This is a genomic window from Marinobacter sp. V34, assembly GCF_055524115.1.
Genome location: NZ_JBUPZY010000006.1, coordinates 1 through 57,413 on the forward strand (window position 1 = coordinate 1; position 57,413 = coordinate 57,413).

Below are 57,413 nucleotides of genomic sequence, written 5' to 3' on the forward strand. Positions count from 1 at the left end.
GGCATAGGGGCAGGACCGTAAAAAACAGGGATGTTTTTTACGGTCCTGCCCCTATGCCTCCCTCGCACCAACGCGACCAACCACCCAAGCAAGAGACCAGCAAAATGCTAAAAAAACTCTTAATCGCCAACCGGGGTGAAATCGCAGTCAGAGTCATTAAAACCGCGAAGTCGCTGGGATACCGGACGGTGGCAGTGTATTCCGAGGCAGACGCCAAGGCCCTGCACGTGGAGATGGCGGACGAGGCGGTGTGTATTGGTCCGGCTCAGGTATCGGCTTCCTATTTGAGCGCCGAGGCGATTATCCAGGCGGCGGTTCAGACCAGGGCTGATTGCGTGCATCCGGGGTATGGGTTTCTGTCGGAGAATTCCGGGTTTGCCAGGGCCTGCAAAGACGCTGGTCTGGTATTTGTGGGACCGCCAGAGGCGGCTATTGAACTGATGGGCAGCAAGCGGCGGTCGAAGATTGCCATGCAGGAAGCCGGTGTGCCGGTGGTGCCCGGTTTTGAAGGCGACAATGCCAGCGACGAAGAGCTCATCGAGGCCGCCAAGAATATCGGCTACCCATTGATGATCAAGGCCTCCGCTGGCGGTGGTGGCCGTGGTATGCGGCTGGTGGAGGAAGAAAACGAACTGGCCGATAACATCCAGCGTGCCCGTTCCGAGGCCAAGCAGGCCTTTGGGGATGGGGAACTGATTCTGGAGAAGGCGGTTATTGAGCCCCGCCATATCGAAATCCAGGTATTCGCAGACCAACACGGCAACGCGGTTTATCTCGGTGAACGGGACTGTTCGGTTCAGCGGCGCCACCAGAAAGTCGTCGAAGAGGCACCTTCTCCGTTTGTAACACCCGAACTGCGCCAGGCCATCGGCGAAGCTGCCGTGAAGGCGGCGCTGGCCTGTGGCTATGAAGGTGCTGGTACGGTCGAGTTCCTCGTCGACAAGGACCGCGATTTCTACTTCCTGGAGATGAACACTCGCCTGCAAGTCGAACACCCAGTGACCGAATTGATCACTGGGCAGGATCTGGTGGCCTGGCAGCTTTCCGTAGCCGAGGGCCTGGCGCTGCCGCTAACACAGGATCAGATCCAGCTGAACGGCCATGCCATTGAAGTACGCCTTTACGCAGAAGACCCAGCCAACGGTTTCACCCCGCAAACCGGGCCGTTGCACCAGTTCCAGCCTGCTGAAGGCGAAGGGTTGCGGTTTGATACCGGCGTGCGCTCCGGGGACTCGATTACGCCTCACTATGATCCCATGCTGGCCAAGGTGATCGCCTGGGGTAGCAATCGCAACGAAGCCCGCCGCCGGCTGCTCAGGGCGCTGGAAGACACCACCGTATTCGGTGTGACCACCAACCGTTATTTCCTGAGCCGCATCATCGCGGACGACACCTTCGGCGAGGGCGAAGCCACCACCGCCTTCCTGCAACAGGCGTTCAGAGACGATCCATCCCTGGCACCAAAAGACATCAGCATCCGCGAGCTCGCGTTGGCGGCCTGCGTGTTCGGCCATGGCAATTCAGGCCGTCCTGACGTTCGGGCCGACCACAATAACGCCTGGAGCAACGCGCCGTCGACCGTCAGTCCAATGAAACTGGATACCGGCGATAAAACCATGGAACTGCTGGTCCGCCGCGCTGGCAATCACGTCACCGTGACCCGGGGCGAAGAGCAGTATGAACTCGACCTTGAAAGCATGGGCGATGGCCTGTTATGCATTATCGACAAGGGCGTTCGTCAGCGATGCCAATATCACCGCCGGGGCGATCACCTATATTTGCAGGCGTCCGGGCAAGCGTTGGCATTGCATGACGTCACCCACCAGCCGGCCAGTGGTGCAGCCACCAGCGGTAGCGGCCGCATAAAGGCCACCATGGACGGCGCTATTATCGATGTTCTGGTTCAGGCCGGTCAGGCGGTGAAACAGGGGGATACCCTGGTGATCCTGGAGGCCATGAAAATGGAGCATCCGGTGAAAGCAGACCGCGATGGTACTGTAGGAGAGGTTCTGGCCGCCAAAGGCGACCAGGTCAAACGTAGCCAGTTACTGGTGGATATCACGTCTGCCAGTGCCACCTCCGAGGAGGCCGGACAATGAGCAACATGAAGAATAGAACCGTTTTTATTACCGGCGGCAGCCGGGGTATCGGACGGGCCATTGCCCTTGCTTGTGCCAGAGAAGGCGCCAATGTGGTGATCGGTGCCAAATCCGACGAACCACATCCAAAGCTCCCTGGCACGATCCACAGCGTAGCGGAGGAAATACGGCAAGCCGGTGGCCAGGCCCTGCCCCTGGCGCTGGACGTGCGGGACGAAAAACTGGTGCGCCAGCGGGTGGACGAGGCCGCAGATCATTTTGGCGGTATTGATGCACTGGTGAACAATGCCGGCGCCATCAAGCTGGCCGGCGTAGAGAAACTGAAAGCCAGCCGTTATGACTTGATGCATCAGGTCAATGCCCGTGCTGTCTTTGTCTGCAGCCAGGCGGTACTGCCCTGGCTGAAGGAGTCAGACCAGGCCCATATCCTGAGTCTGTCACCGCCCCTGAACCTAGATACCCGGTGGTTTGCCCAGTACGGGCCCTACACCACCACGAAATACGCCATGACCATGCTAAGCATGGGCATGGCCGAGGAGTTCCGGCGCTATGGTATTGCGGTAAATACCCTTTGGCCAAAAACCCTGATTGCCACCGCCGCCATCGAATTTGAAGTAGGCGGCCCGCAGATGATGGCCCAGGGCCGCAAGCCGGACATCATGGCGGACGCCGCACTGAGCATCCTCAGCCGTCCTGCCGGGGCAATGACCGGGCAGTCCCTGATCGATGAGGACGTGCTCAGGGCCGACGGCGTAACGGATTTCGAACATTATCGGTACCAGCCAGGCGACAAGCCCCTGCTGCCGGACCTGTTTCTGGATTAACCCCGGAGCCATTCGTTGTCCGGGGGCAAAACAAACAACAACGTTTCACACTGACCCTGACGGATGACCCTATGACCCAGGACAACGTATCCCCACGTGACATTGCTCGCAGCCTGCCGGGCATACTCCGGCGATTTCCCGCCATTGCCAAGGGCTATTACTACTACTCGGTCAAAAACGAGAACAAGGACCTGACCCTTGGCACCCTGGTGGAACGCAACGCCGAAAAGTACGGCCACCGCACGGCCATCCTGTTTGAAGACCGCAGCATTACCTGGCGGGAATTCAACGGCTGGGCTAACCGCATTGCCGGTTTCCTGAAGACAGAGGGCCTCACCCGGGGCGATACCATCGCCGTATTCCTGGAAAACCGTCCGGAGCTGCTCGCCGTGGTCGCCGGTGCCGCCAAGGTGGGTGTTGCCTGTGCCATGCTCAACACCTCCCAGAAAGGGCGAGTGCTGGAGCACAGCATCAACCTGGTCAGCCCCAAAATGGTTGTGGTGGGTGAAGAACTGGTGGAGGCTTTTGACGGCGTTAAAGCCGATATCAGGACCAGCCACCCCAACCCATTCCTGTTCCTGGCCGATACCAACACCATGAACATCCTCGGCGATGCACCGGAGGGCTATGTGAACATGGCGGCAAAGGTCAGCGCCCATCGGAATACGGCCCCCAAGCCGGCCGATCCGCCCACTATGGGTGACACCGCCATCTACCTGTTCACCTCCGGCACCACTGGCTTACCCAAGGCGGCGCCGGGCAGCCACCGCAAGTTCATGAAAGCCTACGGCGGGTTCGGCATGATGTCCCTGGACATGAAACCGGACGATGTCCTTTACTGCACCCTGCCCCTCTATCATGGCACCGCCCTGCTGGTGTGCTGGGGATCCGTGATGGCCGGTGGCTCCGCCATTGCCCTACGCCGCAAATTCTCCGCCAGCGCGTTCTGGGAGGACGTGCGGTATTTCCAGGCAACCACCTTCGGCTACGTGGGCGAACTTTGCCGCTACCTACTGAATCAGCCCCCCAGCGAACAGGACCGCAATCACAACCTCACCAAGATGATCGGCAACGGCCTGCGCCCGTCCATCTGGAAGGAGTTCAAGGAACGCTTTGGTATCGAAACCGTGGCGGAACTCTATGCCTCCAGCGAGGGCAACATCGGCTTCAGCAATTTCTTCAACCTGGACAACACCGTTGGCTTTTCCACCGCCCCCTACAAACTGGTCAAATTCCACGACGGCACGCGCGACCCGATTCGGAACGACAACGGATTCATGCAGGAAGTCGAAAAGGGCGAACCGGGACTGCTGATCGGCGAGATCACCAAGAAGTGGTCTTTCGAGGGTTATACCCAGAAAGAAGCCACGGAAAAATCGATCCTGCGGGACGCCTTCAAGAAGGGCGACCAGTGGTTTAACACCGGTGACGTGCTAAAAGAAATCGGCTGCGGCCACCTGCAGTTCGTGGACCGCATGGGTGACACCTTCCGCTGGAAGGGAGAGAACGTATCCACCACGGAGGTGGAGAACATTATCGACGGCTCGAACATGGTGGAAGAGGCCATCGTGTATGGCGTGGAGATTCCGGGCACCAATGGTAAAGCGGGCATGGTTACACTGGTTCCCCACTCCAATGGCCATGAGTTCGACGTGAACCGGCTGTTTCAGTACCTGAACGACAACTTGCCGCCCTACGCGATTCCGGTGTTCGTCCGGGTAACAAGCGCCATCGAGAAAACGGGCACGTTCAAATACCGCAAGGTGGATATCCAGAAAGCCGGCTATTCCATCGACAAGCCTGGAGAGGAAGTTTACGCCTGGTTACCCGGTACAGATGGTTATACCCGGTTGACCTCCGAGCTGGTTACCGAGATTGATGCCGGAAAAGTTCGGTTCTGAGATTTTCTGGATCTAAGGCATACCTCCCATGCCTTGCCTGCATCGGTGGGGAGCCCCTCCCAAAAATGTGCGGAGCCATGGATGGCGGAGCCCAAGCGCACATGGATGTGCTTGAAGCGCTTTTTGGGAGGGGCTCCCCACCGATGCATCCACCGAAACAAACAGGCTAGGGGCCGGCCTTAAGAACCGACCTTAAGGACAACCTTCCCCGTAGCAGTCCGTCCGGTCAGCGCCCCGAGAGCCTTCTCATAGTTTTCGAAGTCATAGACTTCGCTGATTCGCGGATTGATCTTGCCCTCGGAGAACAGCTTCAGCAACTCCATCATGTTCTGGGCACTGTTCTGCGGCTCGCGCTGGGTGAAGCTACCCCAGAAGACACCAACAACGGAACAGCCTTTCAGCAACGTCAGGTTCGCCGGAATCTTCGGAATATCGCCGGCCGCAAAGCCAATGATCAGGTGACGGCCGTTCCAGGCCATGGCGCGCAGCGCCTGTTCCGTGAAGTCACCGCCGACCGGATCGTAGATCACATCCACGCCCTTGCTCTTTGTCAGGCGTTTAACCGCATCTTTCAGCGGCTCTTCAGTGTAGTTGATCAGCTCGTCTGCACCGGCCTCTTTCGCCACCGCCAGTTTCTCTGCCGTGCTGGCCGCCGCAATCACATGGGCGCCCATGGCCTTGCCCAGTTCCACCGTTGCCAGGCCAACACCACCGCTGGCACCCAACACCAACAGAGTTTCCCCCGGCTGAATGTTCGCGCGTTGCTTGAGAGCGTAATACGAGGTGCCATAGACCATGGAAAAAGCAGCCGCTTTTTCATCGGACATGGATTCGGGAATGGGCAAAATATTCTGTTCCGGGACGACCACTTCTTCGGCAAAGGCGCCGTAGCCGGTGAGGCCCGCAACCCGGTCGCCCGGTTTGAAGCGGGTGACTTTCTCTCCCACCTCTATTACCTCGCCGGACATTTCACCGCCTGGAGAGAACGGCATGGTAGGTTTGAGCTGGTACTTGCCTTCAATTATCAGGGTATCCGGGAAATTCAGGCCTGCGGCCCTGACCCGTACTTTGACCCCATGGCCTTTCACGACGGGACTGGTGACGTCTTCAATCACCAGCGTCTCCGCCGGGCCGTATTCCTTGCAGAGGATCGCTCTCATGTTCGTGACTCCGTTGTAAGACAGTCGATAGAGGACAACGTCAATTGATGGTTATCAACCTAAACAGAGTCGCGTCATGAAGCAAATAAAGAAATCTAATCTCGCCGGATTAACAGGGCTTATTCTGGTCGAAAAAGTAGCCTCACTGGCATAGGCCAGACGAATCAGAGACGTAGTGATTGCTCCACACGCGCAACGCGCTTCAAGATAGGCCTCAAATTCGTTTCGACAAGCGACAAAGGATCACAGCGCTCGCAATAGGCGGCTTAGGGCCATAGATGTTTGACATTATTTACGTACTGGAAATGACCGGCGTGATTGCCTTTGCGATCTCTGGCATGTTGATCGCCCGATCCAAAAACATGGACCCGGTGGGCGTTTTCACCATCGGCTTCGTAACCGCCCTGGGTGGAGGAACGCTCCGGGACCTGATGATGGATAATCACCCGCTGTACTGGATCAAACACCAGGAGCAGCCGATCCTGATTCTCGCCATGGCGGTTGTGTTCAGCTATTGGCACCGCGTCGAACGTATCCGTCAATCCCGTATCCTGCTACCTGACGCCCTCGGTCTTGGTGTTTTTTCCATTCTCGGTGCCCAATTGGCTCTGGATCTGGGCCATTCCTGGTTCATTGCTTCTTTGCTGGGGGTCATGACAGGTACCTTTGGGGGTGCCCTGCGCGATACATTTTGCAATGAGGTACCGTTGATTTTCCGCAAGGACCAGGTCTACGCCTCCATTTCCTTCGCCGGTTGCTGGCTGTACTTTGTATGCCAATGGCTACTGGAGAACGAATCTCTGTCTCTGAGCATCGGCGTGCTGTTCATTTTCATTATCCGACTACTGGCGGTCCGCTTTGACATTCGTCTTCAACGGGATAGTCGCGTCGGATAATCGGCCCAACAATCACCAATCGTCCCTTGGCGTTCTCGACTCCAGCCGGTAACATTGCTGTCTTTTCACCCAATTCCTGAAACCGGTTCATTCAATCCCCATTCAGCACCCTGTGAGGCAGGCACCCGTCATGCTAGAACGACTATTCAAGCTCCAGGCTCATGGCACCACGGTTCGCAAAGAGGTACTTGCGGGCTTTACCACCTTCCTGACCATGGCGTACATCATTGTGGTCAATCCCAGCATTCTCTCCGCTACCGGCATGGACTTCGGTGCGGTGTTCGTGGCGACCTGCCTGGCGGCCACCATTGGCACCCTGATCATGGGGCTCTGGGCCAACTACCCGATTGCGTTAGCGCCGGGCATGGGCCTGAACGCGTTCTTCTCGTTCACCGTTGTCGGCGGCATGGGATATAGCTGGCAGGTGGCGCTGGGCGCTGTCTTCATATCCGGCTTTATCTTCTTCCTGCTGAGTATCTTCAAAGTCCGGGAATGGATCATCAACAGCATTCCCATGTCCCTGCGTTTCGGCATTTCCGCCGGTATTGGCTTCTTTCTGGCCCTGATCGCGCTGAAAAATGCCGGCATCGTGGTTGATAACCCCGCCACCCTGGTTAGCCTGGGTGACGTAAAGATGGCCGAGAGCCTGCTGTTCTTTGGCGGTTTCGTGCTTATCTGTGCTCTGTCCTTCCGCCAGATTACCGGTGCGGTGATGATCGGGATCATCGCCGTGACAACAGCAGCAATGGGGCTGGGCCTGGTGGAGTACGATGGTTTTGCGTCCGCACCCCCAAGCCTGGCGCCGACTTTCATGCAACTCGACCTGGCAGGCGCGCTGAACATTGGCATGATCAGCGTGATTTTCGCTTTCCTGTTCGTGGACCTGTTCGATACCTCTGGCACCCTCATCGGCGCCGCCCAGCGCGGTGGCCTGCTGGATAAAGACGGCAAACTACCTCGTTTGGGTCGCGCCCTGATGTCGGATTCAGTGGCTACCATGTCGGGCGCGGCCCTTGGCACCTCCACAACCACCAGTTACATTGAGTCCACCGCTGGTATCTCCGCCGGTGGCCGCACAGGCCTGACCGCCGTCGTAGTAGCAGCCCTTTTCATGGCCTGCCTGCTGCTGTCCCCCATTGCCAGCATCATTCCTGCTTACGCCACCGCCCCTGCCCTGCTTTACGTCGCAATACTAATGGCCAGCGGCCTGAAGCTGATTGACTGGGACGACATTACCGAAGCCGCACCAGCGGTGGTTACTACCCTGATGATGCCGCTGACCTTCTCGATCGCCAATGGCATTGCCCTCGGCTTCGTCACCTATGCCATCCTGAAAGCATTGAGCGGACGCTGGTCGGATCTAAACCCCAGCGTGGTTATCATCGCCATCGTCTTCATCCTGAAATTCATCTTTCTGGACGCAGCCTAAGCTGCGTTTTCAGCGCTTGGACACGCTATGGACTACTTTTCCGAAAGCATCAAGAAAGCCATCCGCACCGTGCCAGACTGGCCCAAGCCAGGCGTCGCCTTCCGCGACATCACCACGGTACTGCAGGACCGCACCGCGTTCCGCAAGCTGATTGATGCCTTCGTTCACCGCTACCACGGTCACAATATTGATGCCGTTGCCGCTGTAGACGCCCGTGGCTTTATCATCGGCTCGGCCTTGGCCTATGAGCTGAACGCGTCGCTCGTACTGATCCGCAAGAAAGGCAAACTGCCGTTCGACACCCTGGTGGAAGACTACGAACTGGAGTACGGCACCGCCTCGGTGGAACTGCACAAAGACGCCTTCAAACCCGGCGACAACGTCGTACTGGTGGACGATCTGATTGCCACCGGCGGCACGATGCTGGCCGCGTCGCGGCTCATCCGCCGAATCGGCGCCGACATCGTCGAAGTGGCTGCGATGATTGATCTCCCCGACTTGGGGGGCTCACGCAAGCTGCAGGAAGAAGGGCTGAAGGTTTATACTGTTTGCTCATTTGAAGGTGATTAGGGAGTCCCTCGCTCCCTTCCAAAACGCACTACGGGAGCGGCCATGCCTGATTATCAGCACCACTGGAAAGACGGAACACCGGTAAACCTGCCCCTGGGCAAAATTGTCTGCATCGGACGCAACTACGCGGAACATGCCCGGGAGTTGAACAACCCGGTTCCGGATGAGCCTCTGCTGTTCATCAAGCCAGCCACCTCCGCGGTGCACATTACCCGCCCTCTGGAGGTCCCCCGCGACCTGGGCGCAGTTCATTTCGAGACCGAACTCGCGGTGTTGATTGGTCGGCCGTTAACCAATGCCTCTGCTAGCGAGGCAGAGGCCGCCATTCTCGGCTATGGGTTGGCGCTGGATTTAACCCTACGGGACGTGCAAACGAAGCTTAAAGAAAAGGGCCAACCGTGGGAGCGCGCGAAGGCCTTTGATGGCGCCTGTCCCCTGTCGCCGTTCGTGTGCATCGACCGCCTGCGACGAGACCACCTGACCTTTACTCTCGACATTAACCGCGAACGCCAGCAAACCGGCGATACCCGGGACATGCTGAACCCGATCGTGCCGCTAATCGCCCATATGAGCACTCAGTTCACCCTGATGCCCGGCGATGTGGTGCTTACCGGCACGCCCAAGGGTGTCGGCCCGCTGGAATCCGGCCAGATATTGTCGCTGGAACTGGAAGACGCCTTGTTTGTGGAGACCACCGTGCTCTAGGCTGGGCGTGGGACATTGCGATCCTCCTCAGGTCCATCGGCTTTTCAGGACGACTAACAGGCATGGCAAAGAAACCGGTTACCACACGCAGCGGACGATTCTTCAGACTGGCAGGCATGACGGCGTCCGTGGCCGGACAGTACGCCGGCCAACGCGCGCGCCGGATCTTCCGCAGTGAGGAAGACAACGAGGGCGCCCGCTCTGAGAGCTATACCCGCATGGCGGACCAGATTGTCGATACCCTGGGTGAACTCAAGGGCGCGGTCATGAAAGTCGGCCAGATTGCCTCCCAGACCCAGGACTTTCTGCCCCGGGAATTCTCGGATGCCCTTGAGCGGCTTCAGAAAGAGGCCCCGCCCATGCCGTTCGAGGTGATTGTCGGCCAGGTGGAAAGTGAGCTTGGCAAGCCGGTGTCGGAACTGTTCGAATACCTGCAGGAAAAACCCTACGCGGCGGCCTCCATCGGTCAGGTTCATCGGGCGCGCCTGCACGACGGCACGGATGTGATCGTCAAGGTTCAGTACCCCGGTGTGGACGAATCCTGCGACAGCGACCTGAAACAGCTACGCATGGCCCTGAAACTGGGCGGGCTGCTGAAGATGCCGAAAGAACACGTCGACCAGTTATTCGGAGAGATCCGGGTGCGGCTCAAAGAGGAACTGGATTACGAGAACGAGGCCCGCAACCTGGAGGAATTCCAGTCGTTCCATGCCAATGACGACTGGATCAAGATCCCGACCGTCTTCGCCAGCCATTCCTCCCGGCGAGTGCTGACCATGGAACTGGTGGAAGGCGACCATATCAGCCAGGTAACCCCCGCAAGATACGATCAGGACACCATCAACCTGATCGGGCACCGCATCTTCACCATGATGGCGGACCAGCTGTTCCGCTACCAGTGCATCCATGGCGACCCTCACGCCGGCAATTTCGCCTACCGGCCAGATGGCACCATCATCCTTTATGATTTTGGCTGCGTAAAAAAGCTGAAGCCGGAAATCGTCGAAGCCTATCGAAGAGCCCTGATCTCTGCGCTGGATGAGGATTACGCCGCGCTGGACAAACACCTGATAGACCTAGGCGCGCGGGTCGAATCACAGCCTGCGGTAGACCAAGCCTACTATGCCATGTGGAGGGACATTCTGATCCAGCCCTTTGACAGCGACACCCCCTACGACTTTGCCGAGTCAGAGCTGCACAAGGACGTTGCTGCCAAGACCACCACCGTGTTCAAGTACCTCGATTACTTCAAACCACCGGTAGAGAGCATCTTTATCGACCGCATGATTGCCGGGCATTACTGGATGATGAAGCGGTTGGGGGTTCAGGCGGCGTTCCGGGAGGAGCTGGAGGAATATCTGGCGTTATAACCCCAGTTCCCTAACCCACTCTGCAACCCCCTCACCGGCACCCTTGCGAATAACCCTCGCCCTGGAGAGGCTGGCTGGCTCGCCGGGGTCGATCACGGTCACAGGCACATCGAAATCTACCAGATCCACCAAACCCGCAGCGGGATAGACCTGTAAAGAGGTCCCCACAATCAGCAGATGATCTGCCGTGGGCACGATCTCCGCCGCTGCCTCAATCATCGGCACTTCCTCGCCAAACCACACGATATGCGGCCGAAGCTGGGAGCCCCGATCACAGGTATCCCCAGGCTGTATGTCGTTGAATCCAATGTCGTAAACCAGTTCCGGATGCGTCGCACTGCGGGCTTTGGTGAGCTCACCGTGCAAATGGATAACGTTGCTGGAGCCACCCCGCTCGTGCAGGTTGTCCACATTCTGAGTAATGATCGTTACCCGGTAATGTTGCTCCAGTTCCGCCAGCAGGCGGTGGGCTTTATTCGGCTCCGTCGATTTCAACTGCTGGCGGCGCTCGTTGTAGAAACGCAGCACCAGCTCCTGGTTTCGGGCAAAGGCTTCTGGCGTCGCCACGTCATAAACGCTGTGTTGTTCCCACAGGCCGCCATTATCGCGAAACGTGGAAAGTCCGCTTTCGGCGCTCATACCCGCGCCAGTGAGCACAACGATGTGATCTTTCATACAGCAACACTTTGATTGTCAGATGGGTGTATTCAGAACCGGAGTCTCTCCGACCTGCGACGTTTTTCCACTCTCAGCCCACGCCTCTCCAGGATAGCAATCAGTTCCTCTGTGTCATCGATATTCAGGAAGGGTGCGAGGGAAATTTCCTCGCCCCGGAACTGCAGGTGAAGCTTTGGGGGAGTCCAGGGATGGCGTGGCACATCCTGCCATACACGGGTATGACGCCGGGGTAACTCCCACTCCCGCTCCTTCTGGGTCAGGCCTTTTTCCAGGCGGATCAGCTCCGGTGCGAAGGTCAGCACCTCGCGCCTCTGGCACCGACGGGAGGTGTAATAAAACGCCGCCGCCAACGCGGTCAACTCGAGGCCTGCGAACGGTAATACCGGCCACGCCCCCGCCAGAAGCATGCCGGTGGAAATTATCAGGGACAGAAACACGGCCGCAAGCCAAATGCGGATATTGCCCCGCCAGTTCATGGACCGGTTGGGGGTCAGAAGAAAACAGTCGCCTTCACGTTGGGAAAGCTGTTCTACCATTCAGGTCGCTCCCGGGAGCCACCACTCGCATCATCTGAACGCCTTCAGTCAAAAATTTTGCCGGGGTTTATCACACCCTTGGGATCAAATACCTGCTTGATGCCCCTCAAGTAGGCAATTTCAGCGGCGCTGCGCGTGTACTCCAGATAGGGTTTCTTGGTCATGCCGACACCATGCTCGGCAGACACGCTGCCCTGATAGCGTTCGACAATCTCGAAGACCCATTTGTTCACCTGCTGGCATTTCTCAAAGAAATCCTCTTTCGCCATGTCTTCCGGTTTGAGGATATTCAGGTGCAGGTTGCCGTCGCCGATGTGGCCAAACCAGATGATCTCGAAATCCGGATAGTGCTCGGTGACCACCGCATCGATTTCCTGCAGGAACCCTGGCACCTTGGAAACCACCACAGAGATATCGTTCTTATACGGCGTACGCGGCGCAATGGACTCGGAAATACGCTCACGCAGCTGCCATAGGTTCTGGGCCTGGGTTTCGCTCTGGCTGATAACACCATCCAGTACCCAGCCATTCTCCACACACTGTTCGAACAGGCTCATGGCATCATCCATGACCTGGTCCGAAACCGCCTCAAATTCCAGCAGTGCGTAGTAGGGTGCTTCGGTTTCAAACGGTGCCTGCACCTTGCCGTGGGCCAGTACGTGCCCCATGGCCTGATGGGAAAAGAACTCGTAGGCGGTCAGGTCGATCTGCTTCTGGAACGTCTGCAGCACGTCCATGGTGTTGGTGAGGTCATTCAGGCCCAGCACCAGCACGGTCAGATTGTCCGGCTTGCGCGACAGCTTCATGGTAGCTTCTGTGATAAACCCCAACGTGCCTTCCGCGCCAATAAACAAGTGGCGCAGGTCATAACCGGTGTTGTTCTTCGCCAGGTCCTTATTCAGATCCAGGATATCGCCCTTACCGGTCACGACTTTCAGGCCGACGACCCAATCGCGGCTCATGCCGTAGCGAATGACCTTGATGCCACCGGCGTTGGTGGAGAGATTGCCGCCCAACTGGCTGGAGCCGGCCGAGGCAAAATCCACTGGGTAATACAGATCGTTGTCGTCGGCATAATTCTGCAACTGCTCGGTCACCACCCCGGCCTGGCACTTCACGGTGCGGTCGCTGGCGCTGAAGTCCAGGATCTGGTTCATGTTGTCGAACGCCACGACAACCTCTCCGTTGGCCGCTACAGCCCCGGCACTCAGGCCCGTGCGCCCACCGGAAGGCACCAGGGCCACCTGGTTCTCGTTGGCAAACGTCACCAGCGCCTGCACCTGTTCCGTGGTTTTGGGCAGAACGATGGCCACGGGCTTGGGTGGATAGATCTTGGTCCAGTCCTTGCCGTAAGTTTCCAGGTCGGCCGCGTCTGTCAGCACTTTCCCGGCGGTCTGGCCCGTTTCCATCAGGGCTTTGAGGGAGGCAACGATCTGTTCAGGATTCATGGATAGTCCGGTCTCGCAAAGGGTTAATCAGGGCGTCGGTAGGCAGAGTTGATTCAGGTGGTCCGACGCGCTGTGAAAATCTGCGTTTATGGTATCATACCGCCCCTGTTCTGTGAGCCCGCCCGCCAACAGCGGTCCTCACGGGTCATTTCATGTGACGAAAGGTTCGGAAGCAAGCCCATGTCAAATACGTCTCTTGAAAAGAGCAAAATCCGCATCCTGCTGCTGGAAGGCGTGCATCAGTCCGCCATTGATACCCTGAACGCCGCAGGCTATACCAACATCGAATTCCTGACTCATTCGCTGGCCGAAGATGAGCTGGTGGAGAAAATCGCTGATGCTCATTTCGTGGGTATCCGCTCACGCACCCAGCTGACCGAGAAGGTGTTCGACGCTGCCCAGAAGCTGGTAGCGGTGGGCTGTTTCTGCATTGGCACCAACCAGGTTGATCTTCAGGCGGCCACCCGTCGCGGCATCGCTGTTTTCAACGCGCCCTTTTCCAATACCCGCAGTGTGGCGGAACTGGTTCTCGCCCAGGCCATTCTGTTGCTGCGCGGCGTTCCCGAGAAGAACGCCAAGGCCCATCGCGGTGACTGGCTGAAGTCCGCCAAGGACAGCTACGAAATCCGTGGCAAGAAGCTTGGCATCATCGGGTACGGCAATATCGGCACCCAGTTCAGTGTACTGGCTGAAGGCCTGGGCATGGACGTGTACTTCTACGATGTGGTGTCCAAGCTGTCTATCGGCAATGCGACACAGGTAGGCACGATGCAGGAGTTGCTGAACACCTGCGATGTGATCAGCCTTCACGTCCCCGAAACACCGTCCACCAAGTACATGTTCAAGGCTGAGCAGTTTGCCCAGATGAAACCGGGCAGCATCCTGATGAACGCCTCCAGGGGCACGGTGGTGGATATTGACGCCCTGGCCGAAGCCTTGGGCAGTGGCAAGCTCCTGGGCGCCGCCATTGATGTCTTCCCGGTCGAGCCAAAGTCCAACGACGAGGAGTTCATCTCCCCACTTCGCGAGTTCGACAACGTGATCCTGACTCCACACGTCGGTGGCTCCACCATTGAGGCCCAGGAAAACATCGGCCGCGAAGTAGCAGAAAAGCTGGCCATGTACAGCGACAACGGCACCTCCGTCTCTTCCGTGAACTTCCCGGAAGTGGCCCTGCCCTCGCATCCGAACCAGCACCGCCTGCTGCACATCCACGAGAACGTGCCGGGTGTGATGTCGGAAATCAACCAGGTGTTCTCAGAAAACGGCATCAACATCTGTGGCCAGTACCTGCAAACCAAGGAAGACATCGGTTACGTGGTGATTGACGTCGACAAGGAATACGGTGAGCTGGCACTGGAGAAGCTACTAAAAGTGAAGGGCACCATCCGCTGCCGCGTGTTGTTCTGATCCAGGCGGTTTCAGCAACGTGAAAAGCCGGGGCCAACAGGTCCCGGCTTTTTTATGGCCAAACGGGCCAACTCCCGCACATGACCTCTTATTAATCCGCTTTCCGGGCCTTTGACCTTGAGATGTCATCAGATGCAGCCATGATGGAAGTGAACGTTTTGACATTGCATCCAACATTCACTCAAAGGAGCACCCTATGTCACTGAAGGAATCATTGCAGAAAAAACTGGAAACCCAGGCTGAGCATTGGAGTAAACAGATCCAGACGTTGCAGGCCGATGCAGAAGAGAAGATGGCAAAAGCTGATGACGACCAGGCGGAGGCTGAAATACAGAAAGATTTCTCCGAGCGGATTCAGGCGCTGGAAGAACACGTCGAAGAAGCACGCAAGAAGATTTCGGAAATCCGGGATTCAGGGGAAGACCAGTTGCGGGACCTGAAGGCAAGGATTGACGAGTGGCTGCCTGGCGGGAAGAACTAGGAAACGATAAATGGCCGGAACGGGATCGTTCCGGCCCTCAAGCATTACTGCGGCACTCTTAGCAGACGATTGGGAGAGCCCTCTTCAATACTCCCAAGTACATTTCTGGTCGCCAGCTCGTCCAGCCTGGTACTGACCGATGCCGGTGACAGACCGGGTTCAGCCCCCAGGATCAGGGCAACGCTGCCCGCTACGTGCGGCGATGCCATGGAGGTCCCGCTGATGGTGTTTACTTCATCGTCCTCCTGGTACCAGGCTGCGGTTATGTCAGACCCTGGGGCAAACAGGTCCAGACATTCTCCGTGGTTGGAAAACGACGATCGTTGATCCTCGCGGGTAGTGCTTCCCACGGTTACCGCTGATGCAACCCGATTTGGAGAGCCGGAACAGGCGTCAGCATCGCTGTTACCCGCCGCCACCACAAATGTTACCCCTCGCTGTATCGCACCACGCACGGCATCGTCCAGAGCGTCTGAATTCCCTCCACCAAGGGACATATTGGCAACCGCCGGCGCCTGATGATTTTCAGCGACCCAGTCAACACCTGCAATCACATCCGCGTTAGAACCGGCACCAGAGCAGTCCAACACCCGCACGGCCGAGATGGATGCGTTCTTGGCAACGCCATAGACGGTGCCAGTTGCGGTACTGGCGACATGGGTCCCGTGTCCATTGCAGTCTGTGGTGTCTTCCGGGTCAGTCTCGCCACCAATGTTGACGATCGGGCCAATCAACGGCAAACCACCCAATCCCAGCAAGCCCGTGTCGTTCACCGCAAAGTTACGGCCTTCAATCACCCGTCCGGCAAACTCGTCGTGGCTATCCCGCAAACCCGTGTCGATGATATAGACGCTGACTCCGTTGCCGGCAGAGGACGGGTAGCTATATTGCCCATCCAGAGGGAGCACCGGCTGATCGATCCTGTCCAGGCCCCAGGTGGCGTCGCCCTGCGTCACCGCGTTTGCGGCAACAACCTGGTCGGGCTCAACTGCCAGCACGCCAGGCAGGGATGACAGCAGTGCTGCCTGCGGCTCTGTCATCGTGACCGCCGCACCGGTCATCGCAGTTCGGTATACATGAAGAATATCACCGCCACCTACGGCCACCAGAAGCGATTCGACGCTCGCCTGCAGGTCGGCAAGCCCCAGCATGTCAGGAATCAACGGGTCCAGTGTGAGGATATAGCGCCCCGGTATGCGATCTCCCGGCTGAAGCGCGGATTCGGAGGCTTCCGAAGTGCCCGTCAGGCCGACACCATTCGACAATTCTGCGAAGGCCGGGGCGGCCAAGAGAACACTGAGGGTAAAACCAATTGTTTTTGTGATCGTTGTTGTCAAAGCAGATCTCCCATTTGCTCATTTTCCATCATTGAGGCTCACCGGGAACGGACAACATAGAGCCTTATGTTCCACCACGGGACATTCCCCTTCACCGTTCCATGCATTGAAGGTCGATTCAGGTCAGATGAGGCCAATTCGGCTCTCATAAACAAGCTTTAATGAACAAAGGCAGACGTTGAAGCTTGAGACAGGAAGCAAAATGGGGAAGGAGCAGAAAAGGAAGGAAGCGACTCCGGAACACAGGCATGACCCGGAGTCGCTCAATCAGTCTGGGCTGATATTACTGCATGGGAACCAGTGTCAGCTCAACGCGACGGTTCTGTTCACGGCCGCCAGCAGTATCGTTGGAGGCAATAGGATAACGCGGTCCATAACCTGTCGCCCGGGTTCTCTTTGGCTCAATGCCCTGATTCAACAGGAAATCCCTGACCGACCCAGCTCGGCGCTCACTCAGCAACTGGTTGTAGTCCCTTGAGCCAGTGCTGTCGGTATGACCTTCAACCTGAATAATGGTCTTGTCGAATTCTTTCAGCACCAGTGCCACCGACTCCAGCGTGTTGCTGAACGACGGTTTGATGGTGGACTGATTGACATCGAAGGTGATGTTGCCCGGCATAACCAGTTCAATTTCGTCACCATTGCGCACGACACGAACACCGGAGCCCTCAAGCTTGCGACGCAGCTGCGCTTCCTGCTTGTCCATGTAATAGCCGATACCACCACCAATGGCCGCACCGGACGCGGCACCGATCAGCGCGCCCTTGCCACGGTCACTGCTGCTGGAGGTCGCAGCGCCGACGGCGGCACCGCCAATAGCCCCGATGATGCTGCCTTTTGTGGCGCTAGAGGTTTTTTCCTCACCGGTGTAAGGATCGTATGTCATACAGCCGCCAAGACCCACGGTGGCGACGGCAAAAGCTACAATCGTTTTCTTCACAGCATTCTCCAAAGTCTTTCCAAGTATGACTGTTCGCGGCATATTGCCGCCATTGGCTTTCCTTAACTGGCCTCAGACAGAGACCCGTCATGGTCGTTTTCAAACGTATCCACGATGGTATTGAATACAGTTGCCTGTAAATCCTGGGCTTCATTTACAAGATGATGACGCCCATCCGGTATCCTGAGTTCCTCCACGGAGGAAAATTTATTGCGGATAATCCGCAGATTGTGCTGCCAGTCCACGGTCAGATCCTTCTCGCCCTGAACCACGGTAATTGGAAAATCGACCGGGCGGGCGGACTCAATATGCGGTACCCACTGCCTCAATGCAGAAACCCAGTCCACATGCACGGCCCTGGCCTGAAGCGGATCGTAATCCCTGAGAAATTTCAGGAAACGCGAATTTCCACTATTAGCCCCAAACGCCCGTCGCCACCGCGATATAAAGGGCTTCACCATGCTGTGCAGAACCTTGGCAGCCAGCCAACCCATCGGCCTGATCAACGGTGCCAGCAGTACCACCCTACGAAAATCCGAGGTTTCCCGGTCGTGATGGTTGGTCAGGAGGTAGTCAATCAGGATTGCCCCGCCCGTACTCTGCCCGACCGCATACCAGGGCGCCCGCACGTGACACCTGACGCTGGCCATAACATCCGTCAGCACGGCCTGATACTCCAGGAAACTGCCAATCGCCGCCGGCGTGCCACTGGACAGCCCATGCCCGGGCTGATCATAGGCGAGCACATCAAAGCCCGCTCCCAGACAACGGTCGATCAACTGGCTGTATAGCCCTACATGGTCAAAGTAGCCATGCAGGATGAAAACCGTGCCCCGGGGCTTGCGTTGGTCCGGAAGCCGAAAATAGTGGACCATCACTTGGTGCCGGTCCGCCATCACATAACCCTGGCGATAGCTGACCTCCGGGTGCTCCACCCAGAGATCGAGGCCGTAGAACCGGCAGTAGGCCACCATATCCTCGCTGAGTTGTTCCTGGCTTTCAGGCTCGAAGGGCGACATTCGCTCAAGTAACGACGCCCTGTCCCAGTTCGGAATTTCTATGGTATCTGTTTTCCAGTACACGTAGAGTTAAACGCCTGTCATGAATGGGTATGAAAATAGCAGTGTGTCTGCATTAAGCTTGGTGCTTAGATTAGCACACCACAACCCCGGAGTTGCCGATGATACAAACCGCCCTGGAAGCCGGCCTGCGTCAGACCATGAACCGACTCGTTCGTCCCCTGCTGCACCCTGCCGTTCCCATTGCCCTGCAACGCCGGTTGATCAGCAAGGCCTACCTGACATCCATTCCGCCAAGTGGCACCCGGTTCGAAGACATCCAGGCAGAAGGGCTTTCTATCACCAGGGCCTGTCACAGCGACAACCCCCATGGGGTCATACTGTATTTCCATGGCGGTGGTTACATCATCGGCTCGCCAAAAACGCACAAGGGAATAACCGGCCACCTGTCGAAATTCAGTGGCGCGATGGTGGTTACCCCCGACTACCGACTGGCACCGGAAAACCCCTTTCCGGCAGCCCTGGATGATGCCGAAACCGTCTACCGGGCTTTGCTGGATGAAGGGCACCCACCTTCAACACTTTGCCTGGCGGGCGATTCAGCCGGCGGCGGGCTCGCCGTGGCCCTGGCCATGCGCCTGCGCGATAAAGGACTGCCGTTGCCCGCCTCGCTGATGGTGCTGTCGCCCTGGACCGACCTTTCCCACCAGCACCTTTACTCACCTGAGTGCGAGCCGGTACTGCAGAAATCGTGGATCGACAAGTCTTCACGCCTCTACTGCGGCAGCAAACCGCCGTCCGAGCCCCTCATTTCACCCGTATATGGCGACCTTTCCAGCCTTCCACCGCTGCTGATACAGGTAGGCAGCCAGGAAATCCTGCTGAACGATGCCCGGCGCCTGGCGGACGCTGCCAGCCGCGACAGTGTTGATACACGTCTGGAAATCTATAACGGTCTCTGGCACGTTTTCCAGGTCCATGCGGGACAGCTGTACCGGGCCACCGAAGCCCTGCAGACTGCTGGAGCTTTCATACGCCAACACCTGGAGAGCTGACCAGCTTCAAGGCGGCCTTTTTGTCAGTTCGCTGCCTTGCTATTAGCGATGGTACCGGCAGCAGTCGTATCCGGCAGCGGTACATCCCCGCGAATCAGCGCTTCCTTCTGCGGGCGCGGCCACTGCTTGATCTGCCACTCCAGTTTCGAAGCCGTCGCCCTATCTGTTGTCTCGGCGGCAAATGCCAGTTCCAGCGGCCCTTTACCTCGAAGGCTGCGAGCGCCTTTGGGCGAACCAGCCTGGTGCTCGGCAAAGCGCCGCGCCACATCGGTTGTGATCCCCGTGTAAAGGGCCCCTTTGGCCGTTCGCACCATGTAGATGAACCACTGGCTCATACCGATGAAGCCCTGGTCATTTTCTCCCGGGTCTTGAGCTGCTGTATCCACAGCCCCGCAACGATCAGGACCAGTCCAACGTAAGTGGATGGCAGAATGATCTCGCCGAGGATGAAATAGATAAAGACCAAGGACAGGAACGGCGAAATGAAGATGAGATTACTGACCCTGGCGGTGTTTTCCGCCTTTTTCATCGCGTAGGACCAGAGCACAAAGGCAATCCCCATCTCGAACACACCCACGTAGATGGCCGCCAACAGCCCTGTTGTGGGGCTGAAATCAAAACCGTCCGTCATCCCGCAAATCACCACAATCACCGGAAGACCGCAGAGAAAGTTCAGGAACAGACCGACCACCGGATCCCGGGTATCCCGCGTGGCGATGATCCAGTATGACGCCCATACTAGGGTACTGCCGATGGCCAGACCAACACCGAGGGGATCAGAGAAGGTCAACGACAACACGTCACCACGAGTTGCGATAACGACGACCCCGCTGTAGCAAATCAACCCGGCGATGATATCGGCACGTCGCAATCGCTGCCCCAGGAAGGGCACCGACAGATACGCCAGCACCAGTGCCCAAGTGTAATTCAGGGGTTGCGCTTCCTGGGCAGGCAGCCGGTCAAAGGCCCCGAACAGCAGGAAGTAGTAGAGGCAGGGATTGATGAGTCCCATGCCAAAAGACTGCACGTATTGGCGGCGGGACAGTTCGAAGACCAGATGCCATCGTCCCTGCGCCACCAGGATGAGCGCCATCACCACCACCGATGCAGAGCAGGCCACCACCAGCATCTGGACCGGACTCAATTCCCGCAATGACAACTTGAACGCAGTTGCCACCGTAGACCAGAGCAATACGGTTCCAAGGCCATAAAGCATTGCCTGTTTCTGATTAGTCATCGGCAGTGTCCTTTTCTGCATCAAGCCAGCGATAGAGAGTACGACGGTTCACCCCGAGTATCTGAGCAGCACGGCGCTTGTTGCCCTCCACCGCATCAATAACGCGCACGACATAGTCCTGCTGTACCTGTTCCAACGTGGGCCAATCCGCCAGGTTTCCGGACGGCAGCACCGGCCGGCCCTCGGCAGACTCTGTCTGCCGTTTGCGAATACGGGCTGGCAGATGTTCCGGCAACACCACATCACCGTCGCAGAAGGTCACTGCCCGCTCAATCGCGCTGGCCAGTTCCCTGACATTTCCAGGAAACGGGTAATCCGCCAACATTCGTGCGGCCACTTCGCCCAATTGCAGGAATCCGCGCTGGTGACGCCAGGCCGAATCCCGCAGGAAATGCATGGCAAGCATATCCACATCGTCATCCCGCTCCCTTAGTGGCGGCACCATCAGGGTCAGGGTTTCCAGGCGATAGTATAGGTCTTCGCGGAAGCCACCTTGCTCAACGGCCCTGACCAGGTCTTGATGAGTGGCCGCAATGATTCGCACATTTACGGCCTCTTCGTGGTCAGACCCCACCGGCTTGATCGTGCCTTCCTGCAGCACACGCAACAATTTCGCCTGGAGGGCGAGCGGCATCTCGCCAATTTCGTCCAGCAGCAGTGTGCCTCCATCCGCTTCAGCAAACAGCCCTCTGCGGGCGGATTTTGCGCCGGTAAAAGCACCGGCTTCATGGCCGAAGAACTCGCTTTCCATCAGCTCATGGGGAATACCCGCACAGTTGACCGGTATAAATGGCCCTTGCCGACGTTCACTCTCGTCATGAATCGCCCTGGCGACCAGTTCCTTGCCGGTGCCACTCTCGCCACTCACCAGGACTGCCGCCTGGCTACGGGCCACCTGTCGTATTTCGTTGCGCAACTGCTCCATCGCCCGGCTCTCGCCCACCAGCCCGAGGGCACTGTCACTTTCACTTTGCGATTTGTAGCGCGCGAGTTCAGAGGTCACCGCCGCATGAGCCAGCAGGCGTTTGATCTTCAGGCGAAGATGGTCGGTGGACAGCGGCTTGGTGAGAAAATCATCGGCGCCGGCCTTCAGCGCCTCTACCGCCTGATCAACGGTGCCGAAGGCTGTAATGATGATAAAGGGCACCGAGTGGCCTTCCGCCTGTAGCTGCCGCAATATTGCCAGGCCGTCGCCATCGGGCAACCGAAGGTCCGAGACGATCAGGTCCGGACGCCATTCCCGCAATCCATCGCAGCCTTCCTCAACGGTTGCCGCACTGCGCACCGCATAACCATCCACCTCAAGCTCCTCTGACAGAAGCGTTCGCAAACTGGCGTCGTCTTCCACCAGCATGATCGAAGCTGGTCTAGCTTTCATAGTGGGCCTCCGTCGACTCCACGCGTTTCTCATATGCTGGCCAGAAGGTTGACATACGGCACCCGCCGTCCGCGTTCGTTCCAACCTCAATCCGTCCACCATGCTCCTTGATCACACTGCCGACCACCGCGAGCCCCAGGCCAGTTCCCTCTCCCGCCGCACGAGTGCTGAAAAAAGGTTCGAAAATCCGCTCTCGTAAGGAGTGATCGATACCCGGGCCATCATCATCCACTCTCAATTCCCAGTACCCTTCAATGGGCATTACAGACACGGTCACCCGTGAGTGAGCAGCTTGACACGCGTTGCGGACAAGGTTCAGGCAAGCCATTTCCAGGCGGGTTGGCTCGGCCAGAACGCCGGCACTGACCTCCGGGATGTCAGTGTAAATCTCAACACCGTGGCATTTGGGCTCGTCGCAGGCCCGCGCTGTCAGATCGCGAACGGTGGCCGCCAGATCGGTCTCCCGGCGGGAATCCGGCACATGGCGAAAACAATCGAGCAGTTGCTGAATAATCAAGGTCATCCGTTCGACCTGATGCTCAATATCCCTCAGATGTCGTCGGTCACTCTCTGCCAGGTCGCCCCGCCCAAGGATATTGGCGCGACCCTGGATGACATTCAGCGGCGCACCCAACTCATGCGCAACACCACCGGCGACCCGACCGATCATGGCAACCTTCTCCTGGTACTTCAGCTGCTCTGACAGCTCACGCTCACGCTCAACGCTCTCCCGGATTTCATTTTCGGCAACCGCCATACGGGCGCCCATATCTTGCAAACCTTCATGGATCTGTCTCAGTTCCCTCGGGCCCGCAGGACCTCCCTCAATCTGCCACCGCCCGGGTGCCATCCGCTCCATCAACTCCAGCAACCGGCTGACATGGCGACCAACAGCACCATAGTGCCCCAGAACAACCACCAGAATGACCATCAACGACACCGCCGACCAGATACTGACGGCCCAGATTCGGCTCGATGCCACCAGCTCATGGAAATCGCTACGTTTTCGGGTTACCTGAAGCAACCCCTGGATTCGACCGTCCGGAGCAATCAGTGGCGTGAACTGCGAGAATACCGACATTCCATCAACCCTACGAAATGCACCATCCAGCTTGCCACTGGCTATCGCGCGCTCCGCACTGTCGCTCCGTGTAACATCGCTATCCGCCACGCCAAGGCTGGCGATCTGCTGCCCATCTTCATCGAACACTGAGGCGCCGAATACACGGCCGATACGGAAGATGGATTTCAACGACTCCCCAAGAACAATTTCATCACCATCGGACATGGCCTGAGAAAGTGGACCACTGACCGCCCGGGCCACAAGCTCCAGATCCTCCCGCAAACGGTCATTCAGGTTACGCTCAACCGCAGCGAGCCCCACGTAGATGGCAACCCCACTGAATATCATCAACGGTACAACCATGCTCAGCACCAAGGTCAGGCGCAGCGAGCGAAACATGTCCCGCGCTCTTGATACAGGCGTTTTCATAATGCGCTCCGACAAAGTGTCACACAGATATGCCACATGTGACATTTAGCCACAATACACATTACGCACAGGTAACGCTTAAAAGCAACCAAATCACTGTTTTTATTGATATTTTATAAATATAGAAAACTGGCACAGAGATTGATTATGCAACACCAACGTTCGAGGAATCGCATTCCTTTCAACGTCAGACTGCATTCAATGACACGTAGCAGTCCCTTCAACGCAAAAGGAGATCGCCATGAACAAACTTCTCATTTCATTGACCGCATCCCTGGCACTGCTGGCAGCGGGCCCCGCACTGTCGCAGGAAAACCAGCAAAGCCCGGAAGCGACCAATCCCAACGGCGGATATAGTGACCCTGCCTCAGCCGGCACCCAGAAAACCAACTTTACCGACGAGGAACTGAAGGAGTTCGTTGAGGCCCAGGAAGGCATCAACGATATCCGCGATGAATATATGGAAAAAATTGAAGCGGCTGACAACCAGCAAAAGGCCCAGGAGCTGCAGATGGAAGCCAACGATGAGATGGTGACAGTGATTGAGGATTCCGGCATGGACATCCCCACTTACAACTCCATCGCAACCGCTTACAACAGCGAACCTCAGGTTCGGAATCGTGTTGATGCACTGATGTAAGCCGTTTCCCCACATTGGTTGCTTCAGGCCCTGCTATTGCAGGGCCTTTTTGATTCTGCAAGCGAAGTCGCAATGGCCATCATCAACGTTGATTGTGGTATCTTGTCGGCATGATTTTGTAGAGACCAATGGAGACAAACCATGCGAAGATTCTGCCGCGGGCTAACCCCATTGCTCTTGACGGTTATGCTTGTCCTGGCAGGATGTTCAGACAGCCCCGCACCGGTGTCCAGCGGTGACAATGATGAGAAGCCATCCTACCCCGTTACCTGGCGCTTTGCCCCTGAGGAAATTGAAGGCAGCGTACAACACCGTTATGCCCTTGAATTCAAGGACCGTATCGAGCGTATATCCGATGGCAACATCCTCGTTGATGTTTTTCCCTATGGCTCTATTGGCACGTCACTCCAACTGACGGATCTGGCCCGGGAAGGCTCAGTCCATCTCGCTTTCGCCTCCCCCGGCCACCTGGCCAACGTTATTCCCGAGGTGGGCGTGTTCACCCTCCATTATCTGTTGTCTGATGACGAAGAGGTGAATCGTGGCGTCCTTGCCAGCGATGATTTGAAGCAACTGTTCCACGAGCCTTACGAGGAGCAGGGCCTCAAGCTTCATGGTTTCGTACCTGAGGGTTGGATGGTCTGGACCGCCAACAAGCCCTTGCGGAGCCCCGCGGACTTCGACGGACTCACCATCCGCACCATGACGTCGGACATCGCTGAAGAGACCTATAAAACCTATGGCGCGACAACCAGCCAGGTTCCTTTTTCGCAGGTCTACAGCGACCTTCAGTTACGCCGCATTGACGGGCAGGCCAACCCTGTTTTCGCCATTGAAGAGATGGGATTCTACGAAGTCCAGGGTGTGATGACGTTTGCCAAACCTGCCCAGTTTGTCACCTCAGTGGTTTCCAATACGTCGTGGTTTGACGCCCTTCCCGAAGACCAGAAACTCTGGCTGGAAGATGCTATGGATGAGATTGCACCGCTGGCTTACGAGGTACAGGCTGAGCTCAATGCAAGCCGTCTCAATACCATCATGGAAAACAGTAGCATCCGTGTGGTTGAACTGACCGAGGAAGAGCGGAACCGTTTCCGCGAGGCCAGCCTACCGGCCCGTGAGGCCTATATCCGTATGGCTGGCGAGCGCGGAGCGGCCATTATGGACCAACTCCTGACAATGCTCAGAGACATGGAGTCCGCAACACCGACGCCGGATACGACCAGCCAATAGCGCTATTCAGGCACCAGCCATGTGCTTTTCGATACCAGGCCCAGGCAGCCGTCATCGGAAACCGCATCCATCATCCCTGCAAGCCGTGTGTCGAATCCCCAGGGCGGATTCACCACCAGCAATCCGGACCCGGACATTCCACGTTGTGGTGCCCGGTTAAGTGCAACTTCACTGCACAGCACCTTGCGCACAGGCCCATCAGACACCGCGTTCTTTAACCGTTCGTGGGGAGAACCCGCCAGAATCGGATACCAGATCAGATACACCCCATGACGGCATTTCTGCCACGCTCGCGCCAATGTGTGCGCCACCTCTTCATAGTCGCTTTTGATCTCATATGAAGGGTCCGTCAGCACCAACAACCTTGGTTGCCTGGGCGGCAGATGGCGAAGCAACCCCTTTAATCCATCCTCCTGAAAGACCTTGACCCGGGAATACCTGGCAGCCCACTGGCCCAGGGTTTCGCCTTCGGCGGGGTGCAACTCGAAGGCGGTCAGGGAGTCCTGCTCTCGCAGATACCGGAGGAACCAGCGCGGCGACCCCGGATAACTCGCCAACTGTCCGTCCTTTCCCTCCCCGGCGGCCAACCCATGCAGGATGGCCTGCCAGTCGTCGGAATGCAGCTGGGCCCGAAGCGGCCAGATCTTCTGGATCCCGGCGGCGGCTTCGCCGGTTTTGAGCGCCCGTTCTCCAGCAAGGTCGTAGCTGGCGCTACCGGCGTGAGTATCAAAGCAGGCGATGGCAGACGATTTGGCCTGCATCATTCTGACGGCAAGCACCAGGGCAGCGTGCTTGTGAACATCGGCAAAATTACCGGCGTGAAAAGCGTGGAGGTAACTCAGCATTACAGACTCCTGACGATAGGGGCACCATTAAGCTACAGCAGGAGCAGATTTGGCAAACGTTTCCGACGGGCCGGGGGCTCTCTCCGTCCAATAATCCTCAGCCGGACCAATAGAATTGCAAATCATTCTCGTAGCCGTTGCAACGGGCCGCCCGCTCTCTATAATGCGAATAATAATACGTTTTATTTAATCAACAGCGAAAGGACATCGAAATGGCCCTGCCCCCAAACGCATCAGGTATTCCCCTGGTACTCGCTATCTCTGCGACGCTACTGACAGCTTGCAGCAACGGCGAAGAAGCCGCCTCCACATCCTCGGCAACCGAAGAGTCGACGGTAGCAGAAGCCATCACCAAATCCGATGTCGTGGAACACTACGCTGACCTGGCCCATGCAAACTTCGAAGACGCTCTGACCGCCGCGCAATCCCTCGATAACGCCGTGGACTCCTTCCTGAAAAGCCCGACCGAAGATAACCTGCAAAAGGCGAAACAGGCTTGGCTGGCTTCCAGGGTCCCCTACCAACAGACTGAAGTGTTTCGTTTTGGTAACGCCGTTGTTGACGACTGGGAAGGGCAACTGAATGCCTGGCCGTTGGATGAAGGCCTGATTGATTACGTAAAAGAAGATGGCTACCAATACGAACTGGGCAACGAAGGGGCTACGGCAAACATTATCGCCAGCACGGAGATCAATATTGGCGGCACTACAGTCGATGCTTCCAGCCTGACACCAGACCTGCTGGCGGAACTGAACGAAATCGGAGGCTCGGAGGCCAACGTGGCCACCGGATACCACGCTATTGAGTTCCTGCTGTGGGGCCAGGACCTGCACGGCTTCGATCGCGGCGCCGGACAACGCCCTGCAACAGACTACGCCCAGGGCGAAGAGTGCACCCATGGCAATTGCGACCGCCGTGCAGCCTATCTGGATGCAGCGACCGATCTGCTGATCACCGATCTAGAGTGGATGGTCGCCCAGTGGGCACCCGGCCAGGAAGACAACTACCGCTCCCGGTTGCTCGCCGAAACCCCGGATGCTGCTGTGCAGAAAATGTTTTTTGGCATGGGCTCCCTGTCCCTGGGTGAGCTGGCCGGTGAGCGCATGAAAGTCGCCCTGGAAGCCAACTCCTACGAGGATGAGCACGACTGTTTCAGCGACAATACCCACAATTCCCATTACTACAACGGCCAGGGTGTGGCCAACATCTATTCCGGCAGCTACACCCGGATTGATGGTTCTGAACTGACCGGACCGTCACTGTCCAACCTGGTCGCCGAACTCAACCCGGAACTGGATGAGACCCTGAGCCAGCAGTTCGAAGACTCGATGGGTGCGCTGAAAACCATGAAATCCAGCGCCGAAGCAGAGTCAGAGCCGATGAAATTCGATATGATGATCGCACCAGGCAACGAGAAAGGCGCGGAGATCGTGAACGGCGCGATTATGGCGCTGGTGGCGCAAACCGGTTCCATCGAACAGGCCGCCCGCGAGCTGGGCATCAACTCGCTCAAGCCTGATGACGCCGGCCATACGTTCTAGCTGATCCACTAACTTGCTGATCCACTAAAAAGTAACGACACGTTGTAGAGAAACCATGCGCCAACGCCCCCTGCTACTGCTGACCTTATCTTCGGGAGTGGCCGTAGCAGCGGCCTTCGCCATGGCCACCGCCCAGGAACCTTACCCGATCCAGGCAACGGCCAAGACAGGGGGCGAAGGCACCGTGGATCAGTTCGATCACAATGCTTATTCCCTGCCTCAGGCCAACCTGTCCATGACCAAGCGCCTGGATTTCAGTGTTGGCAACAGCTTCTTCCGCAATCCCTGGGTTGAAGCACCTGCCAGCACGGATGCCCGCGATGGCCTGGGGCCACTGTTCAACACCAACTCCTGCCAGGGGTGCCACATCAAAGATGGCCGCGGACACCCTCCCGGCGCCGATGACAGGCCCATTTCCCTTTTCCTTCGCCTTGCCGTTCCGGCAGGCCCCGAGAAGGATGCCGAGATTCTGCGGAAACACGGATTCAAGCCTGCCCCGGTTTACGGCAGCCAATTGCAAACCGCCGCCCTGCCCGCAACCAAACCGGAAGCCGATCTGGTAATCGCATGGGAGCCGGTGACGGAAACCCTTGCGGACGGCACCGAAGTAGAACTGCGCAAACCGGTCTACCAAATCGAGAACCCCAACTATGGCCCTCTCCCCGAGGACCTGCTGGTATCTCCAAGGGTTGCCCCGCAGATGATTGGTATGGGCCTGCTGGAGGCTATTCCAGTGGATAGTCTCCAGGCACTGGCTGACCCGGAGGACACGGACAACAACGGTATATCCGGCAAGCTCAATCAAGTGTGGGACCTGGAACGCCAGCAGACCGTGCCGGGCCGATTCGGCTGGAAAGCCGCAGAACCGAACGTCCATCAACAGAGCATGGGGGCCTTTGCCGGTGACATGGGGCTGACCTCCACCCTCAAAACGACTACCGACTGCACACCCGCGCAGAACTGTGGGCATTTTGCCGACGGCGGCACTCCGGAAGTAAGCAATAAGGTGAGCAGTTTTGTTACTTTTTACGCCAAGAGCCTGGCCGTGCCTGCGCGTCGCAATCTCAATAAGGCGTCCGTTCAACAGGGTGCGGAACGGTTCAATGAAGCCGGCTGTGCCAGCTGTCATACGCCAAGGCACAAAACCGGCACCGCAGCAGATCGCCCCGATCTCAGTAACCAGACCATCTGGCCCTACACCGACCTGCTTCTGCATGACATGGGCCCGGCACTTGCCGACGGCCGGGGAGAGTTCCTGGCCGATGGCAATGAATGGAGAACACCGCCTCTCTGGGGTATCGGCCTGGCCCAACTGGTTAATCCGCAGTCAGGGTTCCTCCACGACGGGCGGGCGCGAACGTTTGAAGAAGCCGTGCTCTGGCACGGTGGTGAAGCGGGGCCGGCTGCCGAACGTTACCGCAAGATGCCCGCCGAAGACCGGGAGGCACTCCTGGATTTCCTGAATTCTCTCTGAGGACACGCCATGCAACCAATGACCAAAGCCGTGGGCGTTGCTGCCCTGATATTGGTTCCACTTGCCAGCACGGCTGCAGGCCTGCCTGAAGCGAACCACAAGGCGAAACAGCAATGGCATCAGGGCATCCTTGCGGGCTACCAATCGCTGGCAGCCGAAACCAGTGAGTTATCCGGTGCCGCAGATAACTACTGCAACGGATCGGAGCAGGGGTCACGCGAGACTCTGGAGAACGCCTGGCTGGTTGCCTTCCTGGCCTGGCAACGGGTTCGCTTTGTTGACTTTGGACCGATCGAAAACGACAACCTTGCCTGGCAGTTCCAGTTCTGGCCCGACCCGAAGAACCTCGTTGCCCGCAAGGCCAGCTACCTGTTGAATTCGGAAGACACGATATCGAGTGATGTCATTGCCGAGTCCGGCGTAGCCGTACAGGGTTTTCCAATGCTGGAGTACCTGCTGTATGACGAACCATTGAATGCCGGCACCAATGAGCTACCCGCGAAAAAGACCTGCAGTCTGTTGATGGCGATTACCGGGCATATCGAAGCCAATAGCAGGCAACTCAATGACCAATGGCAAGCGTTCCGCGAGCACTACCTGGCGACTGAACAGTACCGCGACGCCACGATCCGTGCCGGCATGGCCGCCCTGGAAATCCTGGAAGAACGCCGGCTTGCCCAGCCCATGGGGCTTCGTGGAAACGGCAAGCGATCAATCTACGCCGCCGATGCCTGGCGTAGCAGCAGCAGCCTGAAAACCATAGAGGCGACCATTCACGGCCTGGAACAGGCTTTCCTGCCTGGCCTGACGCAACTGCTCAAGGAAAGCGACCAGCCAGCACTGGCTCCACGAATAGACAATCAGTTCGGAGAGGTTCTGGAGCACTTCCCAGAGCTCCATCGCCCCATGACCGAACTGCTTTCCAACGACGACGCCTTTTCCCTGCTCCAGGGCTTCTACGTCGACGTCTCTCAGCTAACCACTCTGATCAATGATCAGGCAGCGGTTGAACTGGGTGTGATTCGCGGTTTCAATTCCAGCGACGGCGACTGATGAACAGAGGCAACAGGCACCCCGGAGGTGCGCTTATCAACCGGAGACAATTACTGAAAGCGGGTATGGCGGGAGGACTGGCAGCCACCCTGTCCGGCTGCAGTCTGCTGCCTCGGAAAGCGGACTACGCGCCAGATCAGTATGTCGGCGCCGTGGGACTGCCCGGGGGTAAGTTCGGCATTAGTGCCATCAACCGCAAAGGCCAGCCCGTATGGGAATCGCCAGTCGACACCCGTTGCCATAGCGGCTGTGCACGCCCGGGGGGCTCACAAGTCGTTTTTTTCGAACGCCGGCCCGGCTGGGCGTTTTACGGGTTCGACGCCCACAGCGGCAACAGGACAAATCGTGTCAAGGCGGCCTCCGGGGAACACTTTGTCGGTCACGGAGTGTTCTCCCCCGACGGCCGATGGCTCTATGTCACCGCCAGCCGCTACGAACAGGGACAGGGCATTATTGCCATTTATGACGCAGAGCAGGACTATCGGCGGGTCGATACCTTTGAGCTTCAGGGCATTGGCCCCCATGAACTGACACTGCACCCGGATGGGGAAACCCTGGTGGTTGGCCTGGGCGGCATAATGACCCATCCGGACTACGATCGCCTCAAGCTGAACCTCGACACCATGGAACCCGCGCTGATCCTGATGAACCGTCACAGTGGTCGAATTATTGGGCGATTCAACCCTGCCCATCACCAGCAAAGCGCCCGTCACGTCAGTACCGGTTCAAACGGCCGGGTGTACGTTGCCTATCAGTACCAGGGCCCGCTTCACGAGTCACCTGCCCTCATCGCCCGGCTGGAAAGCGGACAGCTCCAGGAAGTCCGATTCGATGAGGATACCCAGGCAGCGCTGGCCAACTACATCGCCAGCGTGGTTGCCCACCCGGAGAGCGACCTTGTCGCTGCCGCGTCCCCGGTGGGTGGCACCGCCGTGGTGTTCAATGGCATCACTGGCGAACTGCTGGCCAGGGCGTCTATCCCCGACTGCGCTGGTGTTCAGGCTTTGTCAGGAGGCGATTTCCTGATTTCCTCCGGACGCGGAAAACTGGTGCGCCTGGGACAGGACAACCAGCCACGGCAAATCGCCGATCTGCCGGTTCAATGGGACCACCACCTGGTCTGAATCCCCCGCAACTCCGTTCTCCTGCCTTAAGGCGACAGGCCTTAGCTGGTATCCTTATAAGCCATTCGTTCAGGAGGACGGCACCTTGCCCGCCAGAAACAAGGACACCCTCGACCAGGTTTACAGCCTGATTGCCAACGAAGAAGACGCCCGGGTTTGCACGGACATCCCCGAAGAAGCCTGCCGCGAGGTGCCACGCAATTTCTTCCTGATCCTCGGCAGCAACGTGCTGACCAAACTTGGTGATTTGCTGATCAGCCCCAAGACCGTGCTGGCCTGGCTTTTGAGCGCTATCGGGGCGCCTGCCCTGGTGGCCTGGCTGGTCCCGATCCGGGAGTCTGGCTCGATGATTCCGCAAATGGTGATTGGGGCCTGGGTGCGGCGCAAGCCCGTGCGTAAATGGTTCTGGACCCTGGGAAGCTTTGGCCAGGCGGCCAGTGTTCTGGGCATGGCAGCGAGCGTCTGGTTTCTGGAGGGCTACGCCGCGGGCGCCGGCGTGGTGGGCGCATTGGTGCTGTTTTCGCTGGCCCGCGGGTTCTGTTCGGTGTCCATGAAAGACGTGCAAGGCAAATGCATCCCCAAGAAGCGCCGGGGCCGGCTATCGGGGCTGGCCTCTACCATTGGTGGCACCGCCACCGTGGTACTGACGGCTCTGTTGTTCTGGGAACGAGGCGATCCCGGGATACTCTTCTACACCCTCCTGCTATTGCTGGCTGCGAGCCTCTGGGTCATCGCTGGCATTCTGTTCGCATCTGTTGATGAATACGAGGGCGAAACCGGCGGTGGTGGTAACGCCTTGGGGGACGCGATAAACAGCCTCTCCCTGTTAAGGGATGACCCTCCATTCCGGCATTTCGTGATTACCCGGGCCTTACTACTGTGTTCCGCGCTGGCATCCCCCTACTTTGTGGTGCTCGCCCAAAAAAACACCGACAGCGGATGGCTGCTGGGTGTGTTCCTGCTGGCAAGCAGCCTGGCCAGTTCGATCAGTGCGAGTGTATGGGGCTGGATGGCGGATGAATCCAGCAGGCAAGTCATGATCCGGGGAGCAATCATTGCCAGCGGCGTATGCCTGATGGTGGGAGTCACGGCATTGTTAGTGGGGAGCGGCATTGGCGGAGGCTGGTTCTATCCGGCTGCGTTCTTCGTCTTGAGCATTGCACACGCCGGGGTTCGCCTCGGGCGCAAGACCTATCTTGTGGATATGGCCGGAGGCAACAAGCGCACTGACTACACATCCGTCAGCAATACCGTTATCGGTGCCCTGTTGCTGGTAACCGGCGGGCTGACAGCCCTCGTCGCGATGATCTCGGATGTGGCGGTCATCATCACCCTGGGCCTCATGGGGCTGGCCGGCGCCATCAGCGCTACCCGGCTCAGGGAAGTCAGTGCAAGCTAACTCACCTGTGGGGACTTTCCGTCGTTCAGGGCCAGGGCACCTTTTACAATGCGGTAGATGATCCAGATGGAGATGCCCAGCAACACAAACCAGCCGATGATCAGTGGCGTCGTCACAATGCCAATCACCGTCCATAACAGGCCGATCCAGAAGGTCCGTATCTGCCAACGGAAATGGGGCTCTATCCAGGTGTTCCTTACGTCATCAAGCTTGACGTAATTGATGATCACACCCACCAGACCGGTAATGCCTCCGACAAAGAACGACAGCGCCTGCAGGATATAAACCAGCACAGCCAGGTTGCGGCTTGGTTCTTCACGTCGTGATATGGGATCTGCGTTGGCGGGGACGTATTCGTGCTCTGACAAGTCACTCTCCTCTGGCTCCACGCTCGCAGTGTATCACAGCAACAGGCACCGGAAACCGCTGGAGCTCAGCGGCTGTCCGGTTTGTAACCCAGACGGAAGCCGCCCCAATGCTTGCCATTCACGTAAATCGGCACTGACAGGTCATGCATAACCTCGCCGGTATCCCGGCGGTAGGTCTGCAGCAGCATATTCTGGGTATGGCTGCCACAACGGGCACCGGTACGGTCGTTAAACAGCCGCTTGCTGCGACTCTTGACCAGATCCACTTTCGGGTCACCCGTTGGTGCGTGAGCGAAATCGCGATTGTGAGTCGGCACATAGCCATCCGGCGCTGCGGCAATCGCGAAGACCATGGACGGATGGGCCCCTTTCACCGCTTCTTGCACAGTTGGCAATTGTTGATCCGTAAACCGGTCAAAGCTGCTCGAATACTTCGGCGGATCGGTTTTAGGAATGGGGGCTCTTTTTTTATCAAACAGGGCGTTTTCTGCCAGCTGTCCATCACGAACCGCCTGTTCAAAGAGCTTACCAATCCGGTCTGCCCCCTGCCGGGCCTGGTCGTAGAAAAACCGGTGATAGCTTTCACCGCTGTTCAACGCAAACGCCGCGTTGGCTTCTTCCGCCAGTTCCATCAGCGTCGCTGCCTGCTGGGCAAGCGACGCAACGCTGGTATCGCTTTCGGTAATCTGGTCCCGAACCGTTTCAATGGCCGACGACACCTGCTTCAGACTCTGCTCGTTATTCTGGTCAATTTCGGCAATTCGCGCCACTTGCTGCTGCACACGGTCGGACTGATCACGAATCTGATCCAGGCGCTCACCAACGCTTTCAACTGACCCCAGGCCGGATTCAACGCTCTTGGCCAGGTCCTCAATCCGCGAGACAATCAGGGAGGTGTCGGAACGTATTTCCTGCAGCGTTTCGGCCACCTCACCTGTTGCCTGAGCCGTTCGCCCGGCCAATTGCCTGACTTCGTCGGCAACCACCGCAAAGCCCCGGCCCTGATCGCCGGCACGAGCTGCTTCAATCGCCGCATTTAAGGCAAGCAGGTTGGTTTGTTCCGCGATGCCCTGAATGGTGGTAGTAACACCCTGGATCTTGTTGGATTTCTCGTTCAGTTCCTGAATTAACCTGAGGTTTTCGCTGGACTGCTCGTGCACGGCTCGCACGCTATTGATGGCGGAGGTCAGCGCATCACGGCCCTCAACGCTCACCTGACGATTCTGCAGAGCCATGGTTGCAGCGTCGGTGGCCTGCTGGGCAGACTCACGCACACTCTCGGTAATTTGCCCCGCATACTCCGCCATGTGCGCGGTTTCACTGACCTGCCGGTCCAGGCGGGTTTTTAGTTGGTCGGCCGCGTAGGACACCTGGGCCGCAGAGATGGCACTTTTGTCGGCACTGCCAGACAGTGTTTCCACCAGCGCACGCCCTGCTTTGGCATCCGCAAGGAGGCTTGCACACTGTTTGCCCAGTGGACTATCCGCTGGCAGCTCACCGGCGTTGAGTTGCTTGATGGAACGTTCCGCCGGTTCCAGCACGCGTAAAACCAGATACGCGGTGGCGACGACCAGGCCAATAGCCACGCCAGCCACCAGCGACGCGCTATCCAATCCTATCAACGGCGCCACCAGAAAAGCCCCAAAGGCGACGACAACGGCGAGTGACATCCCCACAACCAGAACAGGCCGACTGAGCAAACCCATATCCACCTCATTGTTTTCATTATTAGTGAATGCATCTTTTTTGACGACTACTCGTGAGAGTAAAGAATTGACCTTTACTTATAACTGCTACTTTAGTTGAGCAATACTGGTTTTACGGCAGATTGAGGAAGAACTGAAACAAAAAACCGCAACACCGAAGCCATCCTGATGGACAAATCCGGTGTTGCGGCTTGTTTTAATCGACGTGCGGCAGCCTCTGTCAGGCTCCGATCACACCGCCGTCGTCTTTGGTCACAATAACGGTGGCGTCTCGGGGACGGGACTCCGCCGCGTTCGGCCAGTTGCCGTCCGGATGCTGAATGTTGACGAACATGGTCTTCACATCCGGCGTACTGACGACACCCGTAACCTCGCAACCCTGGGGGCCCACAAAGAAGCGCTTGATTTCGCGGGTTTCCGGATTGGCAGCCAGCATCATGTTGTTGAAGTACGGATCAGCATCAGAGCCATCGGTCTGGATCCACAGGCGGCCGTTGTAGTCGAACCAGAGCCCATCCGGGCTGTTGAAAATGTTGTCGTCGTTCAGTGAGACGACGGTTTCACCATCAACAACGGTTTCCGTACCCTGCTCGCCAGCAAAGACAAAGATGTCCCAGTCAAAGCTGGTCGCCGTGTGATCGTTACCTTCTTCTGTCCAGCGAATGATGTGGCCGGTGGCATTGGGAGAGTTCGGGTTGGCGGCGTTGACGTCGTCGAACCCTGGCTGGCCCCGGTTCGAGTTGTTTGTCAGGGTGAAATAGACCTCGCCAGAGTTGGGATCCACAGCGCCCCATTCCGGGCGGTCCATCGTCGTAGCACCGGCGATATCGGCTGCGAGGCGCGTATTTAGCAAAACGTCAGCCTGGTTCTCAAAACCGTCGAACTGGATATCGCCAACCATGTTGCCTTCGGCCGCAGCAACCTTGCTGGCGAAATCCGCGTCGTCCAGGTCCAGCGCCAGCCAGTCACCTGAGCCATCCTCGTTGAAACGGGCAACGTACAGGGTACCCTCATCCAGCAGGTAACCACCGGCCGTCGCGGCGTAGTATGGCTGGGACGACACAAACTTGTAGATGTACTCAAAACGCGAGTCGTCACCGGAGTAACACACCACCGGCTCTCCTTCCTTTGCCGGCGCAAAGATGACGCCTTCGTGGCCAAAGCGTCCCAATGCGGTTCGTTTCTGGGGTTTGCTTTCCGGCGTAAACGGATCAATCTCGACCATGAAACCGTAGGTGTTGGCCTCGTTGCGGTAATCGTCTGTAGCCGCAGCCCCGGTCATGCTCACGTTGAACCGTACATATTGATCGGCCGCACTATCTGCCAGCTCCCAGTCGTATCGGCTCGAACTACCTACACCATGCCGGGTCTGCTCGCGGGGCTGGGTCGCATCACTATTGGCAAAGTAACCATGCCAGTTCTCTTCCGCCGCAAGATAAGTTCCCCAGGGCGTCGGGCCCATCGCGCAGTTATTCAGGGTACCGCGAGTTTCGGTCGCGTCCGGGCTGTAGGTGGTTACCAGCTTGCTGTAGCCACGCAACGGGCCCCGCATGTCCATTTCAGTGTTGCCGGTGATGCGACGATTGAATGGGCTACCAAAGACGATGTCCCAGGTACCGTTGGTGTCACGTTTGATGTGGACAACAGACACACCGTGAGCGGCAATTTCCTTGCGAACCTCGTCGGCGGGGCGGACACCACCATTATCACCCGCATTGGTCGGGCCGTTGGCATGAATTGCAGCCTGATTAATATACTCATGGTTCATCACCAACAGGCCTTCGGTTGAGCTGTTGCCACCCGCCTTCTGGTCAATCGGGAAGAAATGAACACCGTCATGGTGCATGCCCATTTGCTGTTCCTGATCAGCACCGGTATTGGTGCCATCGGCGCTGTACTCAGGATAGGAACCGGTGATCGGGGTACCCCAGGGCAGGAACGTGACTGAGGAATAGCCTTCGGGAACAACGATTTCATTTGCGGTGGATCTGGCAACGGCTTTGAACCCCAGGTCCGTATTGGCGGGGTTTCCGGTGGTCATACCATTACTATCATCGTCGTCATCGCTGCCACAGCCGGCGAGGCCCAATCCCATGACGCTGGCCAACGCGGCGCCAACGGAACCTTTCATAACGGTGCGGCGCTGCAGACGGGCCGCGAGGACCTGATGAAAGGGCGTATTGCTTGAATGGTTGACTACGGGCTCGTAATTGGGATCCAGGTAGTTGGGATCCAGATCATGCTTTGCCATGGTCCTGCTCTCTCTCGAGTGGGTTATTGGTTTTCGAGAGAACAGTGTCGGTGGGTTAGGTGACAGATTTCAGACAGTAAAAAGACAGTTTCTTTAACATTTTCTTACAGCCAAAAAAGCCTGCCCATCAAGGGCAGGCCACAGACGCAATCTTATTGCATGGAGTCGCCGGCTTCCTCGGCAGCTTCGCCCATTTCCTCACCGGTTTCGTCCATTGCCTCGCCAGTTTCTTCGGCAGCATCCCCTGCGGCGTCCTTGGTTTCGTCCCAGGCGCTGTCATTCTGGCCGGTGGCGTCTTCGTAGGTTTCTTCGACCGCATCGCCGGCGTCATCCGCCATTTCCTCAACGTTGTCACCGGCTTCCTCGAGATCAACTCCTTCGTCGTCGTCCTGGCTGCAGGCTGCAAGGCCCAGCGTCATTAACAATGCCAGTGCGCTCAGTGTCAGCTTGTTCATAATTGTGTCCTTTCATTGGAGTGTGAAAACAACAGCGACAAGTCTACGACTGTGACGGTGCGGGCACAATTACCTGACGATTACGCTTTTGTTATTGGCAACAATAAGTTAGAGAAAGCAATGACCTGCAAACATCAGATGGCACCGGCCACGATAATACCGTCTAGCGTGAGTACGTGGTCAAGGCGAACCATATGGCCACGCCCCAGAAATACAAACTCCTGGCCAGCGCGACTGAACAGGTCACGAATGATGTCATGGGTTGCGCAGATCTGGCCGGCATCGTCGCGATAGACAATCTCAGCCAGCTTTGAGGAGGTCAGATACTCCCGGAGCAAACTGTGAACTTCACAGCGCACCGGGCGATAGGCGTTGGAGGCGTGTCCCGACGTCATGGCAGGTTCTTCCCTGTGGGTGCAGCAGGATAGGAAAGCGCTCCGAAACGCTGATACCTGCATTCCGGAGCCTGCCTACAGTCTGGTTTAGATTGTGTCAGTCCGCCAGTTTCAGAACCACTCCGGTTTCATGTTCATGCAGGTATCGTCCTGGTTGCGGAGCAACACCAGATCCTGTGCCACGGTGGGCAGTTCCCAATGGAAGAAGTACTGGGCGGCCTGCAGCTTGCCCTGGTAGAAGCTCCTTTCTTCATCACTGTTGGCAGAGCCGAGGGCCTTGGCGGCGGCATTGGCCTGACGCAACCACATCCAGGATACGATGATATGGCCGAACAGGTGCAGGTAGCAGGAGGCGTTGGCCAGAATCCGGTCGGGATCTTCCGACATCAGGGATTTACCCAGGCTCTGGGTCACTTTTACCGCTTGCTGCAGGGTTTCGCTGAGGGACAGTGCCCATTGCTGGCAGCGATCGGTGGTGGCAGCTTCCAGGTCCACCTGCATTTCCTGCATCAGAAGCTGCAGGCCGTAGCTCTGGTCCTGCCAGATCTTGCGGCCCAGCAGGTCCAGTGCCTGGATGCCGTTGGTGCCTTCGTGAATAGGGTTCAGGCGGTTATCCCGCCAGCACTGCTCCACCGGGTATTCCCGGGTGTAACCGGCGCCGCCATAGACTTGGATAGCCAGGTCGTTGGCCTTGGGTCCGTACTCGGAAGGCCAGGCCTTGATGACTGGGGTCAGCAGATCCAGCAGTTTGCCGGCTTCCATCCGTTTCTGCTCGTCCGGATGGGTGTGCTGGTCGTCCATCAGGCGTGCGCCGTATAGGCACAGCGCCAGACCACCTTCACTGTAGGCTTTCTGAGCCAACAGCATGCGTCGCACATCGGCATGTTCAATGATGGGAACCTGAGGCGCTTCCGGGTTCTTCTCCGATGGCTTGCGGCCCTGCAGGCGGTCCTTGGCGTATTCCAGGCTGTGCATGTAGCCACGATAACCAATCACGGCTGCGCCAAAACCGACGCCGACCCGGGCTTCGTTCATCATCTGGAACATGTACTTCAGGCCCTGGTGGGGCTCCCCCACCAGATAACCGTGGCAGGGGGCATCGTCACCAAAACTGAGTGCCGTTGAAGTGGTACCACGGTAGCCCAGCTTGTGAATGAGGCCCGCCAGGTTCACGCCGTTACGTTCTGTGGCGTTGCCTTCGTCATCCACAATGAATTTCGGCACGATAAACAGGGAGATGCCTTTTACGCCTGCCGGGGCACCTTTAACCTTCGCCAGTACCATGTGAACGATGTTCTCGGTGAGGGACTGCTCGCCACCGGAAATGTAGATTTTGGCGCCTTTGATCAGGTAATGACCGTTTTCAGTCGGCGTGGCGGAGGTGCGGATATCGGCCAGTGATGAGCCGGCATGGGGCTCGGTCAGGGCCATGGTGCCGGTGAAGCGGCCGCTGAGCATGTGTGGCAGAAAGGTGCTTTTCTGCTGGTCGTTGCCGAACACGCGGATCAGGTTGGCGGCGGCGGTGGTCAGGAACGGATATCCGGCTGTGCCCGGGTTGGCGGCGGTGAAGAAGCCGTTGCACGCTGCCATGACAGATTCCGGCAATTGCATGCCTCCCAGGTCGTAATCGTAGCGTCCGGCGATGAAACCTGCATCGGCGTAGGCGTCAAAGGCTTCTTTGACTTGGGGAAGCATTTCTATCTGGCCGTCGACGAATTTAGGCTCGTCTTTGTCGGCGGCGCTGTTGTGGGTGGCGAATTTGTCTCGGGCGATTCTGTCGGCGGTTTCGATGACGGCGTCGAAGGTGTCGCGGCTGTGTTCGCTGAAGCGCTCGCGTTCGCTGAGGCTTTCGGTGTCGAGTACTTCATAGAGTTGGAACGCCAAGTCACGGCGGTCAATCAGGGTGTCGGTCATTTCGGGTCTCCTGTTTATGGCGTATAGCCTCTCATACGGTTGTTTTGGTTGAAACCGGCGTTAATGACATAATCATGGTTGAAATTGCCACTTTCTTTTATTCTCAGCCCTGATTTGGAGTGGGTATGCGAACGGTTTCTGTAGTTGGTTTTGACGGTGCGCTTGCCAGTGCGATTACCGGCGTTATTGATCTGTTTCGCCTTGCGGGAGTGACCTGGGCGCGCATCAACGACACGCCTCCGGAGCAGGAATTCACCACTCAGTTGCTGACCGAGGGCGGTAGGCCCTGCCGGTGCATCAATGGGATTACGTTGATGGCCGATGGGGACTGGCAGGACATTCCCACCGGCTATCCGCAGGCGGATCTGGTTATTGTGCCAACGATTGGCGCGCCGATTGCGCGGGTTCTGGAGGCCAATCCCGGGCTGGTTGACTGGCTCAGTGGTTTCCAGGAAGCACCCTCTGGGGAGGTTCGGTTGGCCAGTAACTGCACTGGGGCGTTTCTGCTGGCGGAGGCAGGGTTGCTGGAGGGGCGTCAGGCGACGACCCATTGGGGGTTCAGCAACCAGTTCAGAAAACGCTTTCCCGGGGTAGACCTGCAGCCGGAAAAGCTGATTACAGTGGATGGGCACATTGCCTGTGCCGGCGGTGGTATGGCGTGGTGGGATCTGGGGGTATATCTGGTGGAGCGTTATGCCGGGGCGAAGGTGGCGCGGGAGCTTGCGAAAGCGTTTGTGATTGATGCTGGGCGGACAAGCCAGGCGCCTTACGGTGCCCTGCAAGCTCGGCGCTACCACTCCGATGCGGCGATTCTGAAGCTGCAGGATTGGCTGGATGCGAATCATACCAAACCGGTGACCCTGCAAGCCCTTGCCGTATTGGCCGGCTTAACGGAGCGTTCGTTGATTCGGAGATTCAAGGCGGCAACGGGGGACACCCCCACTGGCTACCTGCAAATCCTGAGAATCGAGGCGGCCAGGCAACATCTGGAGAACTCGCGGGTGGCGGTTGAAGAGGTCACGCGGCTGGTGGGATATGAAGATGTCAGTTCGTTCAGCCGTCTATTCAGGAAACATACTGGTCTGGCACCGGGTAGCTATCGGGCGAGGTTTGGCAGATAGCCGCCCGGACGCGCTTTTGGCCCGAGTTATGCTTAGGTATTGCTACAAGGCCAAAAGCCGAAGCCAAACGTAAAAATTACTGACACAGGCCACTTCCTGTGGAGGGCAATACCATGAAAGCACCACACAAGAACCAGCAATGCGCACTGCTCAATCGTCTTTATGATATGAAGCAGAAACAGCTGCTACAGGCCAGCCAGCAGGCCGATAGCCTTCGCTACAGGGTTCTGTCCGCCGAGGCCGACGCTATCAGCGAGGCCCTGAAAGCCATTCGGTAGACAACAGTCAGTTATCCTGACAGCAACTGACTGTTATTACTGCGAGACTGATCAGGGCGATCACTTTGTGACCAATTTTGTCCACTCGGTCAAATCCTGGCAGCCACTTCCGTTCCCTGACGAATCGCTCGTTTGGCATCCAATTCTTCCGCCACATCCGCGCCACCGATCAAATGGGTCTGAATGCCCCGATTCACCAAATCATCAAACAGCACCCGGAACGGCTCCTGGCCGGCGCATATGATGACATTGTCCACGGCCAAAACCTTGCTCTCGGTAACCTTGCCCTCCTTATCCGACAGAGTGATGTGGAGGCCGTCATCGTCAATCTTGTCGTAGCTGCAGCCCCTCAGCATCTCAACGTCACGATGTTTGAGGCTGTTGCGGTGCACCCAGCCAGAAGTCTTGCCCAGACCACCGCCGACTTTGCTGGTTTTTCGCTGCATCAGGTAGATCTTACGGGGTGACGACGTGGGCTTGCGCTCGGCCAGGCCACCGGGCCCATCAAATTGCGGATCAACGCCCCACTCAGCCTGCCAGTCTGCCATGCTGACTTGTTCTCCCTCGGGGTGATGACCGAATTCATGGGTTAGGAACTCGCTGACATCGAAGCCGATACCACCGGCACCTATCACCGCTACCGACGGACCCACGGGCTTGTTGTGGCGGAGGACATCAAGGTAACCGAGTACCTTCGGATGGTCGATACCATCGATTCCGGGCGTCCGCGGCTTCACGCCCGTGGCGATGATCACGTCGTCAAAGCCCTGTTCTCCCATCGAGTCTGCATCCACGCGGGTATTGAGTTTCAGTTCAATGCCCAGGATCTCGATCTGGCGCTGGTAATATCGCAGCGTTTCATAGAACTCTTCCTTGCCGGGAATGCGTTTGGCGTAGTTGAACTGGCCACCAATCTTGTCGTCCGCTTCAAACAGCGTCACTTTGTGACCCCGCTTGGCAGCCGTCGTCGCTGCAGCCAATCCGGCAGGGCCAGCTCCGACCACCGCCACGCGACGGCTGACCGGAGCCACCGTCAGTACCAATTCGGTTTCGTGACAGGCGCGCGGGTTCACCAGGCACGAGGCCCGCTTGAGCTGAAACACATGATCCAGGCAGGCCTGGTTGCAGGCAATACAGGTGTTGATTTCGTCACTGCGGTTCTGTTCGGCCTTGCGCACAAATTCTGAATCCGCCAGCAACGGCCGCGCCATGGACACCATATCGGCCTTGCCCGCTGCGAGGATTTCCTCGCCTTTCTCCGGGGTGTTGATGCGGTTGGTCGTGCACACAGGAATGTCCACTTCGCCGTAGAATTTGGCGGTCACATCTGCAAAACCGCCCCGTGGCACCGACGTCACAATCGTCGGCACCCGGGCTTCATGCCAGCCGATGCCGGTATTGATAATGGTGGCGCCGGCTTTTTCGATGGCTTTGCCCAACTGCACCACCTGATCCCAGGTCTGCCCACCTTCCACCAGGTCCAGCATCGACAGGCGGTAAATGATAATGAACTCGGGGCCAACCGCTTCACGCATCCGGCGAACGATCTCCACCGGTAGCTGCATGCGGTTCTCGAACGGACCGCCCCATTTATCGGTGCGTTTATTCGTACGCTCACACAGGAACTGGTTAATGAAATACCCTTCCGATCCCATAACCTCAACGCCGTCATAACGGGCCAGCTTCGCCAATTTTGCGGCGTTGACGAAGTCATTGATCTGCTTATCGACGCCCTTGGTGGAGAGCGCACGGGCCTTGAACGGCGTAATCGGCGCCTTGGTGGCCGAGGCGGAGACGCTGAACGGCTGGTAACCGTAGCGACCGGCATGAAGCAGTTGCAGGCAGATCTTGCCGCCGGCGTCATGAACTTCACTGGTGACATGACGGTGAAGCATGGCGGTGCCACGATGGTTCATGGTGGACGCCAGAGGCGAAAGCTGGCCGACGAAGTTGGGTGAAAATCCTCCGGTGACCATCAACCCCACGCCGCCTTCCGCACGCTCGGCAAAATAACGGGCAAGCTTGTGGATGTTCCAGAACCGGTCTTCCAGGCCGGTATGCATGGAGCCCATAAGCACGCGGTTTTTTAACTCCGTGAAACCCAGATCAAGGGGCTTCAGCAGGTTCGGGTAGGCTGCGGTCATGTTGTTTCTCTTTGTCTGGTCATCTGGTCATCTGATCGTCTCGTCTCATGCGGACGTTTTCATCAGGAGGCAACATGGTAGCATAGCGACCTACGACTAACGTATGACATGGAACCCACACTATGAGCGCACGCGATTCTGAACGGGTATTGATCACGATCGAGGACGGTATTGCCATCGTGACGCTGAACCGGCCGGAGAAATACAATGGCCTCGACATGCCCATGTTCGAGGCGATTACCAGGGCGGCCAAAACCCTGAAGAAAGACCGCAGCGTGCGCGCCATCATCCTGAACGGTGCCGGGGAGGCCTTCTGCTCCGGACTGGATGTAAAGACCGTGTCGAAGAACCCGGTAAATTTCCTCAAGCTATTGGTCAAGCCCGGCCGCAGGATCAGCAACCTCGCCCAGGATGTCGGCTATTTATGGCGGGATGTACCGGCACCGGTGATTGCCGTAACCCATGGTTACTGTTTTGGCGGTGGCTTCCAGATTGCGCTGGGTGCCGATTTTCGGTTTTCCACCACGGACTGCGAGTTTTCCATCATGGAGAGTAAGTGGGGCCTTATACCGGACATGAGTCTGACGGTGACCTTACGGGAACTGATACCCATCGATCTCGCCAAGGAACTGACCATGACCGCACGTCGGTTTACCGGAACTGAAGCAAAAGCCATGGGCCTGGTCAGCCGTGTAAGCGACGACCCTATGGCAGAGGCGATAAACTTCGCCCGGGAACTGGCCGAGCGCTCGCCCGATGCCGTAGCGGCGAGCAAGCTGCTGTTCAACAGAAGCTGGAGTGCCACTGACAAGGTGGCACTGGACTGGGAAACAAAGCTGCAGAAAAAAGTCCTTGGACGGGCCAATCAACGAATTGCGATCGCCCGCAACTCCGGATCTCCCGACAAACCCTTCCAGGACCGCCGTAATTTTTGATCTGAACGCGGATAAATGGTCAGCGTACTTGACCTGCGTAGACGGCCACGTATCATCAGCCAGGGTAAATGATTATCGGAGCAATCATGACGACCGCAAGGTCCCTGGCTAATACACATCCCGGTTTTTCACCGGTCGCTGCTGATGCAAAGAAGCATCGCGGCAGCTTACCCTACTTCCCGGATCCACCCCATCACTGCTGATATCCTGGCCACCATTCAAATGGTTGCCCGTGCAAGCACGGACACCGGGGGCTAAACTCAGGCAACACTTGCATCTCCATCCATAAAGAAGAAAGCCAATAAGAGGTTGCGATGTCGCTACCGCTGGTCGTTTTACTGCCGTTTCTGGGAGCCCTGGCGGCCCCACTGTTCGCCCAGGGCGGACGCACGGCAATTGCTGTAATTTCCTGTGTCCCGGCCATCATTGGTTTGGCGGCACTATACCCCCACTGGGCAGTCCTCGCCGACGGCGGCATCGTGCAGCACACCACTGAGTGGCTACCAGCCCTCGGACTGTCTTTCAGCTTTCGTCTGGACGGCCTGTCGCTGCTTTTTACGCTGCTGATTCTGATTATCGGGCTGCTGATCATCCTGTACGCCCGCTACTACCTGAAGCCACACGAGAACGTCGGTAAGTTCTACGCGCTACTTTTATGTTTCAAAGGCTCCATGCTTGGCATTGTGTTGTCGAGCAATCTCCTGCTAATGGTGGTGTTCTGGGAGTTGACCAGCCTGACATCGTTTCTGTTGATCAGCTTCTGGACCCATAAGAAAGACGCCCGCCGCGGTGCAAGGATGTCGTTGGCCATCACCGGTGGCGGCGGCCTGGCACTGCTGGCCGGCATTCTGCTGATTGGTAACATCGTAGGCAGCTATGAATTGGAAGACGTTCTCGCCGCCGGAGAGCTGATCAAGAACCACAGCATGTACCCGGTGGCACTTACCCTGGTGCTGCTGGGCGCGTTCACCAAGTCCGCACAGTTCCCGTTCCATTTCTGGCTGCCCCACGCCATGCAGGCGCCGACGCCTGTTTCAGCCTATCTGCATTCAGCCACCATGGTGAAAGCAGGCATCTTCCTGATGGCACGGCTGTACCCGGCCCTCGCCGGCACCGAACAGTGGTTCTACATGGTCAGCTTTACCGGCATGGCCACACTGCTGATTGGCGCCTATGTCGCCATGTTCAAGCATGATCTCAAAGGCCTTCTGGCCCATTCAACCGTCAGTCATCTTGGCCTTATTACTCTGCTATTTGGTATGGGTACCCAACTGGCTGCCGTCGCCGCGGTGTTTCACGTCATCAACCACGCAATATTCAAGGCGTCCCTGTTTATGGCCGCCGGCATTATTGACCATGAGACCGGCACCCGGGACATGCGAAAGATTAACGGTCTCTGGCGCTACATGCCGCATACCGCCACGCTGGCCATGGTGGCGGCATCGTCAATGGCGGGCGTACCTCTGCTCAATGGCTTCCTGAGCAAGGAGATGTTCTTCGCCGAAGCGTTGGAACTGAATCTTCCAGGCCTGTGGGCCTATCTGCCGCCGCTTGTTGCAACACTGGCCGGCATATTTGCCGTTGCCTATTCGGCACGGTTCATCCACGACGTGTTTTTCAACGGTCGGCCCGTCAATCTGCCTATCTTTCCGCCCCATGAGCCACCGAGGTACATGAAGATACCCGTTGAGATCCTGGTCTTCGCCTGCCTGATGGTGGGCATGTTCCCGGCTTTCTCCGTAGGCCCACTGCTCTATGCCGCAGCGTCGGCCACTCTCGGCGGAGACGTTCCCGAGTATCACCTGACAGTTATTCACGGCTTTAACCTGCCACTGCTGATGAGTTTTGTAGCCTTCTTCGGTGGTCTGCTGATGTATACACAGCGCCAGCGGTTTTTCGATTTCCATGCCCGTTTCAAGGAAATTGATGAAAAAGCGGTTTTCGAAGCCATTGTAAGCCGGATTTCGGATACCGCCCATACAGTAACGGCCTACATCGAGAACGGCTCGTTGCAGCGCTATGCCATGCTGCTGATCATTAGCGTGATTGCCGTCGCCGTGCTCCCGCTCTGGGACCTGGGGATTTCCATTGGCAGCAACGGGCTCAGCCCCGTGGACTGGCCTACGCTTATCGGCGCTGCCATCCTGGTCGTTGCGGCTCTGGGTACGGCGGTCGTGCATCGTGACCGATTCTTTGCGTTGGTACTGCTCAGTGTCGTCGGGCTTCTTGTTGCGCTCGGTTTTGCCCGTTTCTCAGCTCCGGACCTGGCGATGACGCAGTTGTCGGTTGAAGTGGTGACGATTGTCCTGCTCATGTTGGCGCTGTACTACATGCCTTCCTGGACGCCCATCGAAACGCCGAAAGGCCGCCGCATCAGGGATATTCTGATCGCCGGTGCGGCCGGTATCGGCATGACGCTCATTACTCTGGCCATGCTGACACAGCCATTTACGTCAATTTCGGAGTTTTTCCTCGAGAACAGCAAACCCGGCGGCGGCGGCACTAACGTGGTCAACGTCATCCTCGTGGACTTCCGTGGTTTCGATACCCTCGGTGAGATCACGGTGCTGGGCATTGCGGCACTGGGTATTTACGCCATGCTGCGCAATGTCGCCCTGACCCCGCCTCCGGGTGATGGCCAGGGCCATCCCTGGACGCGGGATGCGTACCCGATGATGCTGCAGCAGATTGCCAGGCCGATGCTGCCACTAGCTCTGATGATCTCCGCCTACATATTCCTGCGCGGCCACAACATGCCTGGTGGCGGTTTCATCGCCGGTTTGATCACTGCCGTGGCGCTGATCCTGCAATACATTGCCAGCGGGATGTCCTGGACCCAGGACCGTATTTCAATCCGCTACCACAACGTTATCGGCCTGGGGCTGCTGTTTGCACTGATCGCCGGGGCCGGCAGTTTCGCGTTCGGCTATCCGTTCCTCACATCCACGTTCGACTACGTCTACTGGCCAGTGGTTGGAAAATTCGAGGTAGCCTCAGCGCTGGTCTTTGATCTCGGCGTCTACCTGACCGTTATCGGCGCCACACTTCTGGCGCTGACCAGCGTCGGTCGCCTGTCGCCCCATTCGGCTATCAAGAGTACCCACTACAAGGAGGGCTCATAATGGAGCTTGCATTCGCGGTGGTCATCGGGGCTTTAACGGCCTCCGGGGTTTACCTGATGCTCAGAGCCCGCACCTTTCCCGTTGTTGTGGGCCTGACCATGCTGTCTTATGGCGTTAACCTGTTTCTGTTCTCGTCCGGACGGCTGGTGACCGGTGGCCAGCCCATCATCGGCAGCGCGGAAACCTATTCCGACCCCCTGCCCCAGGCACTGGTGCTGACCGCCATTGTGATCGGTTTCGCGATGACCGCCTTCGTGGTTGTGCTTTCCTTGCGCAGCCTTGCCGACAACAGCGACGACCATGTCAACGGCCGCGTGCCAGAACAGGACAGCACTCCGCCGGAGCAGGAAAAGGAACAGAAGCAGGAGGGCGCCAACACATGAATCACTGGCTGACCGCTCCCATACTGATTCCGCTGATCGGCGGCATATTGCAGGCGTTTATGGGGTACGCTCCCATCGCTTTAAGGCGGACGCTCGCCATTGCCACCACGGTACTGATGCTGGTAGCTGCAATCGTCCTTCTTGTTCTCGCTGACGACGGTAGTTATCGCATCTACGCTTTCGGGAACTGGCAACCGCCGTTCGGTATCGTACTGGTGTTGGACAGGCTTGCCGCTCTGATGCTTGTAATGACCGCCGTGCTGGCGTTGTTCTGTCATGTATATGCGATCGGTGGCACCGATGAGAACAGCCGTCAGTTCCACGGACTGTTTCTTTTTCAGCTACTGGGTCTGAACATCGCTTTCCTGACGGGGGACCTGTTCAACCTCTTTGTTGCGTTCGAGGTCCTGCTGATTGCCTCCTATGGTCTGCTGATGCACGGCGAAGGCACCAGCCGAACCGTTCCCGGCCTGCATTATGTGGTATTGAATCTCGCAGGCTCCGCCGTCTTCCTGATCGGCGTTGGCATGATTTACAGCGTAACGGGAACGCTCAACATGGCAGATCTGGCCGTCAAGATTCCGCAGGTGGCCGAAGAGAACCTTCCCCTGGTGAAAGCCGGTGGCATGATGTTGCTGGTGGTGTTCGGCCTGAAAGCCGCCATCCTGCCGCTATGCTTCTGGCTGCCCGGAGCCTATTCCAACGCCACTGCACCGGTCGCAGCCCTGTTTGCGGTCATGACCAAGGTGGGTATCTACGCCATTATCCGCGTCTTTACCCTGATCTTTGGCAGCCAGGCAGGTGAGTTGGCCGGCCTGGGTATGAACTGGCTTTTCCCATTGGCGCTGATCACCCTGACCATGGGCGTCATCGGGGCCCTGGGCGCCGCGAGCCTGAGGAAGCTGATTGCCTGGCAGGTGATTATCTCAGTCGGAACGCTGCTCGCCGCCATCTCGTTTGGCACGGTAGCTGGCACATCCGCAGCACTTTTCTACCTACTTAACACAACCTGGGTGGTCGGTGGCCTATTCCTGGTAGCAGATCTCGTTGATGGTCAACGTGGCAGTGCCCAGGACAAAATTGTCACTGCACCACGGATCGCCAACCGCACCTTCCTGAGTGTTCTCTTCCTTATGGGGGCTGTGGCTGCCGTAGGCCTGCCGCCACTCAGTGGATTTTTTGCCAAGTTGCTGATTCTCAAGTCGGCGGTGACCGAGTCGGATGTTGCCTGGCTCTGGAGCGTGTTGTTGATTGGCAGCTTTTTCACGCTGATCGCCTACAGCCGCGCAGGCAGTATCGTGTTCTGGCGCAATGTGGAAGGTCATATTGAAGAACCTCAAAAGCTGACCCCATCCCTATCTGTGTCGGCGAGCGCGTTGGTTTCGTTGAGCGTCGTGATCGTTATCCTGGCCGGTCCAATCAGCCGCTACGCCGAAGATACGGCGGCACAGCTCCATGACACCAGCGCCTACACCGAAATCCTGAGCACACCCATGGTTGGGGAGGAAAAGTAATGCTTGACCGCCTGAGCTTTCCGCACCCATACCTCAGCCTCAGCCTATTTGCCATCTGGCAGTTCCTGAGTGACGGCATTTCTGGCGCCAGTGTTGTCTTGGGGCTGGTTCTGGCCTGGATGATCCCACAGCTGACCCGTGGTTTCTGGCCGGACCCTCCGTTCGTAGCGCGTCCCTGGAAACTGCCGCCGTATCTGGTCATCGTCCTCTACGACATTGTAGTCTCCAGCATCTCCGTCGCCCGCCTGATACTGAGCGGCCGCGCCCCCAAACCGATGCTGGTGTCCTATCCTCTGGAGCTGACACACCCCCTGGCTATTTCCATGTTGGCCAGTACCATTTCCCTGACACCGGGAACCGTCAGTGCCGATGTCAGTGACGACAGAACGTTACTGCTGATCCACGCCCTTGACGCAGAGAGTGACGACGAGGTGATCAACGCGATTCGCACCCGCTACGAGGCGCGCCTGAAGGAGATGTTTCAATGATTACCATAGCGCTGTACATCACCATTGCCATGGTTGTCCTGGCTGCGGTGCTGAACGTCTATCGACTGATCAAAGGGCCGGACGCACCGGATCAGGTACTGGCTCTGGACACTCTGTACATCAACGCCATCGCGCTGATTGTTTTGCTCGGAATAACGCTGGGCACACGCCTGTACCTGGAAGCCGCACTGCTGATCGCGGTGATGGGCTTCGTTGGTACAGTAGCGATGGCCAAATATCTGAAGCGCGGCAGCGTGATTGAATAACCAACAAGGCAAGCACCCTGTGACCAGAGGTTTCCCATTATGAATCCTATTGCCGAATACGCCATCGTACTGTTACTGCTCGTCGGTGGTTTCTTCACCCTTGTTGGCGCCATTGGGCTGGCGCGGCTACCTGACTTCTACACCCGCCTGCACGGCCCAACGAAAGCGACCACCGTGGGTGTGGGCGCCATCGTACTGAGCTCAGTCATCTACTTCAGCAGCACGGGAGAAGGTGTGGGAATTGCCGAAGTGCTCATTACCGTGTTCCTTTTCCTGACCGCACCGGTGAGCGCCAACTTAATGGCCAAGGCAGCCATGCATATCAAAGTACCTACAGTTGAAAATACCCGAGGGAATACCTGGGATCAGTAACGGGAAATTTGTCATTGGAGTTGTACAAATTTCCCGTATAGTAGGCTCCCACAATTTCGAGGAGCGTATCCCATGCTGAAAATAAACGAGTATTTTGATGGCAAGGCCAAGTCCATTGCCTTTCAGACCTCCAGTCTGCCCGCGACAGTTGGCGTCATTAGCCCTGGCGAGTATGAATTCGGCACCAGCAAGAAAGAAACCATGACGGTGATCAGCGGCGTATTGACCGTTCTCCTTCCTGGCATGGAAGAGTGGATGACCTACGGTTCTGGCGAGTTTTTTGAAGTGGCGGGACAAGCCAGCTTCAAGGCCAAAACTGATATAGACACGGCCTACCTCTGCACTTACGAATGATTTCTCGCGAATAACCTCTCGCGAACACCCCATCGAGAGCGCAGACCGGGACCAACGGGCCATTTAAATCCCGCCATATCGGATCTGCGCTTTTTTACCGCCCAAAGGTTTCCGTATGCCGGAAACTGTGTCAGATTTACCCCTCTTCTCGTTATAAATTAAACAATTGAGAGAGGCACCGAATCATGGCACAAACCCGCATCCTGAAGCCGGCAGACAACGCACACCAATACCCACTACTGATCAAGCAACTGCTGCTTTCCGGGCCCCGGTACTCTCCCGACCAGGAAATCGTTTACGCCAACCGCAGCAAGTACACCTATACCGACCTGGTTGAGCGTATTAACCGACTGGCCAACGCCCTCACCGACGCAGGTGTTAAACCAGGTGATACCGTTGCGGTGATGGACTGGGATACGCCGCGGTACCTGGAATGCTTCTTCGCCATCCCGATGATTGGCGCCGTGCTGCATACGGTGAACGTACGCCTGTCCCCCGAGCAGATCGTCTATACCATGAACCACGCTGAAGACGATGTGGTAATGGTACACGACGACTTCCTACCCATCCTGGAAGGCGTGAAGGACGAGATTAAAACGGTCAAACACTACATCCAACTGAGTGACGATGCACAAGTGAAAACCACATCACTGCCATCACTCGGTGAATACGAACAACTGCTTGCCAAGGCCGGTACGACGTTCGATTTCCCGGACTTCGACGAAAACAGCATCGCTACGACCTTCTACACCACCGGAACCACCGGGAACCCCAAGGGTGTGTTCTTCAGCCACCGCCAGCTTGTTCTCCATACGCTGGCAATGACCGGCTCTTTGTCCGCTTATGATGAGATGCCGCTACTCAGGTCCTCGTCCGTTTACATGCCCGTGACCCCCATGTTTCATGTGCACGCCTGGGGCGTGCCCTACGCGGCTACCATGCTGGGTATAAAACAAGTCTACCCCGGACGCTATGAACCGGAACTACTGGTCGATCTCCTCAAAGAACACAAAGTGACCTTTTCCCACTGTGTGCCGACCGTCATGCAGATGATGATGGCAACCGAATCTATCAAGACTGCCGACCTCAGCAACTGGCACGTACTGATCGGTGGCAGCGCGCTTACGCGCGGCCTGTGTGACGCCGGGGCCAGATTGGGTATTTCCATGTATACGGGCTATGGCATGTCGGAAACCTGTCCGCTTCTGAGCACCACTCACCTGACAGCGAAAGATCTGGAACTGCCTCTGGAGCAACAGACCTCCAAACGCATCAAGACAGGTATTGCGGTGCCCATGGTGGAACTGGAGATCGTGGACCCGGAGGGCAAACCCGTACCCCATGACGGCGAGGCCAAGGGCGAAGTGGTTGCCCGAGCGCCATGGCTGACCCAGAGTTACTTTAAGGAGCCGAAAAAAGGTGAGGAACTCTGGCAAGGTGGCTGGTTGCATACGGGGGATGTGGCAAGCCTGGAGACAGACAACACACTGTTGATCAAGGACCGCATAAAAGATGTGATCAAAACCGGCGGTGAATGGCTGTCCTCCCTGGATCTGGAAAACCTGATCAGCCAACATCCAGCCGTCGCCGGTGCAGCGGTGGTGGGTGTGCCCGACGAGAAATGGGGCGAGCGACCTCACGCACTGGTCACCCTCAAGCCCGGAGAGGAGGCTTCACTGGACGATATCCAGAACCACCTGAAGCAGTTCGTGGATTCCGGTGAGATCAACAAATGGGCCATTCCGAACCAGATTGATTTCGTCGACGACATACCGAAAACCAGCGTTGGCAAGATCAACAAGAAACTGATTCGGGATCAGTTAAACGACTGATTTCCTGCAAATAGCCTTCCGGCGCCGATCACCGCCGGGGGGCTGCACCCCTTCAACTCGCGCCTTTCTCAACGTTCATTTGTTTCAGCCGACGCCATAATGTGGTCTGGCTGATACCAAGGTATTCCGCCGTCCGGGTTTTGTTCCCACCGAAACGATCCAGAACCTTCAGTATCTCTTCCTGCTCAACAGCCTGAAGATGGCCCGCATCTGGATCTGGACCGGCCTGCAAATGCGACGAAAACAGCTCCGGTGCAAGATCGTCAAGGCGTGATGCAAATTCCCCAATTGAGGTGTAAAGGGTAGTGGATACCAGCAGTCGCTCCAGCAAATTTTCCAACTGACGTACGTTGCCAGGCCAGTCGAATCGACGAAACCGAGGCATAAGCGCCTCAACCAGATTCTCTGCTTCAACTTCAATCCCGTACTGCTGACCGACTTTGCTGATAAAATGGCGGGTCAGCGGCTCAATGTCATCCGGTCGCTCTCTTAACGACGGCAGGGTGATCATGAAAACATTCAGACGATAGTAGAGGTCTTCCCGAAAACGACCCGCCTTCACTTCCTCTTGCAAATCGTGGTTACAGGCAGCGACAAATTTGATGTTCAATGCGATGGACTTCCTGGCGCCAACGGGGCGAACCTCACGCTCTTGAAGAACTCTCAGAAGTTTTGCCTGCTGGGGCATGGGCAGAGAATTGATCTCATCCATGAAAAAGGTGCCGTTATTAGCCGACTCCAATAACCCCGACTGACCACCGGATTTGGAATTGGTAAAGGCACCGTCCGCATAACCAAACAGTTCGGATTCAAAAAGCTCGTCCGGAATGGCAGCACAGTTGATGGCAACGAAGGGACCATCACTGTTTTGACTGGAGTTATGAATCTGCCGCGCCGCCAGTTCTTTACCGGTCCCCGTCTCACCACGCAACAGCACGGCGCCCGGTGTGGCCCCATATATCTCCAGCAGACGACTTACTTCGGACATTTTACTGGACTGAAACACCAGTTGTCCGGCTCCAACTGAGCGGTCCTGCTGCCTGATAGGTGCTGCAGTAATGGAATAAAGATTCCCCACCCGCTCATCACCCACTTCAAAGAGTCGCTTGGCGACTCGGCAGAGTCGGTCACCGAGGAGCAAGCCTTCTGCGACGGTGCTGTCCGCCCCAAGGAACCGGCGGTCCAGAAACCGATCAATGGTTTTGCCAGACGCGATGTGAGGAATCAGATCCTTCACCCCCTCATTAAAGCTAACCACCTGCTCATCACGATTCGTGATGATGATGGGGCGGGGCGCGTTTTCGATCATGAAACGGGCAAATGCGCTCTGCTCAAGTTCCCGCTTGTGCTCTCCCACCACCGTAATGGCCCGCCGGATCATGTAGCGGCAGGATTCGCGGGAGTAGATCATGACATAGGGTATGCCCGCCTGCTCAGCAAGGTCGCACATGTAGCTCGAACCGATAATAACCCCAAAGCCGTCCTTTCGGACGGTGTGAAAAATATCCTTGGCTTCCTCTACGGTCGTATAGGTACGGTGATCAACATCAACTCCTTCGACGTAGCCCAGGAATTCTGTCCATGTGGCCTGATGTTCGTGGGTCATCAGCAGCATTCGGGAGTTGATCTGGCGGGCTTTCAACACCGCATTCACAAGGTCCGACTGGCGCACTTTCAATGACACCACCGGAACCGGCAGTGTGTCCTTCAGGTAATAAGCGTTGGCACCTGCGCTGACGAACACGTCAACGGCTTCATGCTCGACCAGCCGCCGGGCGGCCAACAGCGCATCATTGAATATGCTGTCGATAATCACGATATCGGCGATAGACTGAAACTCCGGCACCAGCGAATGCACCATTTTACTGAGCTTGGAGTTACCGATCAGGCAGATCCTGACCCGCTTGTTTTCAGAGTTGTTGAACTTCACAGGTATCTCTCGCTCGAATCACATCACTTCAGAGTAACCGATGCCCCTGTCTATCGGAACAGCCAGGGTTCCTGTTGCCGACGACTTGCCTCGTAGTTCCTAATGGTATTTGAACGATCCAGAGTCAGCCCAATCTCGTCCAGCCCTCTGAGCAGATTATGCCGCCGCCCTTCTTCTATCACAAAGGGCCACAAAATGCCGTCGCCAATGATCTGGCAACCCTGGAGATCCACCGTCAACTCGAATCCGGGGCCAGACTCACATCGCCGGAACAGTTCGTTGATCTGAGACTGGTCAAGAATGATCGGTAGCAGGCCGTTGTTGAAACAATTGTTGAAAAAAATATCACCAAAACTGGGCGCGAGAACCGCGCGAACCCCAAAGTCCCGCAGCGCCCAGACCGCATGCTCCCTGGATGACCCACACCCAAAATTGGCCTGGGCCAACACAATTGAACCATGATCATAGGGTGACTGGTTGAGAACGCAATCAGGATTGAGACGCCGCTCTGCAATGGGTGTATCCACGTCACCTGCGTCCAAATAGCGCTCATCGTCAAACAGATGAGGACCGTAGCCGGTCTTCTCCAGCATTTTCAGGTACTGCTTGGGAATGATTGCATCCGTGTCGATGTTCGAACGGTTCAAAGGAATGACAGTGCCAGTGTGCGTTTTGAAAGGCTGCATGATCAAATCTCCCGGACGTCAGTAAGCTGGCCCGCAATCGCCGCAGCCGCAGCCATGAGAGGACTCATCAGATGTGTTCGCCCACCTTTTCCTTGCCGACCCTCGAAATTTCGATTCGAGGTAGAAGCACATCGCTCCCCTTCAGACAGTCGGTCATCATTCATTCCCAGGCACATGGAGCATCCCGCCGACCGCCATTCAAAACCAGCCCGCTTGAAGACGTCGTCCAGCCCTTCCCGCTCCGCCTGAAGCCCGACCAGTCCGGAACCTGGCACGATCAGTGCCTGCTTTACGCGGGCATGCACCATATGACCCTTTAGCAAATGCGCTACCTCCCGCAGATCTTCAATTCGGGCGTTGGTACAGGAACCAATAAAGACTTTATCGATGGGAAGACCTTTCAGGGGCTGGCCACTTTTCAGGCCCATGTAGTCGAGCGCTCGCTGAAGATTTCGGCGCTGAGATTCATCACTCATGCCCTCAACGTCCGGGACCGCGCCATCAATGGCTGTGACCATTTCCGGCGAGGTACCCCAACTGACCTGTGGCCGGAGATCGCTGACATCGAAATGCTCTTCCCGATCAAATGTTGCATTGTAATCCGACGTTAGCGTTTGCCAATGCTGCTTCGCCTCCTCCAGTTCCGGACCAGCAGGGGCGCGGGGACGCCCTTCGACAAACGCCTGGGTCTTGGCATCGTACGCCACCATACCCGCTCGGGCACCGGCCTCGATGCTCATATTACAGATGGTCATACGCCCTTCCATTGACAGCGCTTCAATCGCACTACCGGCGTACTCAATGGCATGGCCTGTGCCACCGGCTGTTCCTATGCGGCCTATAAGTGCGAGAATCAGATCCTTAGCGGTTACCCCATGCTGGAGCAGGCCGTCGAAGGTTACCCGCATATTCTTTTGCTTTCGGGTTTTCAAGGTCTGGGTTGCCAACACGTGCTCTACTTCGCTGGTACCAATACCCATAGCCAACGTGGCAAAAGCCCCGTGCGTGGAGGTGTGGGAATCACCACATACGATAGTCATTCCAGGCAAAGTCAGACCCTGCTCAGGGCCGATCACATGGACGATACCCTGGCGGGAATCTTCCAGTTCAATCAGCTCAATATCGTACTCCCGGCAATTAGCAACCAGGGTTTCGACCTGTTTACGGGCAATCAGATCGGCAATACCCGGCACACCCAGCTCCCGATTTCGAGTCGGTACGGCGTGATCCGGCACCGCAATATTGGCATCCAACCTCCAGGGTTTGCGACCAACCGAGCGCAGCCCTGAAAATGCCTGGGGCGATGTCACCTCATGCAACAGATGACGATCAATGTATAGTAGCGAACTGCCATCCGGCAGTTCGTCGACCAAGTGACGACTCCACAGCTTGTCGTAAAGCGTTTGCGCAGCCATATATTTGTCCTCGTTAGGGGCTGTATGCGCTGTTGCTGGCCTCGGACCAGTTCAACCACTGATAGAGTTCCTCGCCCTGATCCGCTGCAATTCGATAGCCACACCAGGACTCCAGCCGGCCATTCTGCAAAGGCTTGATGATGCAGTAGGGGCGTGAACATTCCTGTAGTCCTACGCCAGCGTCGTCCAGCCCATAAGTGCTTCGTTGCA

At 57.2% G+C, this 57,413-nt stretch carries 52 protein-coding genes (1 of these 52 running past the window's edge); 29 read left to right on the forward strand and 23 right to left on the reverse strand.

Features of this window, described 5'->3' with window-relative positions:
- Nucleotides 1–104 precede the first annotated feature (104 nt).
- The 3 genes from AC0B60_RS11105 to AC0B60_RS11115 all read left to right on the forward strand — a co-directional run bounded on the left by AC0B60_RS11105 (nt 105) and on the right by AC0B60_RS11115 (nt 4,824).
- Nucleotides 105–2,099: an acetyl/propionyl/methylcrotonyl-CoA carboxylase subunit alpha gene (locus AC0B60_RS11105; RefSeq protein WP_465085870.1), complete on the forward strand. Its 1,995-nt coding sequence runs from the start codon at nt 105–107 to the stop codon at nt 2,097–2,099.
- On the forward strand, nt 2,096–2,923 hold the full coding sequence (locus AC0B60_RS11110; protein ID WP_465085871.1) for an SDR family oxidoreductase: 828 nt from the start codon (nt 2,096–2,098) through the stop codon (nt 2,921–2,923). The genes AC0B60_RS11105 and AC0B60_RS11110 overlap by 4 nt, the downstream gene beginning before the upstream one ends.
- 71 nt (nt 2,924–2,994) lie before the next feature.
- Nucleotides 2,995–4,824, forward strand: a complete 1,830-nt coding sequence (locus AC0B60_RS11115; protein WP_465085872.1) for a long-chain-acyl-CoA synthetase — start codon at nt 2,995–2,997, stop codon at nt 4,822–4,824.
- Nucleotides 4,825–5,003: 179 nt separating this feature from the next.
- On the opposite strand, the gene AC0B60_RS11120 is transcribed toward AC0B60_RS11115, so the two are convergent.
- The gene (locus tag AC0B60_RS11120) at nt 5,004–5,984 is read right to left on the reverse strand and encodes an NADPH:quinone oxidoreductase family protein (protein WP_465085873.1); all 981 of its coding nucleotides are present in this window, start codon (nt 5,982–5,984) and stop codon (nt 5,004–5,006) included.
- Between the two features lie 278 nt (nt 5,985–6,262).
- Here AC0B60_RS11120 and AC0B60_RS11125 point away from each other — a divergent pair, with 278 nt between their 5' ends.
- The 5 genes from AC0B60_RS11125 (at nt 6,263) to AC0B60_RS11145 (ending at nt 10,954) form a co-directional block, all read left to right on the forward strand.
- Nucleotides 6,263–6,880, forward strand: coding sequence for a trimeric intracellular cation channel family protein (locus tag AC0B60_RS11125; protein ID WP_465085874.1), 618 nt, complete (start codon nt 6,263–6,265; stop codon nt 6,878–6,880).
- Between the two features lie 130 nt (nt 6,881–7,010).
- Entirely contained in the window at nt 7,011–8,309 is a 1,299-nt protein-coding gene (locus AC0B60_RS11130; RefSeq protein ID WP_465085875.1) for an NCS2 family permease, read from the forward strand.
- A gap of 27 nt (nt 8,310–8,336) precedes the next feature.
- Entirely contained in the window at nt 8,337–8,879 is a 543-nt protein-coding gene (locus AC0B60_RS11135; protein WP_465085876.1) for an adenine phosphoribosyltransferase, read from the forward strand.
- Nucleotides 8,880–8,921: 42 nt separating this feature from the next.
- Nucleotides 8,922–9,584: a fumarylacetoacetate hydrolase family protein gene (locus AC0B60_RS11140; RefSeq protein ID WP_465085877.1), complete on the forward strand. Its 663-nt coding sequence runs from the start codon at nt 8,922–8,924 to the stop codon at nt 9,582–9,584.
- Nucleotides 9,585–9,646: 62 nt separating this feature from the next.
- Complete coding sequence (locus tag AC0B60_RS11145) at nt 9,647–10,954, forward strand: ABC1 kinase family protein (RefSeq protein ID WP_465085878.1); 1,308 nt, start codon at nt 9,647–9,649, stop codon at nt 10,952–10,954.
- On the opposite strand, the gene AC0B60_RS11150 is transcribed toward AC0B60_RS11145, so the two are convergent.
- The 3 genes from AC0B60_RS11150 to AC0B60_RS11160 are packed head-to-tail and all read right to left on the reverse strand — an operon-like array spanning nt 10,949 to nt 13,616.
- Nucleotides 10,949–11,629 carry an SIR2 family NAD-dependent protein deacylase gene (locus AC0B60_RS11150; RefSeq protein ID WP_465085879.1) on the reverse strand — a complete coding sequence of 227 codons (681 nt, stop codon included), beginning with the start codon at nt 11,627–11,629 and terminating at the stop codon, nt 10,949–10,951. The two genes, AC0B60_RS11145 and AC0B60_RS11150, sit on opposite strands and share 6 nt — an antisense overlap.
- 32 nt (nt 11,630–11,661) lie before the next feature.
- Nucleotides 11,662–12,168 carry a DUF2244 domain-containing protein gene (locus AC0B60_RS11155; protein WP_465085880.1) on the reverse strand — a complete coding sequence of 169 codons (507 nt, stop codon included), beginning with the start codon at nt 12,166–12,168 and terminating at the stop codon, nt 11,662–11,664.
- A gap of 44 nt (nt 12,169–12,212) precedes the next feature.
- Nucleotides 12,213–13,616, reverse strand: a complete 1,404-nt coding sequence (locus AC0B60_RS11160) for an FAD-binding oxidoreductase (protein WP_465085881.1) — start codon at nt 13,614–13,616, stop codon at nt 12,213–12,215.
- Between the two features lie 180 nt (nt 13,617–13,796).
- On the opposite strand from AC0B60_RS11160, the gene serA reads away from it, so the two are divergent.
- A complete protein-coding gene (gene serA / locus AC0B60_RS11165; RefSeq protein WP_465085882.1) occupies nt 13,797–15,026 on the forward strand; it encodes a phosphoglycerate dehydrogenase in 1,230 nt (409 codons plus the stop codon).
- 196 nt (nt 15,027–15,222) lie between these two features.
- Entirely contained in the window at nt 15,223–15,507 is a 285-nt protein-coding gene (locus tag AC0B60_RS11170) for a hypothetical protein (RefSeq protein ID WP_465085883.1), read from the forward strand.
- 44 nt (nt 15,508–15,551) lie between these two features.
- Here the strand turns inward: AC0B60_RS11170 and AC0B60_RS11175 are convergent, their stop codons facing one another.
- The 3 genes from AC0B60_RS11175 to AC0B60_RS11185 all read right to left on the reverse strand — a co-directional run bounded on the left by AC0B60_RS11175 (nt 15,552) and on the right by AC0B60_RS11185 (nt 18,866).
- Nucleotides 15,552–16,844 carry a S8 family peptidase gene (locus AC0B60_RS11175; RefSeq protein ID WP_465085884.1) on the reverse strand — a complete coding sequence of 431 codons (1,293 nt, stop codon included), beginning with the start codon at nt 16,842–16,844 and terminating at the stop codon, nt 15,552–15,554.
- A gap of 283 nt (nt 16,845–17,127) precedes the next feature.
- Nucleotides 17,128–17,784, reverse strand: coding sequence for a YiaD family glycine zipper/OmpA-like lipoprotein (locus AC0B60_RS11180; protein WP_465085885.1), 657 nt, complete (start codon nt 17,782–17,784; stop codon nt 17,128–17,130).
- A 62-nt stretch (nt 17,785–17,846) separates the two neighbouring features.
- The gene (locus tag AC0B60_RS11185) at nt 17,847–18,866 is read right to left on the reverse strand and encodes an alpha/beta hydrolase (protein WP_465085886.1); all 1,020 of its coding nucleotides are present in this window, start codon (nt 18,864–18,866) and stop codon (nt 17,847–17,849) included.
- A 98-nt stretch (nt 18,867–18,964) separates the two neighbouring features.
- On the opposite strand from AC0B60_RS11185, the gene AC0B60_RS11190 reads away from it, so the two are divergent.
- Nucleotides 18,965–19,858: an alpha/beta hydrolase gene (locus AC0B60_RS11190; RefSeq protein ID WP_465085887.1), complete on the forward strand. Its 894-nt coding sequence runs from the start codon at nt 18,965–18,967 to the stop codon at nt 19,856–19,858.
- Nucleotides 19,859–19,881: 23 nt separating this feature from the next.
- Here the strand turns inward: AC0B60_RS11190 and AC0B60_RS11195 are convergent, their stop codons facing one another.
- The 4 genes from AC0B60_RS11195 to AC0B60_RS11210 are packed head-to-tail and all read right to left on the reverse strand — an operon-like array spanning nt 19,882 to nt 23,965.
- Nucleotides 19,882–20,193: a GIY-YIG nuclease family protein gene (locus AC0B60_RS11195; RefSeq protein WP_465085888.1), complete on the reverse strand. Its 312-nt coding sequence runs from the start codon at nt 20,191–20,193 to the stop codon at nt 19,882–19,884.
- Nucleotides 20,190–21,095 carry a DMT family transporter gene (locus AC0B60_RS11200; protein WP_465085889.1) on the reverse strand — a complete coding sequence of 302 codons (906 nt, stop codon included), beginning with the start codon at nt 21,093–21,095 and terminating at the stop codon, nt 20,190–20,192. The genes AC0B60_RS11195 and AC0B60_RS11200 overlap by 4 nt, the downstream gene beginning before the upstream one ends.
- The gene (locus AC0B60_RS11205) at nt 21,088–22,473 is read right to left on the reverse strand and encodes a sigma-54-dependent transcriptional regulator (protein WP_465085890.1); all 1,386 of its coding nucleotides are present in this window, start codon (nt 22,471–22,473) and stop codon (nt 21,088–21,090) included. The genes AC0B60_RS11200 and AC0B60_RS11205 overlap by 8 nt, the downstream gene beginning before the upstream one ends.
- Nucleotides 22,463–23,965, reverse strand: a complete 1,503-nt coding sequence (locus AC0B60_RS11210) for an ATP-binding protein (protein WP_465085891.1) — start codon at nt 23,963–23,965, stop codon at nt 22,463–22,465. The genes AC0B60_RS11205 and AC0B60_RS11210 overlap by 11 nt, the downstream gene beginning before the upstream one ends.
- A 241-nt stretch (nt 23,966–24,206) precedes the next feature.
- Here AC0B60_RS11210 and AC0B60_RS11215 point away from each other — a divergent pair, with 241 nt between their 5' ends.
- Both AC0B60_RS11215 and AC0B60_RS11220 read left to right on the forward strand, forming a co-directional pair.
- Nucleotides 24,207–24,605: a DUF4168 domain-containing protein gene (locus AC0B60_RS11215; protein ID WP_465085892.1), complete on the forward strand. Its 399-nt coding sequence runs from the start codon at nt 24,207–24,209 to the stop codon at nt 24,603–24,605.
- 141 nt (nt 24,606–24,746) lie between these two features.
- Nucleotides 24,747–25,838, forward strand: a complete 1,092-nt coding sequence (locus AC0B60_RS11220) for a TRAP transporter substrate-binding protein (protein WP_465085893.1) — start codon at nt 24,747–24,749, stop codon at nt 25,836–25,838.
- Between the two features lie 2 nt (nt 25,839–25,840).
- Here AC0B60_RS11220 and AC0B60_RS11225 read toward each other — a convergent pair whose 3' ends face one another.
- The gene (locus tag AC0B60_RS11225) at nt 25,841–26,683 is read right to left on the reverse strand and encodes a 23S rRNA (adenine(2030)-N(6))-methyltransferase RlmJ (RefSeq protein WP_465085894.1); all 843 of its coding nucleotides are present in this window, start codon (nt 26,681–26,683) and stop codon (nt 25,841–25,843) included.
- Between the two features lie 212 nt (nt 26,684–26,895).
- On the opposite strand from AC0B60_RS11225, the gene AC0B60_RS11230 reads away from it, so the two are divergent.
- From AC0B60_RS11230 to AC0B60_RS11250, 5 genes are all read left to right on the forward strand, one after another.
- Nucleotides 26,896–28,224, forward strand: coding sequence for an imelysin family protein (locus AC0B60_RS11230; protein WP_465085895.1), 1,329 nt, complete (start codon nt 26,896–26,898; stop codon nt 28,222–28,224).
- A 55-nt stretch (nt 28,225–28,279) separates the two neighbouring features.
- Nucleotides 28,280–29,698, forward strand: coding sequence for a di-heme oxidoreductase family protein (locus AC0B60_RS11235; RefSeq protein ID WP_465085896.1), 1,419 nt, complete (start codon nt 28,280–28,282; stop codon nt 29,696–29,698).
- A 9-nt stretch (nt 29,699–29,707) separates the two neighbouring features.
- Nucleotides 29,708–30,751 (forward strand): imelysin family protein, encoded by a 1,044-nt coding sequence (locus AC0B60_RS11240; protein WP_465085897.1) that lies wholly within the window; start codon nt 29,708–29,710, stop codon nt 30,749–30,751.
- Nucleotides 30,751–31,875, forward strand: a complete 1,125-nt coding sequence (locus AC0B60_RS11245) for a DUF1513 domain-containing protein (RefSeq protein WP_465085898.1) — start codon at nt 30,751–30,753, stop codon at nt 31,873–31,875. Before AC0B60_RS11240 ends, AC0B60_RS11245 begins: the two co-directional genes overlap by 1 nt.
- Nucleotides 31,876–31,960: 85 nt before the next feature.
- Entirely contained in the window at nt 31,961–33,274 is a 1,314-nt protein-coding gene (locus AC0B60_RS11250) for an MFS transporter (RefSeq protein WP_465085899.1), read from the forward strand.
- Here the strand turns inward: AC0B60_RS11250 and AC0B60_RS11255 are convergent.
- The 6 genes from AC0B60_RS11255 to AC0B60_RS11280 all read right to left on the reverse strand — a co-directional run bounded on the left by AC0B60_RS11255 (nt 33,271) and on the right by AC0B60_RS11280 (nt 40,363).
- Nucleotides 33,271–33,642 carry a DUF4870 family protein gene (locus AC0B60_RS11255; protein WP_465085900.1) on the reverse strand — a complete coding sequence of 124 codons (372 nt, stop codon included), beginning with the start codon at nt 33,640–33,642 and terminating at the stop codon, nt 33,271–33,273. The two genes, AC0B60_RS11250 and AC0B60_RS11255, sit on opposite strands and share 4 nt — an antisense overlap.
- Before the next feature lie 65 nt (nt 33,643–33,707).
- Entirely contained in the window at nt 33,708–35,348 is a 1,641-nt protein-coding gene (locus tag AC0B60_RS11260; protein ID WP_465085901.1) for a methyl-accepting chemotaxis protein, read from the reverse strand.
- A 220-nt stretch (nt 35,349–35,568) separates the two neighbouring features.
- On the reverse strand, nt 35,569–37,599 hold the full coding sequence (locus AC0B60_RS11265; protein WP_465085902.1) for a PhoX family protein: 2,031 nt from the start codon (nt 37,597–37,599) through the stop codon (nt 35,569–35,571).
- A 152-nt stretch (nt 37,600–37,751) separates the two neighbouring features.
- Nucleotides 37,752–38,054 carry a hypothetical protein gene (locus tag AC0B60_RS11270; protein WP_465085903.1) on the reverse strand — a complete coding sequence of 101 codons (303 nt, stop codon included), beginning with the start codon at nt 38,052–38,054 and terminating at the stop codon, nt 37,752–37,754.
- A gap of 134 nt (nt 38,055–38,188) precedes the next feature.
- The gene (locus AC0B60_RS11275) at nt 38,189–38,449 is read right to left on the reverse strand and encodes a hypothetical protein (RefSeq protein WP_465085904.1); all 261 of its coding nucleotides are present in this window, start codon (nt 38,447–38,449) and stop codon (nt 38,189–38,191) included.
- 111 nt (nt 38,450–38,560) lie between these two features.
- The gene (locus AC0B60_RS11280; RefSeq protein ID WP_465085905.1) at nt 38,561–40,363 is read right to left on the reverse strand and encodes an acyl-CoA dehydrogenase; all 1,803 of its coding nucleotides are present in this window, start codon (nt 40,361–40,363) and stop codon (nt 38,561–38,563) included.
- A gap of 125 nt (nt 40,364–40,488) precedes the next feature.
- On the opposite strand from AC0B60_RS11280, the gene AC0B60_RS11285 reads away from it, so the two are divergent.
- Both AC0B60_RS11285 and AC0B60_RS11290 read left to right on the forward strand, forming a co-directional pair.
- Complete coding sequence (locus AC0B60_RS11285) at nt 40,489–41,484, forward strand: GlxA family transcriptional regulator (protein ID WP_465085906.1); 996 nt, start codon at nt 40,489–40,491, stop codon at nt 41,482–41,484.
- Nucleotides 41,485–41,597: 113 nt separating this feature from the next.
- Nucleotides 41,598–41,762, forward strand: a complete 165-nt coding sequence (locus tag AC0B60_RS11290) for a hypothetical protein (RefSeq protein ID WP_465085907.1) — start codon at nt 41,598–41,600, stop codon at nt 41,760–41,762.
- An 89-nt stretch (nt 41,763–41,851) separates the two neighbouring features.
- Here AC0B60_RS11290 and AC0B60_RS11295 read toward each other — a convergent pair whose 3' ends face one another.
- A complete protein-coding gene (locus AC0B60_RS11295) occupies nt 41,852–43,906 on the reverse strand; it encodes an FAD-dependent oxidoreductase (protein WP_465085908.1) in 2,055 nt (684 codons plus the stop codon).
- Nucleotides 43,907–44,028: 122 nt separating this feature from the next.
- On the opposite strand from AC0B60_RS11295, the gene AC0B60_RS11300 reads away from it, so the two are divergent.
- The 9 genes from AC0B60_RS11300 (at nt 44,029) to AC0B60_RS11340 (ending at nt 53,172) form a co-directional block, all read left to right on the forward strand.
- A complete protein-coding gene (locus AC0B60_RS11300) occupies nt 44,029–44,841 on the forward strand; it encodes a crotonase/enoyl-CoA hydratase family protein (RefSeq protein ID WP_465085909.1) in 813 nt (270 codons plus the stop codon).
- Nucleotides 44,842–45,155: 314 nt separating this feature from the next.
- A complete protein-coding gene (locus tag AC0B60_RS11305; RefSeq protein ID WP_465085910.1) occupies nt 45,156–47,963 on the forward strand; it encodes a monovalent cation/H+ antiporter subunit A in 2,808 nt (935 codons plus the stop codon).
- Nucleotides 47,963–48,346, forward strand: a complete 384-nt coding sequence (locus tag AC0B60_RS11310; protein ID WP_465085911.1) for a Na+/H+ antiporter subunit C — start codon at nt 47,963–47,965, stop codon at nt 48,344–48,346. The genes AC0B60_RS11305 and AC0B60_RS11310 overlap by 1 nt, the downstream gene beginning before the upstream one ends.
- Complete coding sequence (locus AC0B60_RS11315) at nt 48,343–49,860, forward strand: monovalent cation/H+ antiporter subunit D (protein WP_465085912.1); 1,518 nt, start codon at nt 48,343–48,345, stop codon at nt 49,858–49,860. Before AC0B60_RS11310 ends, AC0B60_RS11315 begins: the two co-directional genes overlap by 4 nt.
- Nucleotides 49,860–50,348 (forward strand): Na+/H+ antiporter subunit E, encoded by a 489-nt coding sequence (locus tag AC0B60_RS11320; protein ID WP_465085913.1) that lies wholly within the window; start codon nt 49,860–49,862, stop codon nt 50,346–50,348. Before AC0B60_RS11315 ends, AC0B60_RS11320 begins: the two co-directional genes overlap by 1 nt.
- Nucleotides 50,345–50,614, forward strand: coding sequence for a K+/H+ antiporter subunit F (locus AC0B60_RS11325; protein WP_465085914.1), 270 nt, complete (start codon nt 50,345–50,347; stop codon nt 50,612–50,614). Before AC0B60_RS11320 ends, AC0B60_RS11325 begins: the two co-directional genes overlap by 4 nt.
- A gap of 39 nt (nt 50,615–50,653) precedes the next feature.
- Entirely contained in the window at nt 50,654–50,986 is a 333-nt protein-coding gene (locus AC0B60_RS11330) for a Na+/H+ antiporter subunit G (RefSeq protein ID WP_465085915.1), read from the forward strand.
- A 72-nt stretch (nt 50,987–51,058) separates the two neighbouring features.
- Complete coding sequence (gene ppnP / locus AC0B60_RS11335; RefSeq protein WP_465085916.1) at nt 51,059–51,340, forward strand: pyrimidine/purine nucleoside phosphorylase; 282 nt, start codon at nt 51,059–51,061, stop codon at nt 51,338–51,340.
- Nucleotides 51,341–51,525: 185 nt separating this feature from the next.
- Nucleotides 51,526–53,172 (forward strand): fatty acid--CoA ligase, encoded by a 1,647-nt coding sequence (locus AC0B60_RS11340; protein ID WP_465085917.1) that lies wholly within the window; start codon nt 51,526–51,528, stop codon nt 53,170–53,172.
- A gap of 52 nt (nt 53,173–53,224) precedes the next feature.
- Here the strand turns inward: AC0B60_RS11340 and AC0B60_RS11345 are convergent, their stop codons facing one another.
- The 4 genes in view from AC0B60_RS11345 to AC0B60_RS11360 are tightly spaced (at most 50 nt apart) and all read right to left on the reverse strand, a layout consistent with a single transcriptional unit that may run on beyond the window.
- Nucleotides 53,225–55,102 (reverse strand): sigma 54-interacting transcriptional regulator, encoded by a 1,878-nt coding sequence (locus AC0B60_RS11345; protein ID WP_465085918.1) that lies wholly within the window; start codon nt 55,100–55,102, stop codon nt 53,225–53,227.
- Nucleotides 55,103–55,152: 50 nt separating this feature from the next.
- Nucleotides 55,153–55,788 (reverse strand): 3-isopropylmalate dehydratase small subunit, encoded by a 636-nt coding sequence (gene leuD, locus AC0B60_RS11350; RefSeq protein WP_465085919.1) that lies wholly within the window; start codon nt 55,786–55,788, stop codon nt 55,153–55,155.
- Between the two features lie 2 nt (nt 55,789–55,790).
- Entirely contained in the window at nt 55,791–57,203 is a 1,413-nt protein-coding gene (leuC, locus tag AC0B60_RS11355) for a 3-isopropylmalate dehydratase large subunit (RefSeq protein WP_465085920.1), read from the reverse strand.
- 13 nt (nt 57,204–57,216) lie between these two features.
- Nucleotides 57,217–57,413, reverse strand: the end of a protein-coding gene (locus AC0B60_RS11360) for an isopropylmalate isomerase (RefSeq protein ID WP_465086138.1). Its footprint extends 232 nt past the window's final position; the window shows 197 of its 429 coding nt (coding positions 233–429); the start codon falls outside the window, past its right edge — the gene reads right to left on this strand; its stop codon occupies nt 57,217–57,219.

Bases quoted from the DNA above. Each gene is read 5' to 3' on its own strand.
- AC0B60_RS11105 (WP_465085870.1), top strand. From the start codon at position 105: ATGCTAAAAAAACTCTTAATCGCCAACCGGGGTGAAATCGCAGTCAGA.
- AC0B60_RS11110 (WP_465085871.1), top strand. From the start codon at position 2,096: ATGAGCAACATGAAGAATAGAACCGTTTTTATTACCGGCGGCAGCCGG.
- AC0B60_RS11115 (WP_465085872.1), top strand. From the start codon at position 2,995: ATGACCCAGGACAACGTATCCCCACGTGACATTGCTCGCAGCCTGCCG.
- AC0B60_RS11120 (WP_465085873.1), bottom strand. From the start codon at position 5,984: ATGAGAGCGATCCTCTGCAAGGAATACGGCCCGGCGGAGACGCTGGTG.
- AC0B60_RS11125 (WP_465085874.1), top strand. From the start codon at position 6,263: ATGTTTGACATTATTTACGTACTGGAAATGACCGGCGTGATTGCCTTT.
- AC0B60_RS11130 (WP_465085875.1), top strand. From the start codon at position 7,011: ATGCTAGAACGACTATTCAAGCTCCAGGCTCATGGCACCACGGTTCGC.
- AC0B60_RS11135 (WP_465085876.1), top strand. From the start codon at position 8,337: ATGGACTACTTTTCCGAAAGCATCAAGAAAGCCATCCGCACCGTGCCA.
- AC0B60_RS11140 (WP_465085877.1), top strand. From the start codon at position 8,922: ATGCCTGATTATCAGCACCACTGGAAAGACGGAACACCGGTAAACCTG.
- AC0B60_RS11145 (WP_465085878.1), top strand. From the start codon at position 9,647: ATGGCAAAGAAACCGGTTACCACACGCAGCGGACGATTCTTCAGACTG.
- AC0B60_RS11150 (WP_465085879.1), bottom strand. From the start codon at position 11,629: ATGAAAGATCACATCGTTGTGCTCACTGGCGCGGGTATGAGCGCCGAA.
- AC0B60_RS11155 (WP_465085880.1), bottom strand. From the start codon at position 12,168: ATGGTAGAACAGCTTTCCCAACGTGAAGGCGACTGTTTTCTTCTGACC.
- AC0B60_RS11160 (WP_465085881.1), bottom strand. From the start codon at position 13,616: ATGAATCCTGAACAGATCGTTGCCTCCCTCAAAGCCCTGATGGAAACG.
- serA (WP_465085882.1), top strand. From the start codon at position 13,797: ATGTCAAATACGTCTCTTGAAAAGAGCAAAATCCGCATCCTGCTGCTG.
- AC0B60_RS11170 (WP_465085883.1), top strand. From the start codon at position 15,223: ATGTCACTGAAGGAATCATTGCAGAAAAAACTGGAAACCCAGGCTGAG.
- AC0B60_RS11190 (WP_465085887.1), top strand. From the start codon at position 18,965: ATGATACAAACCGCCCTGGAAGCCGGCCTGCGTCAGACCATGAACCGA.
- AC0B60_RS11195 (WP_465085888.1), bottom strand. From the start codon at position 20,193: ATGAGCCAGTGGTTCATCTACATGGTGCGAACGGCCAAAGGGGCCCTT.
- AC0B60_RS11200 (WP_465085889.1), bottom strand. From the start codon at position 21,095: ATGACTAATCAGAAACAGGCAATGCTTTATGGCCTTGGAACCGTATTG.
- AC0B60_RS11205 (WP_465085890.1), bottom strand. From the start codon at position 22,473: ATGAAAGCTAGACCAGCTTCGATCATGCTGGTGGAAGACGACGCCAGT.
- AC0B60_RS11210 (WP_465085891.1), bottom strand. From the start codon at position 23,965: ATGAAAACGCCTGTATCAAGAGCGCGGGACATGTTTCGCTCGCTGCGC.
- AC0B60_RS11215 (WP_465085892.1), top strand. From the start codon at position 24,207: ATGAACAAACTTCTCATTTCATTGACCGCATCCCTGGCACTGCTGGCA.
- AC0B60_RS11220 (WP_465085893.1), top strand. From the start codon at position 24,747: ATGCGAAGATTCTGCCGCGGGCTAACCCCATTGCTCTTGACGGTTATG.
- AC0B60_RS11225 (WP_465085894.1), bottom strand. From the start codon at position 26,683: ATGCTGAGTTACCTCCACGCTTTTCACGCCGGTAATTTTGCCGATGTT.
- AC0B60_RS11230 (WP_465085895.1), top strand. From the start codon at position 26,896: ATGGCCCTGCCCCCAAACGCATCAGGTATTCCCCTGGTACTCGCTATC.
- AC0B60_RS11235 (WP_465085896.1), top strand. From the start codon at position 28,280: ATGCGCCAACGCCCCCTGCTACTGCTGACCTTATCTTCGGGAGTGGCC.
- AC0B60_RS11240 (WP_465085897.1), top strand. From the start codon at position 29,708: ATGCAACCAATGACCAAAGCCGTGGGCGTTGCTGCCCTGATATTGGTT.
- AC0B60_RS11245 (WP_465085898.1), top strand. From the start codon at position 30,751: ATGAACAGAGGCAACAGGCACCCCGGAGGTGCGCTTATCAACCGGAGA.
- AC0B60_RS11260 (WP_465085901.1), bottom strand. From the start codon at position 35,348: ATGGGTTTGCTCAGTCGGCCTGTTCTGGTTGTGGGGATGTCACTCGCC.
- AC0B60_RS11265 (WP_465085902.1), bottom strand. From the start codon at position 37,599: ATGGCAAAGCATGATCTGGATCCCAACTACCTGGATCCCAATTACGAG.
- AC0B60_RS11270 (WP_465085903.1), bottom strand. From the start codon at position 38,054: ATGAACAAGCTGACACTGAGCGCACTGGCATTGTTAATGACGCTGGGC.
- AC0B60_RS11275 (WP_465085904.1), bottom strand. From the start codon at position 38,449: ATGACGTCGGGACACGCCTCCAACGCCTATCGCCCGGTGCGCTGTGAA.
- AC0B60_RS11280 (WP_465085905.1), bottom strand. From the start codon at position 40,363: ATGACCGACACCCTGATTGACCGCCGTGACTTGGCGTTCCAACTCTAT.
- AC0B60_RS11285 (WP_465085906.1), top strand. From the start codon at position 40,489: ATGCGAACGGTTTCTGTAGTTGGTTTTGACGGTGCGCTTGCCAGTGCG.
- AC0B60_RS11290 (WP_465085907.1), top strand. From the start codon at position 41,598: ATGAAAGCACCACACAAGAACCAGCAATGCGCACTGCTCAATCGTCTT.
- AC0B60_RS11295 (WP_465085908.1), bottom strand. From the start codon at position 43,906: ATGACCGCAGCCTACCCGAACCTGCTGAAGCCCCTTGATCTGGGTTTC.
- AC0B60_RS11300 (WP_465085909.1), top strand. From the start codon at position 44,029: ATGAGCGCACGCGATTCTGAACGGGTATTGATCACGATCGAGGACGGT.
- AC0B60_RS11305 (WP_465085910.1), top strand. From the start codon at position 45,156: ATGTCGCTACCGCTGGTCGTTTTACTGCCGTTTCTGGGAGCCCTGGCG.
- AC0B60_RS11310 (WP_465085911.1), top strand. From the start codon at position 47,963: ATGGAGCTTGCATTCGCGGTGGTCATCGGGGCTTTAACGGCCTCCGGG.
- AC0B60_RS11315 (WP_465085912.1), top strand. From the start codon at position 48,343: ATGAATCACTGGCTGACCGCTCCCATACTGATTCCGCTGATCGGCGGC.
- AC0B60_RS11320 (WP_465085913.1), top strand. From the start codon at position 49,860: ATGCTTGACCGCCTGAGCTTTCCGCACCCATACCTCAGCCTCAGCCTA.
- AC0B60_RS11325 (WP_465085914.1), top strand. From the start codon at position 50,345: ATGATTACCATAGCGCTGTACATCACCATTGCCATGGTTGTCCTGGCT.
- AC0B60_RS11330 (WP_465085915.1), top strand. From the start codon at position 50,654: ATGAATCCTATTGCCGAATACGCCATCGTACTGTTACTGCTCGTCGGT.
- ppnP (WP_465085916.1), top strand. From the start codon at position 51,059: ATGCTGAAAATAAACGAGTATTTTGATGGCAAGGCCAAGTCCATTGCC.
- AC0B60_RS11340 (WP_465085917.1), top strand. From the start codon at position 51,526: ATGGCACAAACCCGCATCCTGAAGCCGGCAGACAACGCACACCAATAC.
- leuD (WP_465085919.1), bottom strand. From the start codon at position 55,788: ATGCAGCCTTTCAAAACGCACACTGGCACTGTCATTCCTTTGAACCGT.
- leuC (WP_465085920.1), bottom strand. From the start codon at position 57,203: ATGGCTGCGCAAACGCTTTACGACAAGCTGTGGAGTCGTCACTTGGTC.